The sequence below is a fragment of the Anaerocaecibacter muris genome (assembly GCF_943192945.1).
In the GTDB taxonomy this organism is placed as follows: domain Bacteria; phylum Bacillota; class Clostridia; order Christensenellales; family Pumilibacteraceae; genus Anaerocaecibacter; species Anaerocaecibacter muris.
Window position 1 is genome coordinate 1 of record NZ_CALPCE010000008.1, and the last position, 57,671, is coordinate 57,671.

Annotated in this window: 45 protein-coding genes (1 of these 45 running past the window's edge); 7 read left to right on the forward strand and 38 right to left on the reverse strand. The window is 51.8% G+C overall.

The annotated features are described in order from the left end of the window. Window positions 1–132: 132 nt before the first annotated feature. Window positions 133–12,051, reverse strand: a complete 11,919-nt coding sequence (locus NFR57_RS07610; protein ID WP_251183244.1) for a glycine-rich protein — start codon at window positions 12,049–12,051, stop codon at window positions 133–135. A gap of 252 nt (window positions 12,052–12,303) precedes the next feature. On the opposite strand from NFR57_RS07610, the gene NFR57_RS07615 reads away from it, so the two are divergent. After that, a complete protein-coding gene (locus tag NFR57_RS07615) occupies window positions 12,304–12,591 on the forward strand; it encodes a co-chaperone GroES (RefSeq protein WP_251183245.1) in 288 nt (95 codons plus the stop codon). 37 nt (window positions 12,592–12,628) lie between these two features. Further along, window positions 12,629–14,257, forward strand: a complete 1,629-nt coding sequence (groL, locus tag NFR57_RS07620; protein ID WP_251183246.1) for a chaperonin GroEL — start codon at window positions 12,629–12,631, stop codon at window positions 14,255–14,257. Window positions 14,258–14,457: 200 nt separating this feature from the next. On the opposite strand, the gene NFR57_RS07625 is transcribed toward groL, so the two are convergent. From NFR57_RS07625 to NFR57_RS07670, 10 genes are all read right to left on the reverse strand, one after another. Next, on the reverse strand, window positions 14,458–16,674 hold the full coding sequence (locus NFR57_RS07625; RefSeq protein WP_251183247.1) for an MGH1-like glycoside hydrolase domain-containing protein: 2,217 nt from the start codon (window positions 16,672–16,674) through the stop codon (window positions 14,458–14,460). A gap of 10 nt (window positions 16,675–16,684) precedes the next feature. Then, a complete protein-coding gene (locus tag NFR57_RS07630; RefSeq protein WP_251183248.1) occupies window positions 16,685–18,175 on the reverse strand; it encodes an Rne/Rng family ribonuclease in 1,491 nt (496 codons plus the stop codon). Between the two features lie 127 nt (window positions 18,176–18,302). Then, window positions 18,303–19,736, reverse strand: a complete 1,434-nt coding sequence (locus NFR57_RS07635; protein WP_251183249.1) for a DUF4132 domain-containing protein — start codon at window positions 19,734–19,736, stop codon at window positions 18,303–18,305. Between the two features lie 99 nt (window positions 19,737–19,835). Further along, entirely contained in the window at window positions 19,836–20,753 is a 918-nt protein-coding gene (locus tag NFR57_RS07640; RefSeq protein WP_251183250.1) for a M50 family metallopeptidase, read from the reverse strand. After that, window positions 20,750–21,013, reverse strand: a complete 264-nt coding sequence (locus NFR57_RS07645; RefSeq protein ID WP_251183251.1) for a hypothetical protein — start codon at window positions 21,011–21,013, stop codon at window positions 20,750–20,752. Before NFR57_RS07645 ends, NFR57_RS07640 begins: the two co-directional genes overlap by 4 nt. 49 nt (window positions 21,014–21,062) lie before the next feature. Next, window positions 21,063–21,293: a hypothetical protein gene (locus tag NFR57_RS07650; RefSeq protein ID WP_251183252.1), complete on the reverse strand. Its 231-nt coding sequence runs from the start codon at window positions 21,291–21,293 to the stop codon at window positions 21,063–21,065. 4 nt (window positions 21,294–21,297) lie between these two features. Beyond that, window positions 21,298–22,053, reverse strand: coding sequence for a septum site-determining protein MinD (gene minD / locus NFR57_RS07655; protein WP_251183253.1), 756 nt, complete (start codon window positions 22,051–22,053; stop codon window positions 21,298–21,300). A 150-nt stretch (window positions 22,054–22,203) separates the two neighbouring features. After that, window positions 22,204–23,217 carry a rod shape-determining protein gene (locus NFR57_RS07660; RefSeq protein ID WP_251183254.1) on the reverse strand — a complete coding sequence of 338 codons (1,014 nt, stop codon included), beginning with the start codon at window positions 23,215–23,217 and terminating at the stop codon, window positions 22,204–22,206. Then, a complete protein-coding gene (locus tag NFR57_RS07665; RefSeq protein ID WP_251183255.1) occupies window positions 23,192–23,800 on the reverse strand; it encodes a Maf family protein in 609 nt (202 codons plus the stop codon). The genes NFR57_RS07660 and NFR57_RS07665 overlap by 26 nt, the downstream gene beginning before the upstream one ends. Window positions 23,801–23,856: 56 nt before the next feature. Further along, on the reverse strand, window positions 23,857–25,368 hold the full coding sequence (locus tag NFR57_RS07670; RefSeq protein ID WP_251183256.1) for a Ppx/GppA phosphatase family protein: 1,512 nt from the start codon (window positions 25,366–25,368) through the stop codon (window positions 23,857–23,859). A 221-nt stretch (window positions 25,369–25,589) separates the two neighbouring features. On the opposite strand from NFR57_RS07670, the gene NFR57_RS07675 reads away from it, so the two are divergent. After that, entirely contained in the window at window positions 25,590–28,175 is a 2,586-nt protein-coding gene (locus NFR57_RS07675; RefSeq protein WP_251183257.1) for a hypothetical protein, read from the forward strand. 149 nt (window positions 28,176–28,324) lie between these two features. Here the strand turns inward: NFR57_RS07675 and NFR57_RS07680 are convergent, their stop codons facing one another. The 3 genes from NFR57_RS07680 to NFR57_RS07690 form a co-directional block, all read right to left on the reverse strand. Continuing rightward, on the reverse strand, window positions 28,325–28,969 hold the full coding sequence (locus NFR57_RS07680) for a single-stranded DNA-binding protein (protein ID WP_251183258.1): 645 nt from the start codon (window positions 28,967–28,969) through the stop codon (window positions 28,325–28,327). Between the two features lie 6 nt (window positions 28,970–28,975). After that, a complete protein-coding gene (locus tag NFR57_RS07685; protein WP_251183259.1) occupies window positions 28,976–29,743 on the reverse strand; it encodes a polysaccharide deacetylase family protein in 768 nt (255 codons plus the stop codon). Between the two features lie 231 nt (window positions 29,744–29,974). Continuing rightward, entirely contained in the window at window positions 29,975–30,814 is an 840-nt protein-coding gene (locus NFR57_RS07690; protein ID WP_251183260.1) for a DegV family protein, read from the reverse strand. Window positions 30,815–31,209: 395 nt separating this feature from the next. Between NFR57_RS07690 and gdhA the strand changes: the two genes are divergently transcribed. Further along, a complete protein-coding gene (gdhA, locus tag NFR57_RS07695) occupies window positions 31,210–32,538 on the forward strand; it encodes an NADP-specific glutamate dehydrogenase (RefSeq protein WP_251183261.1) in 1,329 nt (442 codons plus the stop codon). A 107-nt stretch (window positions 32,539–32,645) separates the two neighbouring features. Here gdhA and NFR57_RS07700 read toward each other — a convergent pair whose 3' ends face one another. The 8 genes from NFR57_RS07700 to NFR57_RS07735 form a co-directional block, all read right to left on the reverse strand. Continuing rightward, window positions 32,646–33,446 (reverse strand): RnfABCDGE type electron transport complex subunit B, encoded by an 801-nt coding sequence (locus NFR57_RS07700; protein ID WP_251183262.1) that lies wholly within the window; start codon window positions 33,444–33,446, stop codon window positions 32,646–32,648. Between the two features lie 19 nt (window positions 33,447–33,465). Continuing rightward, entirely contained in the window at window positions 33,466–34,056 is a 591-nt protein-coding gene (locus NFR57_RS07705; protein WP_251183263.1) for an electron transport complex protein RnfA, read from the reverse strand. Between the two features lies 1 nt (window position 34,057). Beyond that, window positions 34,058–34,663, reverse strand: a complete 606-nt coding sequence (rsxE, locus tag NFR57_RS07710) for an electron transport complex subunit RsxE (RefSeq protein WP_251183264.1) — start codon at window positions 34,661–34,663, stop codon at window positions 34,058–34,060. Continuing rightward, window positions 34,660–35,325 (reverse strand): hypothetical protein, encoded by a 666-nt coding sequence (locus NFR57_RS07715; RefSeq protein ID WP_251183265.1) that lies wholly within the window; start codon window positions 35,323–35,325, stop codon window positions 34,660–34,662. The genes rsxE and NFR57_RS07715 overlap by 4 nt, the downstream gene beginning before the upstream one ends. Next, the gene (locus NFR57_RS07720) at window positions 35,322–36,443 is read right to left on the reverse strand and encodes an RnfABCDGE type electron transport complex subunit D (RefSeq protein WP_251183266.1); all 1,122 of its coding nucleotides are present in this window, start codon (window positions 36,441–36,443) and stop codon (window positions 35,322–35,324) included. Before NFR57_RS07720 ends, NFR57_RS07715 begins: the two co-directional genes overlap by 4 nt. Next, complete coding sequence (rsxC, locus tag NFR57_RS07725; protein WP_251183267.1) at window positions 36,440–37,735, reverse strand: electron transport complex subunit RsxC; 1,296 nt, start codon at window positions 37,733–37,735, stop codon at window positions 36,440–36,442. Before rsxC ends, NFR57_RS07720 begins: the two co-directional genes overlap by 4 nt. Before the next feature lie 486 nt (window positions 37,736–38,221). After that, window positions 38,222–38,656 (reverse strand): sulfite exporter TauE/SafE family protein, encoded by a 435-nt coding sequence (locus NFR57_RS07730; protein WP_251183268.1) that lies wholly within the window; start codon window positions 38,654–38,656, stop codon window positions 38,222–38,224. Next, window positions 38,653–39,108: a TSUP family transporter gene (locus NFR57_RS07735; RefSeq protein WP_275557188.1), complete on the reverse strand. Its 456-nt coding sequence runs from the start codon at window positions 39,106–39,108 to the stop codon at window positions 38,653–38,655. Before NFR57_RS07735 ends, NFR57_RS07730 begins: the two co-directional genes overlap by 4 nt. Before the next feature lie 84 nt (window positions 39,109–39,192). Here NFR57_RS07735 and NFR57_RS07740 point away from each other — a divergent pair, with 84 nt between their 5' ends. Further along, window positions 39,193–42,645 (forward strand): hypothetical protein, encoded by a 3,453-nt coding sequence (locus NFR57_RS07740; RefSeq protein WP_251183270.1) that lies wholly within the window; start codon window positions 39,193–39,195, stop codon window positions 42,643–42,645. Window positions 42,646–42,788: 143 nt separating this feature from the next. On the opposite strand, the gene NFR57_RS07745 is transcribed toward NFR57_RS07740, so the two are convergent. The 13 genes from NFR57_RS07745 to NFR57_RS07805 all read right to left on the reverse strand — a co-directional run bounded on the left by NFR57_RS07745 (window position 42,789) and on the right by NFR57_RS07805 (window position 53,828). Continuing rightward, window positions 42,789–43,547, reverse strand: coding sequence for an N-acetyltransferase (locus tag NFR57_RS07745; RefSeq protein ID WP_251183271.1), 759 nt, complete (start codon window positions 43,545–43,547; stop codon window positions 42,789–42,791). A gap of 90 nt (window positions 43,548–43,637) precedes the next feature. Beyond that, on the reverse strand, window positions 43,638–44,507 hold the full coding sequence (locus NFR57_RS07750) for an aminoglycoside adenylyltransferase domain-containing protein (RefSeq protein WP_251183272.1): 870 nt from the start codon (window positions 44,505–44,507) through the stop codon (window positions 43,638–43,640). Continuing rightward, window positions 44,491–45,210, reverse strand: coding sequence for an SDR family NAD(P)-dependent oxidoreductase (locus NFR57_RS07755; RefSeq protein WP_251183273.1), 720 nt, complete (start codon window positions 45,208–45,210; stop codon window positions 44,491–44,493). The genes NFR57_RS07750 and NFR57_RS07755 overlap by 17 nt, the downstream gene beginning before the upstream one ends. Window positions 45,211–45,238: 28 nt before the next feature. Further along, the gene (locus NFR57_RS07760; RefSeq protein WP_251183274.1) at window positions 45,239–46,816 is read right to left on the reverse strand and encodes a Mur ligase family protein; all 1,578 of its coding nucleotides are present in this window, start codon (window positions 46,814–46,816) and stop codon (window positions 45,239–45,241) included. A gap of 5 nt (window positions 46,817–46,821) precedes the next feature. Further along, the gene (locus NFR57_RS07765) at window positions 46,822–47,526 is read right to left on the reverse strand and encodes an alpha/beta fold hydrolase (RefSeq protein ID WP_251183275.1); all 705 of its coding nucleotides are present in this window, start codon (window positions 47,524–47,526) and stop codon (window positions 46,822–46,824) included. A 12-nt stretch (window positions 47,527–47,538) separates the two neighbouring features. Next, window positions 47,539–47,979 carry a ribosomal protein S18-alanine N-acetyltransferase gene (gene rimI, locus NFR57_RS07770; RefSeq protein WP_251183276.1) on the reverse strand — a complete coding sequence of 147 codons (441 nt, stop codon included), beginning with the start codon at window positions 47,977–47,979 and terminating at the stop codon, window positions 47,539–47,541. Then, complete coding sequence (tsaB, locus tag NFR57_RS07775) at window positions 47,976–48,593, reverse strand: tRNA (adenosine(37)-N6)-threonylcarbamoyltransferase complex dimerization subunit type 1 TsaB (RefSeq protein WP_251183277.1); 618 nt, start codon at window positions 48,591–48,593, stop codon at window positions 47,976–47,978. The genes rimI and tsaB overlap by 4 nt, the downstream gene beginning before the upstream one ends. After that, window positions 48,590–49,021 carry a tRNA (adenosine(37)-N6)-threonylcarbamoyltransferase complex ATPase subunit type 1 TsaE gene (gene tsaE / locus NFR57_RS07780; RefSeq protein WP_251183278.1) on the reverse strand — a complete coding sequence of 144 codons (432 nt, stop codon included), beginning with the start codon at window positions 49,019–49,021 and terminating at the stop codon, window positions 48,590–48,592. The genes tsaB and tsaE overlap by 4 nt, the downstream gene beginning before the upstream one ends. Window positions 49,022–49,029: 8 nt before the next feature. Beyond that, window positions 49,030–49,962 carry a phosphatase PAP2 family protein gene (locus NFR57_RS07785; RefSeq protein ID WP_251183279.1) on the reverse strand — a complete coding sequence of 311 codons (933 nt, stop codon included), beginning with the start codon at window positions 49,960–49,962 and terminating at the stop codon, window positions 49,030–49,032. Further along, window positions 49,923–51,608: a ribosome silencing factor gene (gene rsfS, locus NFR57_RS07790; RefSeq protein WP_251183280.1), complete on the reverse strand. Its 1,686-nt coding sequence runs from the start codon at window positions 51,606–51,608 to the stop codon at window positions 49,923–49,925. Before rsfS ends, NFR57_RS07785 begins: the two co-directional genes overlap by 40 nt. Continuing rightward, the gene (obgE, locus tag NFR57_RS07795; RefSeq protein ID WP_251183281.1) at window positions 51,598–52,848 is read right to left on the reverse strand and encodes a GTPase ObgE; all 1,251 of its coding nucleotides are present in this window, start codon (window positions 52,846–52,848) and stop codon (window positions 51,598–51,600) included. Before obgE ends, rsfS begins: the two co-directional genes overlap by 11 nt. Further along, window positions 52,848–53,471, reverse strand: coding sequence for an endonuclease III (nth, locus tag NFR57_RS07800; RefSeq protein WP_251183282.1), 624 nt, complete (start codon window positions 53,469–53,471; stop codon window positions 52,848–52,850). The genes obgE and nth overlap by 1 nt, the downstream gene beginning before the upstream one ends. Window positions 53,472–53,576: 105 nt before the next feature. After that, on the reverse strand, window positions 53,577–53,828 hold the full coding sequence (locus NFR57_RS07805) for a putative Se/S carrier-like protein (protein ID WP_251183283.1): 252 nt from the start codon (window positions 53,826–53,828) through the stop codon (window positions 53,577–53,579). A 96-nt stretch (window positions 53,829–53,924) separates the two neighbouring features. On the opposite strand from NFR57_RS07805, the gene NFR57_RS07810 reads away from it, so the two are divergent. Then, a complete protein-coding gene (locus NFR57_RS07810; protein ID WP_251183284.1) occupies window positions 53,925–55,046 on the forward strand; it encodes an aminotransferase class V-fold PLP-dependent enzyme in 1,122 nt (373 codons plus the stop codon). A 45-nt stretch (window positions 55,047–55,091) separates the two neighbouring features. On the opposite strand, the gene NFR57_RS07815 is transcribed toward NFR57_RS07810, so the two are convergent. Continuing rightward, window positions 55,092–55,367: a hypothetical protein gene (locus tag NFR57_RS07815; protein ID WP_251183285.1), complete on the reverse strand. Its 276-nt coding sequence runs from the start codon at window positions 55,365–55,367 to the stop codon at window positions 55,092–55,094. A gap of 58 nt (window positions 55,368–55,425) precedes the next feature. Here NFR57_RS07815 and NFR57_RS07820 point away from each other — a divergent pair, with 58 nt between their 5' ends. Next, a complete protein-coding gene (locus NFR57_RS07820) occupies window positions 55,426–55,677 on the forward strand; it encodes a hypothetical protein (RefSeq protein ID WP_251183286.1) in 252 nt (83 codons plus the stop codon). Between the two features lie 10 nt (window positions 55,678–55,687). Here the strand turns inward: NFR57_RS07820 and NFR57_RS07825 are convergent, their stop codons facing one another. Together NFR57_RS07825 and NFR57_RS07830 are read right to left on the reverse strand one after the other, a co-directional pair. Beyond that, the gene (locus NFR57_RS07825; protein ID WP_251183287.1) at window positions 55,688–56,650 is read right to left on the reverse strand and encodes a PucR family transcriptional regulator; all 963 of its coding nucleotides are present in this window, start codon (window positions 56,648–56,650) and stop codon (window positions 55,688–55,690) included. A gap of 15 nt (window positions 56,651–56,665) precedes the next feature. Then, window positions 56,666–57,671, reverse strand: partial view of a branched-chain amino acid aminotransferase gene (locus NFR57_RS07830; protein WP_251183288.1) — the 3' portion only. Its footprint extends 95 nt past the window's final position; only the last 1,006 of its 1,101 coding nucleotides appear in the window; its start codon lies beyond the right edge, outside the window; it ends in the stop codon at window positions 56,666–56,668.

The following is a 57,671-nucleotide window of genomic DNA, read 5'->3' on the forward strand; positions in this document are numbered from 1 at the left end:
AGGACTTTTTTTGTCTATCCCCATAGCTAAAGCTCTATGATGCCCACTGGCATAGCCAGTGGTTAAATTCACTAACATAAAAGCGAGCGCATAACGCGCTCGCTTTTTACTGCTTACAGTATGTTAGTTATTTTACATATCAGAATCGCCGGATACGCCGCTATCGCCGCCGAACTGCTGATTAGCTCCGTCGTTAGCCGCGCCGGGGTTAAGCCCGATAGCGTTGTTTTGAGGAGGCGTCGCGCCGCCCGCGCCCAGCATAAGGTTGGGATCGTTCTGCACGGGCATGGTCGGAGGCAAGTATCCGTAAGACTGATACGGGGCTGCGGCGGGTCCGCCCGCAAGCCGCATCATCTGTTCTTCGAGTTCCATTTCGGATACGAGTATCGCTTCCAACTCCTCGCGTTTGCGTTTACGACGTTTAAGCAGGATTATCAAGAGTATGATAAACAGGATAAGCACAAGCAAACCTATTCCGACGCCCAGCCATATAAACGGATAAGTTTCGTAACTAATCTTTATCATGTTCATGAACGACGGTTCGGGACGGTCGATGTTATTAATGACGAACGTCGCTTTTACGGTTTCGCCCGTGCGGTCTTTTACGCCGACAGTCAATTCGGTTTCGCCGCGAACGTTGAACGTAAGATAAAGGATAGATCCGTCCTCGCTGACGCGCACGGAGCACATCGTCGGAGAGATTACATCGGTAACTTTCGCGTCGAACAACATGCGGTCGCCGAGCGCCAAATCCACGTCCGCAAACAACATTGTAGTAGTAAGGGCAACCGTGCCGTTGCTGTCAAGACCGTAATCGCCGGGACGAGTGTGGAACGTAAAGCCCGATTCACGCTTAAAGTTATCAAGCAACGTCGGCGCGTGGTTCTTGCCCACCGTGGCAATAAACGTCTTGGTCAACTTTTGCGCGCCTTCCTTGGGTGCGCCGACGGTAAAGTCGTAATCGAGTTTGCTGACTAATTCGACGCTGAACGTAAGTTCTTCGATTTCGCGCGTGCAAGTGAACTGCCAATCGCCGTCCGCGTCCTTATCCACCGTTACGTTCGCACCGTTGGGCGTGAGCGCGGTTATTACATAGTCGCTACCGGGGTTGAACGTCTTTTGCTCGTCGTCCGCCGCAACAGCCGCCTTATCGCCGTTCTCGTTATAGAAGTTGGGGTTGTACGTGTCGGTTATATCGGGGAACAGTTTTTCCGTGGTTACTTTGGTGGGCAGACTGCGAATAGCCGATACTCGGTTGAGTTGCGCAATCTGGTTAAAGTCGTACACGACCGACACCGTGATTTCGAGTATAACCGTGCGCGCGTTAATGTCCGTGGACAAATCGCCGTCCGCAACGGTCAACTGAATTTTTTGCGTGCCGTAGAAGCCCTTGCGCGGCGTGATTATACATTTGCCGTTATCGTCCTCGGAAACGCTGACTTCCACAAGGTTGCCGCCCATGTCAACGGTATCCGTGCAGTGAATATCGTCCGTACCTATCGGCAGCATACTGTACAGGCGCAACGTGTCGTTGTTTCTGTCCGTGACGTACTTGGTTACGTCGATAACTATGGGCGTGCCCACCTTGTCGTCGTGCCCGATAACGGAGAACGATTTTTCGGTATTGGGCAACAGCGTGGGCGGCGCGTTCAACACGGTTATGCGAATCGCAATTACAATGCCCGTGCTTTCGACCGTATCGTTGCCGCTTCGATCGAGTATGCGCATATACGCCACACCGGTCACGCCGCGCTTGGAAGTTTCCGCCGTTATCTTGATGCCCGAGAAATGGTTTTCGTCCTTGCCGAACACAGGCGTTACGACTGCGATATTTTCGTTACCGGCGTCCGAGCGCACGGTAAGCGGCGTATTAAACAGGTACTTGTCGGAGTTTTCGCCGCTCGTCTTTTGTATAAGGCGGAAGCTGTCCGTATCGCGCGACATATCCGTGTAATCGGGATCGTCGAGCCAGCCGTCGGCTACGACATTGACGTTAAGCTGTTCGCTGTCGGGAGCGACATAAGCGTCGAGCACATACGAACGCTCGCGCTCGCTGGCTTCGTCCTTATACATCGCGTAACCTTCGCCAAAGAGATTGAACTTTTGCGAATCGTTGTTGAGCTTATCCTCGCTCATATCGAAGTCGGAGTTCTGTATCGTTATGTTAAGCTGAACGGTAGCGGGCTGATCGGCTTTGTCGTAACCCGTGATGTACATGGGGAACGAAACCTCGTTAAGATACTTACCTGCTACTATCTTGTCGATACGACGAAGTATGGTGAGTTTGAGCGAGTGCGCGGGTATGCCGCTTGCGCTTGTCGTGTCGGTATTGTTGACCTCCACTTCGATAGCGCGACCGACGCCCGTGCGAGCCTGCCAATCGCAATCCGCGTCTTTGAGCGCGGTATTGTAATCCTCGTTGAGGTTGCCCGACGGCGCGAACGCCTTTACTATGACCGAATCGTTAAGGTCGGAATCGGTAAACATAGCAGAGTAAGCGTTTTCCGCGCTGTAAATCGGGAATATGTGGCTGTCGCCTTTTTTGCCCGTGAACTGCAATACTGACTCAACCGTGTTGGCAATCGGCGCGGAATCCTTGACATTTACATAGAACAGCGTGCCGGACTTGGTACCTACTTCGTAAGGGCTGATAACTCTGGACGAGTTAAGGCTCTTGGACACTTCGACGAAGAACAGCACATTCATGTCGATATTAGCCGTAACGGGACGGAAATGCAAGGACGTGCCGTCGGCGCCTATTTCAAACTCGAAATACTGTTGCAAGAACGTCAACAACGTGTTGTTGATACCGCCTATCGCACTGCCGCCGGCATTAACGCCGCCGACCAAATACGAACTTACATTCACGTCGGATTTGAAGTTGAGATAGTGCGCGCCTAACGTGTTTCTGTTGAGATCGAGCAAACTCGAAACGGAAGTAACTCCGCTTGCAAGACTGCCGAGCGGCAACGGATTGTATTTGCGCGGGTTATCTGCGTCGCGTTCCATCAAGGCGTAAACCTTAACGTCGTAATTGCGGTTGTAAATATTGTTTACAACATCCTTATCGGTAAGGCTGTACGTCTTTTCGGGTAGTTGATCGACGGACTCGGGCATGTCTTTGTAGTTTACGAACTGATACGTGCTCTTAACGCCTACGATCTTCTCCTTTTGCTCGTCGGGCAACGGCTTAACCGCCGCGCTTACGCCGATGTAGTCGTCGTAAGGTTTGACGTAAGTCGTGCCTACAACGCTCGGCTTGAGCGCGCCGTTTTCCACGCTCGACGAAGTTGCCTGCTTGTCGTTGGTGACAGCCGAATACAGCGTGCTTATGCGTATAGTTACGGGCACTGCGTTTTTGAATATGTTGTTACCCACGTCGCGCACATAAAATTTGAGTTCGTCACAATCGCTGTCGGGATTGTAAGTCAAACACGTTATTTTGAAACTGCGCAAGTCGGACGCGACGTCTATGCGGAACATGGGATTGGAATACACATTGCCCTGCTCCTTGGTCATTTTGGAGTCGTTGAGCGTGAATATGTTGTACTCTTCGTCGCCGTTGCCGTCGCCGTCAAACAACGCAATCTGCGCGTTGTCGAATTCGTCGGGATCGTAAGCAATCTGATTTATCGCAATTTCGAGCTCGCCGTATACGTGCGCAATGTTTTGCGCTTGCGTTTCGCTCTTGCTCTTGTCAAGTACTTTAACGTCGTTGAGTTCTTTAACGCCGTCGGACATTACGGACATATAAGTTTCGTACACGCCCGCGACTTCCTTTCCGTCCTTATAAGTGGAAATAAGTCCCTCGTGACGTTTATGCACTTTGTCGCCGTCCATAATTACGCTCGGCTTGGAACTTTCGACGGTTACGTACATTGTAAACGTCGCGCTTGCGCCGTTGCCGTCAACCACGGTTACGGATATAGGCGTGTTTACGCAAACCCTGCTCGCAACAATAACAACGTCCAAAGCGTACAAATTACCGTTCCAGTCGTCTTCCAACGGCATTCTGTCGTATTCGTGCGCAGGCGTAAAGTAGTTGGTGTCGTACTGCGTGTCTTTTATACGCAATGCCCACGGCGTATCGTCGTCGGCGATAGCAACGTAACCGAGATGCTGCGATTTGCTCTCTTCGCTGTCAAAGCTGTGAAGTGCGTGTGCGCCATTGGCGTCAACCGCGCTCGCCGTAAGGTCGGAATACTTGACCGAAGTACCGTAATCGGTATCGCCTTGAATTTTGCAAAGATTGCGTTCGACAATATCTTTCGGGCTGTCATTTAGGCGTTTATACGACGCAGACGCTTCCGCGGAATCCTTATTGCCGTTGGTCGCGCCCACAAAATAATCGTAAGGCGTTGCGACTATGGTAAACGAATCGCCTACGCGCATGTTGAGGTTTTTGGAAACGGCTATCGCGTTAGACCGTATGGTCGGGGCTTTGTTTGTTACCTCTACCGTTATAGTGAGCGTTTGGGTGGTATGCTTATCGTTGTCGGTAAACTTGATAGCAAACGTAAACTCTTTATACTGTTGCGAATCGAACGTCGTGCGCCTGTTGACCCTTATTGTAAGCGCACTGCTGATAGGAACGGATTGATCGTTGAGTTTATCGCCGTTATATTCCATTTGCATAACGACGTCAGGCTGTGATTCGACGGGGATCTTTTTATCCGTTATCTTTGCCGTGCCGTTGCGCAGATTGCCGTTGTTGGTTTCGCTCCAACCGTATTCGCTTTCTTTGGAGAACGGCGAAATGAGGAACGTTCCCGATTCGGCTTTGAATTTATCCGCAAGCGCGGTCGCGTTGTTCAAATACTCTTCGTAATCGGTCACCCAGAACGGCGTGCCGTTATCGCTCGCACCCGTCTTTGTAAGCAGGTCGCCGGAGTCGATAACGTCCTTGATGTTAAGGCTGTAAGTTTCGCCGACGGGCAACGCCACGCGGATATTCTTATCGCCGTTAGGCTTTTCTTTGTCGGTGTCTTCGAGCGTGCTCGCAAGCGACGGCGCGGAAGTTTCGATATACACGCGCACTTCCAACGCCACGTAAGAGCCTGCAGTAAAGCCGTCGCCGTGGCTGTCGTAAATAAGAACTTTGAGCGGATAATATCCCATGCCTTTCGCGCTGTCGTATTCCAGACCGCGCTCGTTATAGAACTCGGTGATGTTGAACGAAGGCGACGTCGCCGCTTTATCGAGAACCTGTTTATTGATACGCGTTTTTGCTATCGGGCGAATAGACAGCGTTTTGCCGTCGGGCGAAACCGACGCTTCAAAGTAACTGCTGTACCCTTCCAAACCGTTTGCGGCGTTCATATTCGATCCGTAAATACCGCCGTTGGGCTTGAACGTATCGTCAACCGTACCGATAGTATTTTTGTCGGCGGGATTGAACGTAAACTGCGCATTGCGCGTACCGAAGTAGTTGCGCATAGACTGTTGCGCAACCGCGTTATCGGACGTGTTGGTAAATACAATGTCGTTTCCGCTTTCGGTATAATTTACAACGCGCGAATACGCATTGCCGCCCACGCCCCAACTACCGAGCTTGCGCATGGAATCCGCATAGAAATATGCCGCGTCGGACTTGCTTTCGTCAACGACGTTGTTTGTAACGCATTTGTCGTCGTCGTCAAACTTGATATTTACGGTGTTGTCGGCGTCTTTACTGCCAGATCTCGACAAACCAATGGTTTGCGCCGCCTCGCCTGTCTTTAATTGGAGCGAAGTGAAATAACCCGACTTGGAGTCCGAAGAAACGCCGCTGACAAGCGAAACGGGACTGTTGCCTATTTCGAGCTTAAACGTTACTTTCGCGGTCTGCGATTTATTGTTGTAAGTGGTATGCGTACCGGTAGAAGCTCCGACACTGCCGTAAGCGCACTGCGCCACGGCTATAGTAATAGTAAGATTTGCCGAGCTTGCGCGGGTGTTCTTTTTGGCGATACCGATACCGAACATATTTTCCTGTATCTTTGTCGCTTGATCGGCAAGGTACAACAAACTGCCGTTTTCGCCTACAAGGTTATTGGCGTTTTTCTGTACCGTCGTGGTGTCCGCGCTCGTAAGACAGCCCAAAGCGTTGCCTTGTTCGTCTATGGGCGAAATGGCAAAGCAGTTGTTAAAATATTCCCCGCTCGCCGCGGCTTTGTATCCGTCATTGCTCGGATTTAATGCACCTGAACCCGGCTCGTAAGCGTCGAACGCCGTAAACATTACATAAGGATTGGCGCTTATGGGGTTATTGCTTCCTCTGCCCCATACGGTAGAGCCGTCGCTAATCGTGATTGCTTCTACAATATCGTCGAAATTGCCGCGAGCATACGCCCTACCTTGAATATCGTATGCGACGTAATTGTCCACTTCGTATTCTATAACGCCGTTGGCATTGTCCGCGCTCTTAACCACGCTCGCGGGCATAGCGAAGTAGCTCATAGGGATATAAGTGTAGGACTTATCGCCGGCCACTTTTATAGTGTCCGAATATCTGAACGCCTTTTCGGTAAGATTGGGAATGGTTACTTCCGCCCCGCCCGAATTGCCCTTTACGGGATATTCGTAATTTTTGCCCGCAACAAACACTTCGCCCGAGTGTACGCCCGCAAGCGTGTTATCGGCAGAAAGTCGCGCGCGAGTTTTAAGAGTAGTTGCGCCGCCCGTAACGCTTATTTTGCTTCCGTCGAGATAAAGCGTATTTTGCGCGTCGCTGTAAACGGAGTCCGTTGTGCCGTCGTAAGTGGATATATACTTGACGTCCGAATTTTGACTGTCCGCAACGGTATAATAACCGTCGAACTGGTCGTAATAGTTATACGGAATAATGCCCAAACCGTTAATGAACATTTGATACGTCATGTATGCGAAGCCGTCAACGGTAGACGCCTTTCCCGCCTTGTACGCGGTTTCCATGCCCGCCGTACCGCCGCCGACTGCGGCGTCGTCGCGCAACATCATTCTTATGCGTATATATTCGTCCGCATTGCTGTTGGCTTTGGGAACGATTTTCAACGCCCAATCGGTAACTTTCCAACGCCCGTGCTCGTCAAAGAACTTCGTCCAATCGGCAACCACGGTAGTGCCGTCGCGCAGTTTGCTCGCGTAATACGGATTGCCGTCCACATAGTAGATAATATCGTACGAATCTACATATTGAGCTACCGTGCCGCTGTGTCCGCTCGGCTGTTGAATATCTATCAAAATCGCGGCGTATGCGGGAATAACGGAACTCCACAAAGCGGCATACGGAACCGCGCTCTTGTAGTCTATCGGTGTGACTGTAAGATCGGCGTTTTTGTATTTACGGTTGCCATCCACGTCGTCCTCGGGATGTTCGACAGGCGCAAGCACAACGCCTTGAAGTTTGTCGCTGTCCTTGACTACCGTTTTAATCTGCCCCGCCGTCGCGTTCTCGTCGGCATCCGATTTCAACGCGTTTACCGCCGCGTCGCCCGAAGCGAGGTAGCGCGGTTTTTCTATGTCCTGTTTGTTCAACGTCTGAACGGACCAAAGGTTCATATACGTCGGATCGTTCGGGTCGAACTTGGTTTGAGTAAAGCCGTCCTCGTCGTGATTGTATTGGAGCCGAGCGTTTTCGACTTCGACCTGAATAACGCAGGTCGAATAATCGATGTTCTGTCCGTCGGACGACCGTCCGTCCGTTGCGTAAAACTCTACAAACACCTGCTGTAAGTGTTGCGTGGAGTTTAGCGCGGTTATGGTAAGCGTATCCGAATTAACAGTAACTTTAAGATAGTTGCTGCAATCCTTACCGTCCTTGTCGTAAACTACGGGCGATTTTGCCGTGTAGAACGACATCGGGTCTTTCTCGTTATCCACAAGGAAGTTTTTGTTAAGCTCGTCGTTTACGGTATACTTTTGCGCGTAAATAATGAGCGTGGACGGAGTAACGCCTACGCCTTGCGTCGCGTCGTTAATCGGATAATCCGCCGAACCTACGGGCAAAGTCGATAACGTGTACACCTTTGCACTGCCGTCTTGGTTGGTGGGATACTGCACGCGCGGCGAGCTGTTTACAACGTTGATTTCGATACGAATTTTGGTAACGCCGTTTGCTTCGCCCGTCGAACCGGCGCCCGTGCGATCGCGCACGTTAAGCTCTATAACCGCGGGCGCGTTTGCCTGCGTTCTGCTGTCTGCGGTAATGACTATATAGTCGAGATTAAAAGTGTTTTGCGCTTCGTCGTTGTTGTCGGTTTGGAATTTGAGCGTACTGCCGAACTTGAACGTAACAAACGAATCGCCTATTATTGCGGGTTGAGTAAACTTTTGCGCGTCGTTTTTGTACGGGTTAAACGCATACGCGTCAAGATACGAGTTGTCGTTGGTGCGCTCGAAATACAATCTGTCAATTTCAGTCGTTTTTACGCTTTCTTTAACCGCAGAAAACGAATTGCTTGCCGAAAGCAACGAATCTTTACCGAAGTTGCGGGTCGTTCTGATTTCGCCGAGCGTCTGTTTAAGCGCTTTTACATAGTCCGAATGCGTGTAATCCGCACCGCCTACAATCTTGTTTTGAGCGATTGCAAGCGCGTTGATTGTAGTGCGCTTGTCGCCCGCCGTTTTAACTCCGTCAACGGTAAACACGCCGTTATTTTCGTCGAACAAGCCCGACAAGCCGTTGAGCGTAAAGCCGCTTGCGGGATATTTTACGCCGCTCGCAGTCATATTGCCGTCCGTCAACAAGTCGTAAGGCGTTACGATTGCGGTGGAGTGCATAGGCATGTTGTACGTAATCGTCGCAACGCCGTCGTCGTCTATTCTGTACGAATTTTCGACGCGCTTGCCCTCCGATTCGTATTTAAACAACGCAACGTCTTTTTCTTGAAGTTTATCGGGCGTGCTGTTATCGACCTTGACGGCAATGCTGACCGTCGTCGTGCCTGTGTCGCTGTCCTTTACGGGAACTTGCGCGTGCAAATATCTGTTGTGAGTCCAGCCGACAAGCGTTATTTTTACGCCTTTTATGACAACGCATTTTATGCCGATACCGTCGTTGTTATAATCTATACCGATTCGGACTTCGAGTCCCGTCGTTTTTACTCTGCCCGCATATTCGTTTTTAAAATTGCCGAAATATGTCTCGGGTATAAATATGTCGATAAGCTCGACGGTGAAATATGCGCCGTTTTCGTTATTTGTTACCGAGTCGCGTATCGCGTCCGCGGTGCAATTAAGCGTCAAAAGCTCGTTAAGTACGCCTGCGTCCGCGCCCGCAGTACCGTTAAGCATGTTCTCGGTAAAGAAGTTGTCTGCGTCCGCCGCGAGCGGGTGCAAATCGGTATTGGAATAAGCCGATCCGTTATTGTATTTTCCGAGCGCATAAGTAGTATTATTCAACGTTATGCCCATGGGCGTAAACAGGAACGAAGTTCCGCTCTCGCCGCTTGCGGTAGGCATTACGCTCGCGCCCGTCGCGCCGCGTTCTTTGGACAGATCGGTCGGCGCGGTGTTTTTGACTTTAATGCCGAGCGGCAACCATATTCCGGCGTCGGACGGGTCGCTTTTGTCCTGCATATTGATAAGTATATAGAAATGCCCCGCGTTAAGCGCGCCGCTTTTTGCGCTCGACAATCCGTTGGCAGTTCCGCCAGACGTGGCTATATTTTTGCCCGAGCGAGTCGAATCGTACAAATCATACGTCGCGCGCAAGCCCGTTAGGTTGAGCGTCGCGTTGCTGAACGAATACTGAACATACGCCGTGTTCGACGCGACTGTGCTAATCAACAAAGGATCGAACCCTGTCGGACTGCCCGACAGCATACCGCTTGTCTTAGCAGCGGTAACCTCTGTCGCAGGAGCGCTCGAAGCGTTCATAATATTGAAATACGATTTGTCTTTGTTTGCGCCGGAAGCGTTTAACGTCGATACAAGATTGCCGTACTTATCGAGCTGAACGTACTCGTGCGTGGCAACCTTAATGCCCTTAATGGCATGTGTCGTCGAATCGATACGCTTGTTTACGGTATCGTTATCCTGATAATATTTGTTGAGATCGACAGTCGAAGTTTTAAGCGCGTCGAGTTCGATTACGGGCGCTTGCGTCGAAGTGTCTTTAAGCGTCGGACGCGTATTGTCCAGTTTAAATACTATATCGAGCGATACGGCAGTAATGCCCGGCACGACGTTTTGCTTGCCGTAAGCGGTATTTTTTTCGACCACGTACAGCGTAACGCCAAACACTTGATACGAACTGTCGGGGCGCAAACACTTAAAAGTAAGCTGACTGTACGTATTGGGAATAAGCGCGTTTTGCGCGTTGTACGCAGTAACGTTTTTACCCGTCACTCCGCCGTCGTATTCGAGAATTTGGAACTTTCTCGTCGAACCGGTCGCCGCCGCAAAACTGCCTACCGACATAACGACCAAATCGTTATTGGGCGCTTCCGTACCCGTATAATTAAACAAATTTTTAAGCAGTTCGCTTGCGGTTACGGTAATCTGCTCGTTTATTTTAAGCGGAGCTTTTACTGTTAAAGTATACCGGTTATCCCCGTTGGGATTGTAAAGCCCCGACGTACTGTTCTGACTCGAACTTGTCGTGCCGATTACAGCTTTATCGCCTAATACGTTTTCTACGGTTGTAGCGCTACCCTTCTTTGTTGCCTCGGGCTCGGCGACCTTAACGTAAAACGGCACGACCGCCGTTCCGCGCGTTTGACTTGTACCGTACGCATCTCGCACTTTGGCATAAAGCGTAAATCTGCCGTTTTGAGTACATCCGTCGTAACCGTTTCTCGGATAACGCTTTATGGTATTTATGTAAAGAGTGTCGCCGTTACTGCTCCAACTCCAATCCATATAAGTTCTGGATACGGCAGAAGTACACGCCGCATTAAAATACAGCCCGCTGTTTGCGGCGGGAACGGTATCGAGGTTGCTCGCCGTGCCCTGCGTGAAATATCTGTTCGATCCCTCGGGATCGGTCGAAACGGTATTCGCCTTAATACTGATTCCGCGGCTTGTTCCGCGCGCCGTGCTTGCGACTTGAGGCGTAGTAGCCAGCGCTTTGGGTGGTAAATTGAGTATTTTAATTTGAGCGGTACCGTTGCCGGAATTGCCGCCGTTTCTCACGTATGTATTTTTAAGCGTATTTTTATAATAGCCGGATCCGCCGCCGCCCATGCCGCCGACACCCGCGCCGCCGCCGCCGTACCAGCCGCCGCCGCCGCCGCCGCCGCCGGAAGTTCCGCTACCGCCGTTACCGCCGTAACCAAAACCGCCTACCGTACCGTTAGACGCCGTACCCTCGTTGCTTCGTCCGCCTGCGCCGCCTGCGGTTTGAGTGCCGCCGCCGGGAGCCGCAGTACCGCCGTAGCCCACGCCGCCGTTACCGCCGCCGCCGTAACCTTTGCCCGCGGTACGAGTAAACGAAGTGCCGCCGCCGCCGCCGCCGACGATGAGAACTTTATCTTTATTTGCCGCGCTCGAAAGATTGCGCAGTATGCCCGACACGAGCGCGATATGCGTAGCGCCGCCGCCGCCGCCGCCTTCGTCGTTTTTATCGCTGTTGGTTTCCTGTCCGGAATTGCCGCCGCCGTTATATCCGCCCGCCGCAATGGACGAGGCTTGCCAAGTATTTATTTTGCCGTCGGCGCCCTTTCCGCCTACGACTATGTAAAGAGTAGTCGTTGCGGTCAAAGTCAAATCGCCCGCCGTCTGTCCGCCTTGACCCAAACCTGCGCTGAACGCTCCGTTTTGATAGCCGCCGCCGCCGCTTGCGCCGTTTACGGTCAATCTGTACGTGCCCGCGGGAAGCGTTAAATTGTATACCTTGTTATTGACATACGAATAGTTGAATACATCGTCTTTCTTTAACGCAAGACCTGTAACGTTGCCCTCTTTATTATTGTATGTCGTAGACGTGGAAACGTCGCCCGTCGCACCGTTTACGCTCACGGGTTTAGCCGAATTGCCAAACCACAGCGCGCATGTCGCGCCTATGGCTATGGCTATAAACGCGCTTACTATCGCTATCAGTAACCGCTTCGCCCTGTTTTCGGCTTTCGTTTTAGCTTTGTTCTTACTCATTGTTTTTACCTCGCTACGAGCAGGTCTTTCGACGTTTTTCGCAATTTTGTTAACAATTTGTTCACATTTGCGTGTGTATACAGATAAATGTTAACATATTGTTCATATTTTGTCAAGACTTTTATCGGATTTTAATTCCATTAAAGTCAAGAAAATTTTTTAAATTCCCTGTAATATTATAGTAGATTTGCTTGACATTTTAAAAGCAATGGGATATGATATGCACGGTCATAAAAATTCGGAGGTGAATATATGAATATAAAACCATTGTTTGACCGTATAGTTATCGAGCCTTTGGAAACCGAGGAAAAGACGAAAAGCGGAATCGTCTTGCTCGCAAAGGATCAGGAAAAGCCGCAAATGGCAAAGGTCACTGCGGTCGGACCCGGCGGACTCGTTGACGGCAAGGACGTGCAAATGGTAGTCAAAGTCGGCGACAAAGTGCTCTATTCCAAATATGCGGGCAGCGAGTTCAAGGTGAACGACAAAACATTTACCGTTATGCGCCAAAGCGACGTGCTCGCTGTCGTCGAGGACTGATTGGGCTTAATATTATTAAGGAATAAGGAGAATTATCATGGCTAAACAGATTAAAACGGGCGACGAAGCCCGCAAAGCGCTTGAAAAAGGCGTAAACGCTCTTGCCGACACCGTAAAAATTACGCTCGGTCCAAAGGGCAGAAACGTTGTACTCGACAAAAAGTACGGTGCGCCGCTTATAACCAACGACGGCGTTACCATTGCCAAAGAAATCGAACTCGAAGATCCGTTCGAGAACATGGGCGCGCAGATAGTCAAAGAAGTTTCGACCAAGACAAACGACGTTGCCGGCGACGGCACGACCACCGCTTGCCTGCTCGCCCAAGCCATTATACGCGAAGGGCTTAAAAACGTTGCGGCGGGCGCCAACCCCATGATCGTGCGCAAAGGCATTGAAAAAGCCACCGACAGCGCGGTCGCTTACCTCAAATCGATAAGCAAAGCCGTTGACGGTAAGACCGCTATCAAGCAGGTAGCTTCCATATCCGCGTCCGACGAAACAATCGGCGCGCTCATAAGCGAAGCTATGGAAAAGGTCGGCAACGACGGCGTTATCACCGTCGAGGAATCCAAAACCATGACTACCGACCTCACTTTTACCGAGGGCATGCAGTTCGATCGCGGTTACGCTTCCCCGTACATGTGCACGGACACCGAAAAAATGGAAGCGGTTATGGACAACCCCGTTATCCTCATTACGGACAACAAGATTTCCAACATTCAGGAAATTTTGCCGTTGCTCGAAAAGATCGTCGCGCAAGGGCTTAAACTGCTCATCATTGCCGACGACATCGAGTCCGAACCGCTCGCGACGTTAGTCGTCAACAAACTGCGCGGCACGTTCAACTGCGTCGCCGTAAAAGCGCCCGGCTTCGGCGATCGCCGCAAGGAAATGTTGCGCGATATCGCTACCCTTACGGGCGGCACGCTCATTTCCAACGAAACGGGCATCGAGCTTAAAGACGCAGATCTTTCCATGCTCGGCAGAGCCAAAACCGTTAAAGTCGATAAGGACAACACCACTATCGTCGAGGGCAAAGGCAGCGCCGAGGACATTGCGGCGCGCGTTAAGTCCATTCGCGCCCAGATCGAAAGCACGACTTCCGATTACGACCGCGAAAAACTGCAAGAACGTCTTGCCAAGCTCGCGGGCGGCGTTGCCGTTATAAACGTCGGCGCGGCGACAGAAGTGGAAATGAAAGAAAAGAAACTGCGTATCGAGGACGCGCTCGCCGCGACCCGCGCCGCAGTGGAAGAAGGTATCGTACCCGGCGGCGGCGTTGCCCTGCTCTCCGCGGCTCCCGCGGTGGACGCGCTTATAGCAACGCTCGACGGCGACGAAAAAACGGGCGCGGTCATTATAAGAAAAGCGCTCGAAGAACCGCTTAAACAGATAGCCGTAAACGCGGGTGTTGACGGCGCGGTCGTCGTAAACAACGTACTTTCCGCCAAAAAGAGCAACTACGGCTACGACGCGCTCAAAGACGACTACTGCGACGTCGTTAAAAAAGGCATTATCGATCCGACAAAGGTCACGCGCTCGGCTATACAGAACGCCGCGTCTATCGCGTCCACGTTGCTCACCACCGAATCCGCAGTCTGCGACATTCCCACTCCCCCCGCGCCTATGGCTCCGCAGGGCGGCGATATGGGCGGCATGTACTAATCGTCAAACTTATAACAACGCGTTTAAAAACTATCGCTATATCGGCGATAGTTTTTTTGTGCAAAAACGCATAAACGCCAACAATCCGCACATAATAAAATTACAAATCGGACAAATATTTCAACGGTTCGATTTGCTTATCATATTCGGCTCACCCGTAAAACGGGTGAGCTTTTTTATTTCCTATATTTATGAGTATATCAAGCGTTGTCTATCTTGCTTATATTGACCATGCCGCCGATAGCTTTGACGATAGACTTGCCCGCAGGCACGATAAAAAAGTATTTAACGGTTTTTTTATTGCCGTCGGGAAGATTCAGATTGACGCTTATATTTTGGCGCGCGTCTATCATAAACTCGCCGCCGCCGCTTCCGTCGAGCGCGAAATTTCGCACTATAAACTTGCCGCCGTCGCCCTTAAACATATTGACGTCATCCATGATTACCGCCGTACTTTCGTCGGTAACTTCTATACTGTACACGCTGTCCAAAAGTTTAAGATTGGTTACGGTGTTCGTGCCCGTTATAAACGTGCCGAACGCGATTGCGTTTTTAAGGTCGGGGCGAAAATACTCCACGTCGATAAGTTCCTGCATGCCGATAAGCGCGAGCATATTGCCGTTGGCGGATAGATACTCGTCGGCGCGAGCGCGCTTACCCTTTGGCAGGTATACAGAATAATTTTCCACGTTATTGGACGCGTTAGCCGACCACAACGCCGCGCTTTTTTGCGCGACCGCGCCCGCTATTTCGTCCAGTCCGTACCGCTTTAACCCGTGATAAACAATAAAGTTGACGTAAGGCACAATGCTTCCGCGGTATTCGAGGTACGGCGGCGTGCGCTTGCCGTTGTTGTCGGGCTTGGACGTTTTGCCGAACTCCCTGTTGTCTATGGACAGCGTCGGGATAACGAAATCGCCCCAAAACCGTTTGGGATCGGTCAGATTGTTGACAATGCGCGACAGTTTTTCGGGCGAGTCCACCGCGCCCGCGAGCAACGGATAAAAGGACGTCGCGCCGACAGCGGTTGCCCACTGCCCCGTCGTGTATCTGTTAATATACAGTCCCTCGCCCTCACACCAAAACGTTTCGTTTATTATCCTTTGCATGTCGCGCTTGGCTTTGGCGTACTTATTGCGTTCGGGCAGGTCGAACATAGCCGCGACGCGTTCCAGCACGTCGAACGCCAACAGTTTGAGCGACGACATGTCAAGGCTGAACATGGGCGACGGGTTGAATTTTTCTTTAAGCGGCGAATCCGTCCATTTATACGCAACGTCGTTTTTGTTCTTTTCGGCGACGACAGGCGCGGCGATCGGCGGATACAGCTTTACGAGTTTGCGATATTCGGCAAGCATACCGCTTCGATCGGTCTGGTGCATATAGTTATGCCACACCGCGAACACCGCCATAATTTTATCTTCGAGCGTGTAGCGCAGTTGCTGTACGGCTTGCGCCGTGCCCGTGTAGCAACCGAGTATCGCCGAACAGTTTTCGTCAGTGCCGTCTATGTCGAAATGTTTATCGAGCATAGTGCGGTTGGGCGAAAAAATTTCGGTAAGCAAATACGGATAGTATACGCGCGACCACAGCACGGCGTTGAACATGCGCTCGACCGCGCCGCCGAGGTCGCCCGACCCCATGGTTTTATTCACGCCGTAACGCAGTTCGCTCGTTTCTATAAGACTGCGCACCCTGTCGTAACGCGGCAACTCCGCATCCAAAATTTCGTCGTCGCCGACGCACGCGTACAAACAAACGTTAGGCTGGCGGCGATTGATGACAAACTCCATAATAGCTTCGTTAAACGCGCCGTTCGCCGAATCTGATGGCGGCATGTACGCAACCGCGTGGAAAAACTCGCGCTTGCTGTCGTCCTCTACCAAATACCTGCCGCGATAAACGGCATTGTTGTCCGTAAGTTCGACCGTACCGGGAACAATCGCCATGTACGGACTTCTTCCGCTTACCTTGTCGCCCTCTATGGACAATTCCCCCGGGCAATCGTAACACGGATAAAAAATGACGCGCACGCGCAGTTTGCGGCGCGACCCCACTTGCAAAACCAAAGAGCGGTCGTTATGCCGCACCCATTTAACGCTCAACGGTCCCGACGTAAAATGCGCAAACCCGCCGTCGGCGGTATTGGCGCACGCGCTGCCCATATTGGTAACAAAGTCGTCGTTGTCCAACCATTTTTTATTGGCGTAATAAAGCACGCGTATGCCCCACATAGAGCCGTGCTTGCCGACGAGCATTGCGCCGTTGATTGCGCCGTAATCGTACCCGACGCCCATAATGCAACGCCGAGGATAGTTTTCGTCGCCTATTTTCGGACCCGTTTCGGACTGCTCGCGGAACTTATCGAAGAACGGCGGGCGGAACGCAAATCCGTATTCTTTATTGATATACTTCACGTCGCCTCCGCTATGCCAAAAGATACGCGCTATTGGGAACGGACAGAATAGGTCCGCTCTTTGCGCTTATGCGGAACGAATTTTCGTTCACTTCCGCGTCCGAAACTATATAAACCACTTTCCCGTCGAACCCGTCGAAAGACAGCTGCCAATCGCTTTTGGACAGCCGCTCGAACATATCCTGCCCGACGGCGACCACCGCGGCGGTACAAACCGAATCGTTGAAAATATCTATCAACCGCGATTTAATCTTGCGCATGAGGAAATTGGGCGACACCACGTGCGCCGTGCCGTGACAAGCCTTGCATTGCTGTAAAAGAATAGACCCGATCTCCGCGCCCGTCTTTTTACGCGTCATTTGCACAAGACCCAGCTCGGTCATAGGCAACACGCGCGTGCGCATGCGGTCGAACGACGTTTCGCGCCGCAAAACCTCTACAACTTCCTCGTTGTGCAACGGGTCTTGCATGTCGATAAAATCAATAACGACCATGCCGCCGATATTGCGCAACCGCAGTTGCCGAGCAATAGCCCGCGCCGCTTCGCAGTTGATATCGAACACGGTCTGCTCCCTGTCGCTGTCGCCGATATACCGCGCCGTGTTTACGTCGATAACGGTAAGCGCTTCGGTATGGTCAATAATAAGCGTGCCGCCGCTTTCGAGCTCGACTTTGGAATACAACAGATTTTCGACCTCGCCGAGCACGCCGAACTTTTTGAGTATATCAGTCCTGTCCTCTACCGTAACTTTTACGGAGCTTGCAAGATTGCGTTTTAAATATTTTTTAAGCCGTTCGGCGATAGGCGCGCTGTTGCACACTATTTCGTCCACGGTCGAATTTAAAAGATCGCGCACCGAACGGAATATCAAATCGCCGTCGGTAGACAGCCTTTCCACGCCCTCGGCTGCGGCGTACTTTTCCAAAATTCGGTCGTACATGCTCGCAAAATACTTGATCTCGTCGAGAATATCCGACTTGTGCGCGTCCTTGGCGGCTGTGCGCGCAATGAGCCCGCAACCCTCGCGCGGTCTGCTTTTATCCAAAAATTCTATAAGCCGCTCGCGCGTCGGCTCGTCGGTTATCTTGTTGGACACGCCTATAAAATCGACCGTCGGCATATACACGACGTATCGACCGGGTATGGAAATATTTGCGGACAACCGCGGTCCTTTGGTTTCCGTCGGCTCTTTTACCGCTTGAACAAGCACGTAATCCCCTTCCTCGACGCTCAAATGCGTGGGGAGCTGTCCCGATCGAGCGAGCACGGTGCGGTTTTCGAGCATGTCCGCCGCCGCCAAAAACCCGTTTTTCTTTTTTCCTATGTCGACAAACGCCGAGGCAAGCCCCGGCAAAACGTTTACCACTCTGCCTTTATAAATATTGCCGCTTATGCGCTCCATGTCCCTGTCTTCGACGTAAAATTCTTTAAGCACGCCGTCCTCCAAAAGGGCAACGCTACACATAAACGATTCGTAATCAACGAGAATTTTACTTTTCAAACGGAACCTCGATTTTAAATCACGATTGGCTTGCGAACAAAAATTCAGACGATACTTTATTAAGTATACTACAAATCCAACGTTTTGTCTATCGTTTTTAACAACCTCGCGCGCCGCGCTTTTACTTTTATACCTCGCCGAACAGCTTGTATGCCAAATATGTAAGCTCGCTGAACTCGCGCCGCGGCACAGATCTAACGTCGAGCGGGTGCGCGCTCGATATGTAAAGATTGCGTTTCAGTTTGACTACGTCCGCCGCCGCATAGTAGTACAGCTTGCCGCAACTGACGGTCGCGGAACTTTCGGGAAGGTCGCACTCCGCGCCTATGACGTATGCCCCCAACCGCCTGACGAAAATATTGCGTTCGTCCGCGGAACGCTTGGCGCACAGCTCGAACCCGCAACGCTTGACGTTTGCGTAAAATTCGGCGCGCGCTATCATAGTGCCCGCAAGCCTGCTCGAACAAAAATTTTCGCCCGACAGCGAATGAAACACGGGACGCTTAATCTGTAAAAACGGTTGTGCTATATCCATTGCGAGTATGCCCGCGCAATCCGCCGTTACGTCGAGCGGGTGCAGTATATACACGGGCGCGCCGTCGTCCGTTATAGGTCTGTCGTCGCCGCCCAATAGCGCGCCGTCGTTGTAAACAAGCACGCGCGCGCGGCCGCTGGATGCGGGCATGTAAAAAAATATCCTGTCCGCAACCTCGCCGAGTTTGGGATCGGACAGTAATTTCGTCCACTCCGTCACCGTATGCGCAACGCCCTCCGCCATGGCGTTTTCAAGATACGCCGCGGCGTTTTTTATGCGCGCAGTCTTAATCCCCGCCTGCGCCGCCTCGCGCACCGACTTTGACTTGTCGCGCGCAACGGTTTCGCGCAAAAATTCGTGCACAACCCCGTCGTTTTTAAACGCGCACAGCAATCGCACTATCGCCACGCGGTCGTGCGCAGACGCGCCCGAATACATTGACATAAGCCTGTCCGCAACCTCGGTATAGTCCATAAGCACGTCGCGCACCGCGGCTTTATTGATGTTTTTTCCGTAAAGCGCCATGCCGAGCAAACGCTCGATCGCGCGCGACCTGTCCGCTTTCAACAAAACCGAATATTTGCCGAACTTTCTATCGTATTTATCGATTAAATCGGCAGCACGGTCAAAGTCCGCGCGCGCCGTTCTTTCAAGCAACCTATCGACGGCCTTATCCCAACCGCGCAACACGCCGCCCTTTTGCGCATACTGCGCATGCAAAAGCATAGGCATATACCCGTGCTCGTCCGCGCCCAACCGCATGCACGCGGATATAAGCATATTGACATATTCCTCGCCGTCCTCCGTGCCGAAGCGCGCGGATGCGTAATTGTTTTTAGACGGACCCGCGCTTACAAGCGCGGTAGCAAGCATGGTCGCCGCGATTTCGTAATCGCGCGGATCGCCTCCGACGGCAAGGCGAACGATAATTTCCTCGAACGCGCGAATATCGCGCTCGTACAATGCGCGCGCTATTCCGTCGAGGGCGCTGCCCTTTAAACCGCGTAAACTCTCCAAGTAGTCCATACGCAAATTATAGCACAGCTTAAAACAAAAATCAAGGCGTTACGTTATTTAACGCAAAAACAATAACGCGTCCGCCACACGACGCAATCCCAAGCAAGTTTATCCGCGCCGCTTTTTATCTATCACATCGCCTATTCTGTCCGTATAGCCGCGCGCCTTTATTTCCTCGGTCAGCCGCGTTTCGTCTATTCTGCCCAGCTCCGCAAGCGCGCCGTCGTCGAAAACTACGAACTCGCTGTATCTGTCCGCGTCGAGCGACGCGACAAGCGATCCGAGTTGCGCGTTTTCGGACACGGCGAAAGCACGCACTTCGAGCGGCGCTTTAAGCCGTTCGCGCCTACTGCTTTTTGCAAAAAGCGCGGTATATTGCGCGCGTCTGTCGGGAATAAACGCGGACACAAGCATGAATATGCCGACGCTTAACAAGCAAATATTGGGCGCGTAAAACACCGACAGCACAAACAGCGCGAGCGCCGCCATGCCGCTCGCCGCCGACACAATGCGCATGATTTTGTACGCTTTGGCGCGCTTGTGTTTTAGCGACAGCGCGGCGAGCAACACCCTGCCTCCGTCGAGCGGATACACGGGCAAAAGGTTGAACACGCCTATAAACAGATTGCACTTGCAAAACGCTTCGGTAAACATATAACTGGACGGCACAAGCCACCACAGCGCGGCGAACGCCGTTGCGAACACAAAGTTTAACAGCGGACCCGCAACGGCAATTCTTATTTCGTGCTTGGAATTGATGTCCGCTTCCCCGCACAGCGCCGCGCCATACGGCATCAGCTTTATCAGGTTGAGTTCGTAACCCAGTTTTTTGGCGACGCGCGCATGCGCGCACTCGTGCAAAAGCACCGCCGCGAGCGAGCAAAAAAATTCATAAGTCATGCCCATCGCCACGAAGTACAACGCCATTACGAACATGACGGGCGAAATATAGATCTTTATTTCGTCCGCGTCGTTCGATCGTTTTTTATAGCGCGCTCCGCCCGCGCGCCGCTTGCTTTTAATCATTCCGCACTGAAAAACGACGACGTACCGAAGTCCGATCGCCCGAACACATCGTAACAAAACACGTCGCGTAGCGCGCTTTTGACGGGGTCTAACACAGCTATCGGCAAATAGTGCAAAGCGACAATCGCGCCGACAGCGGCGGCGGCGCACAACAGTCGCGCCCAAAACGTTTTGCGCGGTTTTACACTGCGCGCGCACTTTTTGCGCGGAATTTCGGTGACCGCGCTTTCCACAATATTGCAACCCGTATATTTATCCATAAGATAAATATATGACGGACAAAGTCAACTCATTACGCCGACGGACAAGTCACAGCGATTCGCTTGTTTTTCCCACGTCAAAGAACCGCGCGACGTCCGCGGTGACGGTCAGCGCGTAACCGCCTTGCGCGACGTCCACTGTCATATCGAGTTTGCGAACGTCCATAAATTCGCACAGCAACGCCATAACGTCGCTTTGCGCAACGCGCAACACGCGCTTAATCGCGGCGTTCCCGTCGTTTTCTATCATGCGCGCAATGCGCTCCGTAACTTCGTTCATAACATCAACTCCGTTTCATTCTGCGCTTTATCGCGCCCCAAAACCCGCGATAGTCCGCCGCGGGATCGAGCGGTTCGCCCGTGCCGAAACACAGCCGCTTTGCCAGCATGTCGAACGGCTTTTTGGGCATTGCCGCAAGATTATAAACTCCGTCCGTTTCGGGTATTACGCCGTCCACGGTCGCTTTTAGCAACGTTTCTATTTCGTCCTTGCTCGGGATCTTCCCGCTCGCAAGCAAATCCCCGCGCACGCGATTTATTACGAGCGTGGGCTTCATGTTGTACGACGACAGCAACGCAACCACCTTGTTAGCGTCGCGCAACGCGCTAATATGCGGCGTTGTGACTACCAATGCGCTGTCGCACGCGCCGACGGCGCGGTTAAACCCCGCCTCTATGCCCGCGGGACAATCGACAAGCGCATAATCGAAAGTGGGCGCAAGCCCGTTAAGCACGAGCTTGATATTTTGCGCGGTGACGTTGTTGCCCAAATACCCGTGCGCGGACGGCAACAGAAAAAGATTGCGCGTATCCGCTTCGACAAGCGCTTGACGCGCCCTGCAACGGTTTTCAATCACGTCCGCAACGTCGTACACAACGCGGTTTTCCAATCCGAGCACCACGTCGAGATTATTCAACCCGAAGTCCGCGTCGAGCAAAACCACCCTGTTGCCAAGCTCCGCCAGCGCGCGCCCCAAACAGGCGGTCACCGTCGTTTTGCCCACGCCGCCTTTGCCGGATGTGATAACGATACTTTTCATCGTCATAATTATAACCGCTTACGCGGGTATTGCGCAAGCGGAAATTTGTACGGTTTTGTCGTATATTAAAATTTATTTCGTCAACGGTTTTATCGCGCCGCACAGATATGCTGCTATGCGGTTTAAATGCGCGCCGCGCAAACTAATATCTTACGCGTGCGACAATATGTCTTCCAACAAATACGGGTCGGACAACAGCTTGCCGCCGCCGAGCGCGGTTGCGTACTGCGCTTCGCGCGGCACCCTAACTTTAAGCCTTAACGCCTCGCTCATCAGTTTGGCAAGCCCGGGGATTTTTGCACCGCCGCCGACCACGGTAATGCCGCAACGCTGAATTTCGGCGGCGACCGTCGGCGAGCACGTGTTTATAACGCTTTCCACCGCGTCGATAATATTCATGTAATAGTAATAAACCGCGTCGTAAAGCCTGTCCGCGGACACCGCTTGCGCTCGGATTGTTTTGGTTTCTATATCTATACCGCTTATCATGGCGGTGGCGCAGTCGTTGCGAATAAGACTGCAAACTTTTTCCTTTACGCTCTTGACTACGGGACGACCCGCATTAAGATTATATATGCCGCTTATGCTGTCCATAAGCACTCGGTCTATCATGTCGCCGCCGATATTCACCGAACAGCCCGAAATTATGCCGCACAAACTTAACGCCGCTATTTCCGTCGAGCCGCCGCCTATCGACGCTATAAACCCGCCGAAATCGGACGACACGGGCATGTCCACGCCGATAGCGGCGAGCATGACCGAATTAACCATTGAAATATCGTCTATTCCCGCGCGCATGAGCACGCTTTCGTACATTTCGCGCTCGTCAACCGTTATCCCCGTCGGCACGCCGAGCACGCAACGGATTTTCGGGCGGATCATATACGAATCGGGCATAATTCGCTCGATAAACTCTTTAAGCATTTCCGCGCAAGCGTCGGGGTCTTTGATAGAACCGTCTATGATCGGGCAAACGGTTTTAGTCTTTTCGGGCGCTTTGTCGGTCATGTTATACGCTTCGTTACCGACGGCGCGCACCCGTCTTCTTCCTCCGTCGTCGAAGTACGCTATGACGGACGGCTCGCGCAAAACGATACCGTTGCCGGATACGAAAATCGACGTATACGACGTTCCGAGATCAAGCGCTATATCCATCTTCGCCATTGATTAGTTTCTCCTCGATAAGTTTTTCGGTCAGTGTTATCGGCAGTCCGACTACATTAAAATAGTCTCCGTCGATACGGGTAATAAGCGGCTTTATTGGGGCGTCGTCTATATTGTATCCGCCGGCCTTGTCGAACGGCGCGCCGCTGTCCACATAATTATACACCAAATCTTTGTCGAACGCACCGAAAGTAACCGAAGTTTTTTCGCTTTTTTCAAATATTTTCCCATTTACGCGAAAATATACCGCAGTTACAACCGTATGCGTGCGCCCGCACAACGCTTTAAACATGCCGACGGCTTCTTCCGCCGTGCGGGGCTTGCCGAACACCCTGTCGTCCAGCCCGACCACCGTATCGAACGCGAGCACGGGCAACTCCGTAAGCCGCGCCGCGCTCTCGCCTTTTAACCGCGCGTTGATACGCGCAGTCTGCTCCGCGCTGCCCGTCGTTACTTCGTCCGCATCGACGGGCATAAACACGGGGCGCACACACTCTATTCTGCTTATGAGCGCGCGACGGCGCGGCGACGCCGTGGCAAGAACTATATCGTACACGCCGTTTTCGGTGTTTTTATCTGTCATTGTTCCGTAAAGTTTTTAAGTTACGCGACGTATCGCGGTTTAAGTTTATTTAACGATTAAAGAATTTCGAGGTTCTTTTTATACGCCTTGGCAAAGTCCGCGCCCGCGCCGAGCGCGTCTTTAATTTCGAGCGAGCAATCGCCTTCCACCTCGGTCTTCATTATAACCGAATCGCCGAGCACGTCGCACGTAATGGCTTTGACCGAACCCGACATGGAACGGTCGAGCGAATCGGCTATGCGCAGAATAACCGCGAGCCGCATGACCGCGACCAAGTCCTCCTCCTGCACTATTCCGCCGTACTTATTCCACTCCGCATACGACAAATCGTCAAGGTCGTGCGCGCGCACGACGAACGCCGCAAGCACGAGATCGCGGTGCGTCACGCCGTAAAGATTGGAGTTCATGATAGAATAGTTGGAGTGTTTGTAACGGTTGTAAAAATCGGTGCGCACGCCCGTTTCGTGCATGAGCGCGGCTATGCGCAATACGCGCACGTATTGTCGCGGAAGTTTGTGCAGTACGCGCAGTTGCTTGTACAACTGGATTGCGAGGTTGCAAACGTGCTCCGCGTGCGGTATGTTAAGATCGAAATAATGCAGTCTTGTGTAAATGGAATAGCCGAGTATGTCCGTAATGGGCTTTTCAAGCGTAGTGGGCACGGTGTGGTTAAACATAAAACCCTCGCGTATGCCTGCACCCGAAATAATCATTTCGTCAAAATCGGTGCTGTCCAAAAAGCTCTTAATGCTCGACAGCGCGGCGCAAAAAATATCGGCGCGCTGTGCGGACAGCCCTTTTATTTTAGAACGCTTTTCGCCGTCCAACACCTTGACCATGTCGTAAACTTTGTTAAAAGTTTCCGCGCCGATATGATAATTATGTACCATGCCGAGCGGGTATTTTTCTATGCGCTGAACAATGCTCGCGAGGTTGCGGAACGACCCGCCTACACCCACGAAGCGGTATTCGGGATCGAGATTTTTTATCCACTCGATATTGGCGAACTGGTCGCGCATGTACGTTTCTATCATTTGCGACTGTTGCAACGGCGTGGTATTTTCGTTAAACAGCGACGACAGAGTAAGCGTGCCTATCGGCAAGTTTACGCGGTTGAGAATCATGCGCCTGTTGTACTGTATGAGTTGCATGGACGAACCTGATATGTCCATGATAACGCCTTTGGGTATTTCGAGCGAGTTGATTACGCCGTAATATATTTGCGTCGATTCCTGCTCCTCGGACAGCACGTCCATTTTAAACCCGCAAACGGTATTGACTTCTTCCAAAAAACTTCGTTGATTTTTCGCCTTACGCACGGCGTTGGTGGCAAATGCGTATATCTTGTCCACGCTGTTAGCGTCGCACAGTTTGCGGAACATCTTTAACGTCCGCACCGCCTGCGCTATTCGCGCCTGTTTTAAATATCCGTCGCGTTCCATATCCTGCGCAAGCCGCACGGATTCTTTTTGTTCGTCGTAAACAACAAAGTAACCGTCGCTTATTACATGCGCCAATACCAGCCGAGCGGAGTTAGATCCCAAATCGATTATAGCAATATTCTTCAAAGCAAGCCTCCGAGTAAAACAGATAACCCCATTTTGATTGATACACAAATTATAACATACTTTATTTATCTTGTAAAGGGGGTATTTTAAATAAATTTAATAAAAATTTTTGTAGAGATTGGCTAATCGCCATGACGAAAAACCGCTGTCTGCGCCCGCGTTTCGACAAAATCCGTCAAAACTCTTTACATTTAATTCTCGGCGTGATAAAATATTAAAGTATGACTGTCGGCAAAAGAACACGAAAATCGATAATCGCGGCTGTGTTCGCGGCGCTGTGCGCGCTTGCGTTCGGTTCGTTATTCTGCGCGCGTACCGCGCTCGCAGAGGACGCGCCCGCGAAGTTAAGCCTTACGCCCGTCGAAGTGCAAAACACGGACATAACCTACATGTGCTTTGACTCGCCCGCGTTTGTTTACGCGGACGTAGCGGGCATACTCGTGGCGGGCGCAAACTCGACTGTTGCGGTATCTGCGGAAACGGAAATAACCGCGAACTACGCCCTGCCCGCCGACAAAGTTTACAGACATGCCGAGCACGGCGATCACGCAGAATATCTTATCGCGCTCGACGGCGGCGAGCTTAAAACGTTACGGGGCGACGAGGTAAACGTGTTCGCTTCCGATAAAAAATTTACCGATTTTGCCGTCGGCGGCGACAAGCTGTACGCGCTTGCCGAAAACTCGCTTACTACCCTGTCGCTCGGCGCGCAGGGCATAGACCAAACGACGGCGCAGACCGTCGAATTGATGTCGGACGAGCTGTCGAGCGTGCATGCCGAATACGTCGCCGTTCTCGACGGCACGGTTTACGTTACTACCGACTCGGCGTTCGGGCGCAGACAGGACGTTTGCACGGTTGCCGAAAACGGAAAACTGACGGCAAAGCTCCGCCAGTCCAATGAAATACTATCGCTCGCCGCGGACGGTTCCGTCGGCAACGTTTACGCGCTCACTCGCGACGAGCTTGCCGCTTATTCTGTATCGACAAGCGGCGGGCTTGTCAAAAAACATTACGTTCGCGGCGCGCTGTTCTCCGTCATACACGCATACAACGGCAGCGTTTACGCGCTCGACTCGCTTAACGGCGTGCACAAGCTATCAGCCGACCTTTCGTCCGACAGGACTTTGCTTGCGGCGAGCAGTAGCGCAAAAGGCTTTTTCAACACGCCGACGGGCGTTGCGGTTAAAAACTCCGCGCTGTACATTGCGGACAGCATGAACGGGCGCGTGGCTATTTACGGACGCATGGCGGAATACGTCGGCAGACAGTTTATAAATCCCGTATCGGTTGCGTGCGACAGCCGCGGCGCGGTGTACGTCGCTTACGAATACGACAAAATAGGCGTGTTCGACAACGGCGATTTTTCGGCGGATAACGAACGCGTGATTGCGGTCGATTCGGGCGCAGTCAAACAAATCGCCGTCGATTACGACGGGAATATTTACATCCTTACCGACGGCGGGCTGTACAAAAGCGCGGGCGGTTCGGCGGACAAGATCGAAAAGATCGGAACAACAAACGAAACGCATTACAAAGCGATTACGTTGAGCGTGGGGCGCGAAACTCTTTACGCGCTTACCGACAACGCAGTCGTAAAGTTTAAGGACAACAAGACCGCCGTCAAGGTGTGCGACGCGCCGTCCGACGCTGTGTCGTTAGCCGTCGATATTGCCGACAACGCGTTTATTCTCGCGCCCGACGGCATTACCGTTTACAACGGAACGACGACAAAAACCGTGCCGCTCGCGCTTAACGGCGAAGCGTACACGCTTGGCGGCAAGAGCGGACATATCGCGCTCTGCACGGTCGAAAACGAATTTGTAAGTCACGGCGACGTTATAATAACGGACACCGTTCGTCACCGCATATTCAAAGCGGACGGAAAAACCGCGCTCGGCGTAAAGCTCATAGACGACAGTTACGAAGTTCCCGACGTTGCAGGCAACACCGATCCCGAGTATTACGGCGAGGGGCTTATACGCACGGCGGTGCGCGACGCGGACGTGTATTCCCTGCCCATGGAAACGCGCGCCGTGTACACTATAAAAGCGGGGCGCAACGTGATTGTGCCTAAATACGACCTCGACGAAACGCGCGAATATTCGCTTATACTTATTGACGACGTGGAAAACGGCAAGCTCGTTCAAGGCTACGTTTATAAGAACGCGCTGTCCGAGCCGTTGCCCTATTCCGCCCCGCCCGCACCGACGGGCGCGATATACAACGCCGCAACGCCTATATACAAATACCCCAGCCGCAACGCCGCGACTGTGCGTGACTATTCGGCGGTTGAGCAGAACGTCAAGTTCATTATGCTCGACTTTGTCGAGTCTTACCGCGACGATTACGGGTATCTATGGTACCGCGTTTCGCTCGATAGCAAACACGAAGGCTATGTGCTGTCTATCAACATAAGCACGACAGACTATGAGCCTATCTTTATACGCCCCGCATACGACGCGGAAATCATTTCTTACAAAAACAGTAAGTTTGCCGCGGGCTACAAATTACAGGACGGCGAATATATTAAAATCGCCGAACTGCCTACGGGCACAAAAGTGGAAATAGTCGGCGCGTTCGATTCGTCAAAGCGTTACACGCAAGTCAAATATGTTGACGCGGAGCGCGGCACACTCACCTGCTATGTCGAAACCGTTTATATAGAATACGAAGGTATAAATATAGTGCTTATCGTCGCGGTAATAGTAATCGTCGTAACCGTACTGCTCGCCGCTATCATTATTTGCAGAGTTATGCGCAACAAGAAAAAACGGCTCGAACCGGACGACGAACACGACAGATAACCCGCGCAAACAAGTATCTTGCCGCACGCATAAAAAGACCGTTGCTATACAACAACCGCTGAATATCCCATAAATTTCAACAGCCTCGCCGCACAATGTCGTCGAGGCTGTTTTTTTTCGGCTATGCCTTTGCCGATATAACATTGTTATTACATTTCGTCCGAAGTCGATGCGACTTCGCTTTCCTTTTGCAAAAACTCCACCGCGCCTATGGAAAATTCGTAAGCGGTGCGCAATTCCGTTTCGCCGTTATCCAACCTTTTGGTGTACTGCCGCGACTGTATTCTGCCCGCAACGCACATCTTTTGACCGACGGGCGCGTTCTTTATGAGCCGCGCGTTCTTGCCCCATGCAATGCACGGTATGTAGTCGGACTTGGAATAAGCGCGGTTGACGGCGAGCAAAACGTCGCAAATTTCGCGGTTGAACGGCGTTGTGCGGTATATGGGCGGTTTGCAGATATACCCTATCAATTCCGCCGCGTTGGGATTGACTTCCGCCTGCGGCTGTGTTATTTCGCGTGCAAACACGCTTAAAATCAACCTCGACCGTTCGCCGTCGGGACGGTTAAAACTGCGAAACTGCCCGCTTACCGCTATCAGTTCGTCCGCTTGAAGCCCCGCAACAAGAGCTTCGGACGCCGTTATCGGTATAACGTCCAGATGTTCCGACAGCCGCGGCACGTTCAGCTTAAACTCGTAAAACCGTTCTCCGTAAAGGTCGTGCGAGTATTCCACCGCCGAGCCGACGCGTCCTTGCAAGTACACAGTATTGGTTGATTTTTCGTTTTTCATGGAAGTTTAACTCCTTATCTGTCTTCCCGTATGGTCTATAGTATAGTTATCTTTGTAGATTAACTGACCTACCGTTTTGAATTTGTAACCTTTGGCGCGCAGTCCGTCTATAATCGCGGGCAACGCTTCCAACGTGTGCTTACCGTCGTTGTGCATAAGCACGATACTGCCGTTGCGACAGTTGCCCACCACGCGCGAGGCGATTTGCTCCTTGGACAGGTTTTTCCAGTCGAGCGAGTCCACGTCCCACTGTATCGTGTACAAGCCCTGTTCCTGCGCGGTGTTCAACAACGCGTCCGAATAGTCGCCGTAAGGCGGACGGAACAACTCGACTTTACGCCCCGAAATCTTTTCGATAAGCGACTTGGACGTTGACAGTTCGAGCGACATTTGGCTTTTGGACAGCTTCGACATGTACGGGTGCGTCGCGGAGTGAGTGCCGATTTCTATGCGTTCGGACTCCGCGAGAGTTTTAAGCTCTTTTTCGTACTTCTCCGCCCAGAACCCGACAAGGAAGAACGTCGCGCATGCGTCCTTTTCTTCCAGCGTTTCCAGTATGCCGAGCGTTTTGTCCGCGCCCCACGCAGCGTCGAAAGTGAGCGCAACAGCCTTTTCGTCCGTTTCCACGGAGTATATAGGCACTTTTTTGGGACTTACGTTGTTATAGATAGCCGCCGCGCCCGTGTAGTAAACGCCGGTAAGCGCAAGCGCGAACACGGTTGCCGCTATCACCGCAATAATTATCGCCCGTCGTTTGATAACCAAAAACCTCATCGGACCTCTCCAATAATACCATAGTTTATTACGCGAAGAACCGCAAGTTTTGTCGATACCTGTCTTGTTTTGCCGACGCACCGCGCTCTTTCGCCTATCTAATGATATTCCCCCGCTATGCGCATTAGAACAATACGACAAAATCAGCGCAAAAAAAGACCGAACATAATTCGGTCTTTGCTCTACAAGTTATATTTGTTTATGAATAACAATCCGTCGATTGCGTTTTGACTATTGTTCCTTGCTCGCAAGCGTCACAATGCCGACCGTACCCACGCCTATATGCACGCCGCCGACGGGACACATAGGCTCGACCTGTATGCTCGACATGCCGAACTTGCGGAACAGCCTGTCTTTAAGCGGCTCGATATTTTTATCGTCGCCTATATAATAAACAAGTATGCTGTCGAACTTTTGCGGCAAATGCGCTATCGCCGCTTCCACCGCGCGGTTAAAGCCGAGCGCCTTGGCGTACACCGTAAGGTCATTTTTGGCAAACTCGAATACGGGTTTGATTTTAAGAATATTGCCCAGCCTCGACAACAGTTTGTTCACCCTGCCGCCGCGAGCAAGTTCGGTAAGCGACGCGGGAATAAACTGCATGGCTATACGGCCTTTAAGCTCGTCGGCAAACGCCAAAAGCTCGTCCATAGTCGCGCCCGCCTGTTGCGCTTTTACCATTTCGCGCAAGAACATAAGCGCGGACGGACCCGCCTCGTTGGAATTTATTGCGACTACCCTTTTGTCGCTGTACTGCGCCGCGGCTATCTTTGCGGAACCTATCGTTCCGCTCAACCTGTCGGCAATGGTCATTATTATTATTTCGCTGTTTTCGTCTTGCGCAAAAATTTCGTCGATAGCAACGCGGTACTTATCGGGCGAAGGTTGCGACGTCTTTGCCGCCGCTTTACTGCGCACGTACTCTTTATAAAACGTATCCCACTCGTCGGGATAACCTTCGTCATACTCCTTGCCGTTTAACAACAGCGTAAGGCTTACAATCTTAATATCGTTTTCGCGCGCGTACTCGCGCGTCACGCCGAATGTAGAATCAACTATAAACTTAACCATTATATCACCGCCGTCACGCGCAACTTCAATATCGCGCGCCGTTTTTGATTATTAACAGTATATCATGTTTTATACCGTAAGGTCAACCCCTTTGTCCGTAGCCTTTGCCGCAAACGGTACAAATTAGCCGTTTTTCGGTCTAAATTATGATTATATACCGCAATTTGCCGCGATAGTTACCAAATAATATACCGCTTATACGATAATATTATCATAATATATTGTAATTTATGTGAAAGTATTATGAGTAAACGCGAGCGGGCGCGCGCGAAAAAATATAAAAAACAGTTTGCAAAACGCTTGACAAACGGGCTTTTCGCGCATATAATTAAATCGCATATTACGAGCAAGGGCGCTGTAAAATACAGTGCCCTTGTATTATTTCGGGAGGTTTTATGTCATACATCGAAGAAGTGCGCGCGGCGGTCGCCGCGAGAAACGCGGGTCAGCCGGAATTCATGCAAGCCGTGGACGAGGTGCTAAACACCATTCGCCCCGTCGTGGAGAGTGACGACGTGTATAAACGCAACGCCGTGCTCGAACGGATTACCGAACCCGACAGACAAATAATGTTCCGTGTGCCTTGGACGGACGACAACGGCAATATGCGCGTCAACCGCGGCTATCGTATCCAGTTCAACAACGCAATCGGACCGTACAAAGGCGGGTTGCGTTTGCACCCGTCCGTCAATCTGTCTATCATCAAATTTTTGGGCTTTGAACAAATCTTCAAAAACTCGCTTACGGGCTTGCCTATCGGCGGCGGTAAGGGCGGTTCGGACTTTGACCCCAAAGGCAAATCCGAGCGCGAAATACGCGACTTTTGTCATAGCTTTATGACCGAACTTTCGCGGCATATCGGCGCGGACACGGACGTACCCGCAGGCGATATAGGCGTGGGCGGCAGAGAGATCGGCTACATGTACGGTCAGTATAAGCGCATTAAAAATCTTTACGAAGGCGTGCTCACGGGCAAAGGCTTGACTTACGGCGGCTCGCTTGCCCGCACCGAGGCAACGGGCTACGGGCTTGTTTACATCACTGAAAACATGCTCGCCGCCGCCAACGACGGAATCAAGGGCAAGACCGTCGCCATTTCGGGATCGGGCAATGTCGCTATTTACGCGGCGCAAAAGGTTCAAACGCTGGGCGGTAAGGTAGTTACCATGTCCGACTCAAACGGCTGGATTTACGATCCAAACGGCATAGATCTCGCCGTCGTCAAGGACATCAAGGAAGTCAAGCGCGGCAGAATTAAGGAATACGCCGACAGAGTGAAGAGCGCGGAATATCACGACAGCGGCAAAGTTTGGCAGGTCAAGTGCGACGTCGCGCTCCCCTGCGCGACGCAAAACGAGCTGGACGAAAACGACGCCCACACGCTTGTAAAAAACAAAGTAAAAGCCGTCGGCGAAGGCGCGAACATGCCGTCTACCACGGAGGCTATAAACGTGTTCCAAGCCGCCAACGTGCTGTTTATGCCCGCAAAAGCGGCAAATGCTGGCGGCGTTGCCGTTTCCGCGCTCGAAATGAGCCAAAATTCACAGCGTTTGGCATGGACTTTCGACGAGGTTGACGGCAAGCTGAAAGGCATAATGAAAGGCATATTCGACAAGACCGCCGAAGCGGCAAAGCTGTATTCTAAACCCGCGGACTATGTGTCGGGCGCGAACATTGCGGGCTTCTTAAAAGTTGCGCAAGCCATGATTGCCCAAGGCGTGTAAAACAAAAAAACACCGTATACAAAAAACATCTTGCAAAATTTGCAAGATGTTTTTTAATGCTTGTAACATTGCATACCGACCGCGCGAGAACGCCGTTTATATCGCTTTTACACTGTAAGTATGCACTTGCGCGGACAGCCTTCCGCACATTTCATACAGCCTATGCACTTGGAATAATCAATCGCGGCGAGGTTGTTGTTTAGCCGTATCGCGCCCGTCGGACAACTGCGTTCGCACTTGCCGCAACCGATACACCCCACCTTGCACACGGACATTACTTCCTTGCCCTTTGTCGTATTGGAACACGCGATATAGACTTTTGCGGACTTGGGAATACGCCCTATTATCTTTTTGGGACACGCAGACACGCACCGACCGCACGACGTGCAGTTTTCTCTGTCCACTTTGGACGCGCCCGTATCTTTGCAGATAGCGACCGCGCTGTTTTGGCACGCCGACACGCACGAGCATAAGCCCATGCACCCATACTCGCACGCCTTGCTCCCGCCCGCGAGGATTTGCGCGCTTTTGCAATCGCCGAACCCCTGATAGTCGTACTTGTCGAGGGCGCGATTGCCGCCCGCGCAGTGCACGACCGCAACGGTCGCTTCGCTCTCGAACCCGCTCATGCCGAGGATTTTTGCGATATTCTTTTTGTTTTCGGGCGGAGTGGGATTGCAACGGGAAATGTCCGCTTCGCCTTTAAACAGAGCTTCGGCAAACTGCGAACACCCGGCATAGCCGCAACCGCCGCAGTTCGCGCCCGAAAGGTTACGTTCTATATCGTCTATTCTCGGATCGCGCTCGACTGCGAGCCTGTCGCCGAGATACGACAGACAAAACGCGAACACCGCCGCAAACGCCGAAATTATCAATATGGGAACAACTATGCTCAATACTATTTCCACAATCGCTTTTCTCCCCGTATCAAGTGAACGACAGCCCCGAAAAGCCGTAAAACGCCATTGCCATAATGCCCGCGGTCACGAGCGCAATGGGAAAACCGCGGAACGGCTTGGGCACGTCGTAAAGTTCCTGTTTTTCGCGTATGCCCGCCATGAGTATAAGCGCAACGGTAAAACCTATGCCTATGGACAGCCCGGTCAACAGCGTTTGGAAAAAGTCCAAGCCCTGCGATATGACGGAGTTAGCCGTGCCGAGAACGGCGCAGTTGGTCGTGATAAGCGCAAGATACACGCCCAACGATCCGTAAAGCGCGGGCGAAAGTTTTTTCAAAACAATATCCAACAGTTGAACGAGCGACGCTATTACAAGGATAAACGCAACCGTGCTCAAATACCCTATCGACAGCGGGTCAAGCACAAACGTGTAAATTATCCAGCACACGCACGACGCTATTGTTATGACGAACGTAACGGCAAGCCCCATGCCCGTCGCAGACTGCGTCTTTTTACTTACGCCCAAGAAAGGACACATGCCTATACTTTGGTTAAGTACGACGTTGTTAGTCAGTATGCTCGAAATAACTATCGAAACGGCGGCGAGGAAGTAATCCATATCAAGCCCCCCTTTCTATAAGAGCTGCGCGCTTGGCGGCGCTCGTTTTTATAAGCGAAAACACTGCGTTAAACACAGCCATAACAAGCCCGAGCACAATAAATCCGCCCATGGTTTTATCAAAGAACCCGCTCCCGAACATAACGGTTAGCAGTTCGCGCGTCGCGCCGAGCAGCGTTATTGCCGCAATAAAGCCCAGTCCCATAGACACGCCGTCGATAAGCGACGGCAATACCTTGTTTTTGCCCGCAAACGCTTCCGCTCTGCCGAGAATTATGCAGTTGACCGTAATCAGCGAAATAAACGCGCCTATACTGTCGTTAAGCGTCGGCAAAAACGACGAGACCACCATTTGCACGAACGTCACGAGCGACGCTATTATCACTATGTACGCGGGCAAATGCACTTTGTCTGGAATAAATTTGCGCAATGCGGAAATTATGACGTTGGAACAAATAAGCACAAACGCCGTACATAGCCCGAGCGACACGGCGTTGATTATATTGTCCGACTTGGCTATCGTCGGACACATGCCGAGCACGAGCACGAACACGGGGTTATTGGTCAGTCCGCCGAGCGCGGTCTTTTTGAATTCGCTTTTGTTCATGCGTACACCTCCGCTTGCGCCGCCGCGGTCGGATAGCTTTCTATCATGCCCGTCGAAATTTTCATGTCGTACTGCTTTGCGTATTTGTTGGCTATATTTACCGCGCGTTCTATTGCGGACAGCGACAGCGTCGCGCCCGTTTTGCCGAACTCGCCCTGTAAATCAACGTCCGAAAACGCGTCCTTTCCGCTTAAAACTTCAAAAACATCGGGCGGAAGTTTGCTCCAATAGCTCTCGCCCTGCTTTTTCACGGTTGCGCCCGCTATTCGCTTGCCGTAATACGCTATCAAGACCACAACGTCGCCGTCGCGCCCCGCAGACTTGCTTTCTATTATGTACGCGCCCGCCATTTCGCCTTTTGGCTCGCCGTAAACGGCAAGCACTTCCGCTTTTCGCGCCTTGTTGGACTTATTGAACGCGGACATATCCGCGCCGTAATCGCTGTCATTTAACAGGACGATATACCCGTCCGACTTCGCTTTGCCGTCCTCTACTCCCGTCGGACATATTCCGTTAATCAGTTTTGCGGTTTGCGCGTCGAGCACGGGCGTGTATTTGGGGAAAAACATATTGCACACGGTGAGCACCGCAACGCATACCGCCGTAATCAGCACAAGCACGGCGACCGCCTTAAACGCGTTGTTAAGCGATTTTCCGTTCATTTGTCACCGCCTTTACCGTCCGTTACGCCGCTCTGCCACGCCGCTACCTGCTTATCGGGCTTAACTTTTGCGGGCTTGATATAGCCGAACGGCTTGGGAACTATGTATTTATCGATTAGCGGCGTGACTATGTTCATAATCAACAGCGCGAACGAAAACCCTTCGGGAAAACTGCCGAACGCGCGAATAAGCGCGGTTATAAGACCTATGCCGACAGCATAAATCGCAGTGCCTATAAAGGTGTTCGGGCTTGTCGCGTAATCTGTCGCCATAAACACCGAGCCGAACAGCAAGCCACCCGACAGCACGTGCGCGACGGTCGAATAGAACATGTTTGCGCCGCGCGCACCCGACGGAACGACGTCGAACAAAAACGCGAACACCGCGAGCGAACCTATTACCATAAGCGGCACGCGCGGATCGATAACCCGCCGAGCCGACAAATACACGTAACCGACAAGTATAGCAATTACGCACGTTTCGCCCACCGCCGCCGTCGCGGTGTTGCCCAAAAACATGTCGAGCAACATACCGCCCGTAACGACGTTGCGCGTGCCCAGCCACGTTGCGGCGGTTGTGCTCATGCCGTCAGCCCACAGCGAGCTTGTAAGATTAAACGCACCCGCGCCGCCGAACGCAATAAACAGAAAAATCCTGCCCGTGCATGCGGGGTTGGCAAAGTTTCTGCCGATGCCGCCGAACAGCATTTTAACAAGCGCGATTGCGAAAATAGAACCGAGCGCGCACAGTATGACAGTATCGAAACTGAACGCTATTTCGCCCGTGCCTTTAAACACGGTCAAGCCCCAAATATCGACGGGCATGACCGCAGGCAGGTTAAGCGTGAGTATAACGGCGGTCACGGCGAACGAAAGGTCGAATACGCTCGACCGCAAAACTCCTTCCCTGTTCCATTTTTTGCTCACGATAAGATTGTACAACAATTCCGTACAGAAGCAGAAAATAAGACACGTGACGAGGTTGATAACCACATGATACCCGTACATCACGGTAGCCGCGACAACGCACGGCGACAGCGCGATTAAAACGTCGGTCATTATAGAGCGCGTGGAATTGCCCTTGCGCGTCAAATGCGGCGAAGCCGAAACCGTTTTCATAGTTTTAGCTCCCTTATCTTGTTTTTGCACAGCCGCACGGACTGAACTATGGGTCGTTTTGCCGGACAGGAGTACGCACAACACCCGCACTCTATACAGCTTGTCGCGCCGTACTTCTTTGCCGAAGCGTAGTCGCCGCGGCGAGTGTAAGCGTCTATGTACATGGGCATAAGGTTCATGGGGCAAGCGCGCGCGCACTTGCCGCAGTTAATGCACGGTTGCGGTTGCAAGGTGTTTGCTTCCGCCGCCGTCAAAGCGAGCAACGCGCCCGTAGTTTTTGTCACCGAATATTCGAGATCGCCGAGCGCAAATCCCATCATAGGTCCGCCCGACAACAGCTTAACGCAATCGTCCGACACCCCGCCGCAAAACTCTGCGCAGTCCGAATAACGCGTGCCCGTGCGCACCCAAAGATTGGACGGCGCGCCGATAGCCCCGCCGCTGACGGTAACGGTTCTGCGAAACAGCGGCGTTCCGTTTTCCGCCGCGTCATACAGCGCGTAAGCCGTGTGCACGTTGCCCACAACAACGCCGACGTCCGCGGGCAGTTTGCCGAGCGGCACTTTTCGTCCCGTAACCGCGTAAATCAGTTGTTTTTCAGCGCCCTGCGGGTACTTGCTTTTAAGCATTATCGCTTCTGCCCGCACCGACGCATTTTGTGCCGCGGCGTTAAGCACGTCGACAAGATCGGCTTTGTTATCCTCTATACCGACGAAAAACTTATCCAAGCCGAGTATGCGCGCAAGATAATCCGCGCCGCGAATAAACTCCGCCGCGCGCTCTTTCATAAGCCTGTAATCGCATGTTATGTACGGTTCGCACTCCGCGGCGTTTATTATAAACGTATCGACGGCGGTCTTGGGCGAGAACTTGACGTGCGACGGGAACCCCGCGCCACCCATTCCGACCAGCCCCGCTTCGCGCATGCGGGTCAACAGGCTTTCGCCGCTTTTATCCTTTAATGCGGGCAATCGCTGTTCGGTATATTGCCCGTCGTTTTCTATAACGACGTGATCGCACGCGCCCGTCGGAGTTTTCAACCGCGCAACGGCTTTGACCGTGCCCGAAACCGACGAAAATATATTCGCCGACACAAGCCCGTCCGCCCTGCCGATAAGCGTTCCCGCCTTAACGACGTCGCCCGCCGCGACAGTCGCCGTCGCGGGCTTGCCTATGTGTTGCGCAAGCGGAATATACACCGTCTGCGGCGCAGGACAGTCTTTAAGCGCGGACGCGCCCGCGTATTTGTTGTGCGGAACGGAAATTCCTTTTTTAAACGTCTTTGACTTCAATTACTTCGACCCGAATTAAATATATGCCTGTATTATAACATTAAGCGCATAAAAAATCAAAGATTTTTTGTCGCGCTTCGCGCTGTTTTGCTTGCGCAAATTGCGCTAATCTTGCGAATACGACGTGAATTTGCCCTTGCAAGCAAGCAAATTCGCTTGTATTATAACATTAAGCGCATAAAAAATCAAAGATTTTTTGTCGCGCTTCGCGCTGTTTTGCTTGCGCAAATTGCGCTAATCTTGCGAATACGGCGTGAATTTGCCCTTGCAAGCAAGCAAATTCGCTTGTATTATAACATTAAGCGCATAAAAAATCAAAGATTTTTTGTCGCTCGTCATGCTATTTAACATAACAAGCAAATTCGTTTTATTATAACATCAGTCAAAGTTTTTGTAAAGGCGTTTGACGGGGTTTGTCGAATTTAATGCCGACGACCTGCCATTGACGGAACGGTAGCAATTTGAAAAATTAAAACATTTTAAATTTCACTTCCCGACGGAAGAAACCTTTTCGACTGCGGCGCGCTCGCTTTTACTCTGTTGTTTCGACTTTATCACCGCGCGAACCGTTTTATACATCTGCACAACACCCAAAACTATCAGGAACGCGCCGTAGCACGCGCGAAGCGCGTACCCGCCCGCGTACTTCGCCAAAAAACTTCCGCCGATTGCACCCGCAAGCGCGAATATCATTATAGGTGCGGATCGTTTGACATCCACGTAACCGTTTTTTTTGTGAATTATAAGCGCGACTATCGACATGGGCACAAACGCTATCAGGTTTATAGCCTGCGCGAGGTGCTGTTCCAATCCCGCCGCGAGCGTGAGCAACGGTATAAGCAGCGTTCCGCCGCCCATGCCCATGCCGCCTATAATTCCGCCCAGTGCGGACACCGCAATAATAATGTGTTGCGCTGTCATGCTATCACCAGTTTTAACCCTATCGCCATCATGAGCAACGCGAAAATAACGCTTATCGTCGCGCCGTTCAGCTTGTCGAGCGCCGCCGCGCCCACCGCGCCGCCCGCAACGACGCCTATGCACGCGCACAGCACAGCCGTACCGTCGAAATACCCGTTGACTATATAGACAATCGAGCTTGCTATACATATCGGCAAAATCACGAGCAGAGCTGTCGCGTGCGCGCGCTTTGCGTCCAGCCCGCGAAACTGCAATAACGGCACGCACAGCATGCCGCCACCGCCGCCGAAAAATCCCGATACCAATCCTACTGCGACGCTTCCGCCGTAAACGAGCGTCGATTTAACCTTTGCGTTCATGTAAATAGTTTTGCTTCCTTTTGCAAAAAATAACCGCGATGCAACGCAACTGCTCAGCGAGCGCGGCGGGTAAATTTTTTGTCGCAATATCATGATTTGCCGTCAAATCGTTTGCAATTTGCACGCGTATATTATATAATATTTAATGTATAAGAAAAACTATATAAAGGTATCTCCATGCACTCTATCAAAAGATTGAAAAACAAAGCGATAACGTTATTCGTATCGGCGGCAGTGGCTCTGTCCATGCTGGGCGCCGCGTTCACTTTTACGCGCACCGCGGCGTTTGCCGACATCGAGGAAGTACCCGAATTCGAGCCGACCTCGCTCGGTTTGAGCAACACAAACTTCGATTCGAGCTCCGGCAGTTACCCCGCCGCGCCGTCGTCGTGGACGGGCGCGAATAAAGACGAAGGCACGGGCAACGTCATTTCCGGCGTTATCGATTTGACCGCTTCGTCGTACTTCGGCGCCAACTCCGGCAATAAGGCGTACAAGCTCGACCAGTACCCCGAATACGCGGACGAAAAATCCATGCCGCAAACCATATTCGGCACGTCGTCGGAGTACAGCGGCACGGACGCAAAAACGCTTTTGGTAAACACCGCTAAAAACGCGGAAGTCGCATACACTTACAAGTCCGGCGACATGACGTTTGCCGCCAATTCGTTCTATCGCGTTTCGGCATGGGTCAAAACGGGCGACTTTGCGGCGGACACCGGCGCAACGATCAAATTGAGCGGGCTCGGCGAAAACTGTTCGTTCCTCAATATCAACACCGTCAAAAATCTTCCCGCCGAAAACGGCATCCCCGTCCTCACCAAGGAAAACAAATACGGCTGGGTTAAATACACGTTTTATGTCCGCACGTCGGCGGCGCTCTCCAAAACGGTCAACCTCGAACTCGGTATCGGCGACGCCGTTCAGGGCAACGACGAGGATCCCACGGAAATAATGCCCCGCCCCGCAAGCGGTTACGCGTTTTTCGATACCGTCAACGCGGAACAGATTTCCGCATATACTTTCGCGGCGGAAACCCAACACTTCGTCAAAACCGAACGAACCAACGTTTACGACAACGGCATGGGTACGGCGATAGCTATCGACCTTAACGAAACCGACCTTATCACAAACGGCACGGGCGACGACGCGGTAGAAATAGGCACGTTCTCCGACGGGTTCGACAACTGGAAAACCAATATTTACTACGACGAAAACAGCGAAGACCACTCGTATGCGGGCGCGGCGCGCAGTTTGATTTACAATTCCGAAAACCTTATCGAGGAAGATAACATTTACGGGCTTACGCAAAACCCGAGCACGCCGTTCGGCAAAACCGAGTATTCGGTTGACGGTCACCCCATGTTCGCGGGCAACAACGGCAATATCCTCATGATAACGACGTACAACGGCAAGGAGTTCAAGAACGCCGCTTACGGCGTAGCCTCGCCCGAAGTCAAGATAGAACGCTTTAAATACTATCGCTTCTCCGTATGGGTCAAGGGCGACAGCATCGAGGGCGGCAACGGCATATCGCTCGCCGTCAAAGGCAAAGCGAACGGCGCAAACCGCAACAAAAAAATAACCGAATATACGGGGCTTACGGGCGATAGCGCGGCTACCTCGCATTACGGCTGGAAAGAACAGATTATCTATATTCAAGGCTCCATGCTCAACGACTACACCGTCAGCTTCGAGCTGTGGTTAGGCGCGCCGACGGCACAATCCGCGGGAATAGCGATGTTCGACAACGTAACGTTCACCGAACTCTCCTATTCCGATTACAAAGCAATGTCGGCGGCGGACGGCGGCAACGTGTTCAGTTCGCTCGACTCCGCGGCGGAAGATACGGGCATTGCCAACGGCACGTTCGGCAGCGTCGGCGACATGGACGACGAAATCAAATTCCCCCTGCCCGTCGCAGAATGGTCGTACCTTACGCCCGACAAAGTGGAAACGCGAGGGTTCAGCAAAAACGAAGTAGATACGCGCCGCGCGGTACACGGCATACTGCCCACCGACAGCAAAACTTTCGACGAAATAGCCAACAGCGGCAAAATCCCCGGCGTAACCAATCCCGCGCATATCGACCACACGTTAAACAACGTTCTTTTGCTTTCGTCGATTAGCCCTACCGCGTTCTGCTATCAGTCCCCTTCCGTCACGCTCGCGGTCGACAAAGCAAACAAGCTCACCGTCGATATGGCTGTGAACGGCGTAAGCGCAGGCAGTTACGGCGCGTCGCTCGTTCTCAAAACAACGGACGGCGACGTAATATCGACTATCGAAAACATAACGGCAACGCCCGACGGCACTTTTAAAACCTACACGTTCTACCTTGCCGCGCCGCTCGCGGAAAAAACCGTGTACGTCGAAATTTGGCTCGGACTTAACGACCGTTACGACAATACGCGCAAGCTGTCCGACGGCAATATTTACGTCAGCAAGGTAGCTCTTACCGAGTGGACGGCGGCGGACGAAAACACGCCCGTTTCGCAGGAATACGACGCGCAAGTAGAAAAGTACAAAAAAGCGATAGCAAGCTCTGCGGGTCGCAAAAACCTCGACTTCGGCGTATATTCGTTCTCCACTCCCTCGCTTGACTATTACGACTTTTATTCTTACGAAGCCGAAAACGGTTACGGCATACCCTATTCGTGGAACAGATCTTCCGTCGAAAACGGCAACGCCGTAATAAGCGGTCTTGTAAATACCGACAGCATGAAACCCAACCTGTTGTACGCGGGCTTCGACAAGAAAGACCTTACGGGCAACATGCTGTATATATACAACACCGACAAAACGCGCACCGTTTACACTTGCAATAACGAACTCGCGCTTGTGGCAAACACCTATTACCGCATTGACGTTACCGTCAAAGTAAGAGTAAGCGACGAAGTACGCACGGACAAAACCTCAATAGGCGCAAACATCAAACTTACCGGCACGAGCGCGGAATTCGAGAACATTAAAGACACAACCACGCTTGTATCCAAGAACGACGAAGAAAGCCGAGATTACGAAACGTTTAAAACCTATTCGTTCTATATCGCAACGGGCGAAGCGGGCGGAAACGTCGGACTGGAAATAGCGTTCGGCGGCACAGAACGCAACAGCTATATACAGGGGCGGTTAATAGTCGGCAACATAACCATGACGGCTATAGACAACCTCGACTTCGAAAACGCGCAAAAAGACACAAACAACAAAATGATTAAAGCCGTTCAGCTTTCCGAAAACGCCGCAGATGACGACGACAACAGCGGCGAAGCTGTTACAAGCGATATTCAGTGGTGGATTATCCCGACGGTTATATTCAGCGCGGCTTTGCTCGCGGCGGTTATTATAATAGTTGTGGTTCGTGTGCGCGACCGCATCAAGCGCAAAAAGAAAGTCACCTACTCTTCCGAGTACGACCGCAACGACGTAATGCGCGACATCGAGCGTTTGCAAGCTCAAAAGGACGATGACGAGGGAACCGTCGACAACGCCGATAAGCCCGCCGAGACAGACTACGACGACGAGGAACGCGAAGAAGCACAAACCGAACTCGACCAACCCGTCGAAGCGGAACCCGAAATCAAAGAAAAAGAACAAACGCAAGAAAAATCGGACGACCTCGACGACTGATAAAAATCAACTTAAAACGGACGGCATAAGGGTATCTGTTATAGGGATTTCTTTGTGGTCAAAGAAATAGCGCACTATCTTCGCTTGCGAAGTATAGTGCGCTATACTTTATAAAAGATTATAAAGATAAATTGAAATTTATATTACTGTTTATAATAACTCTCTACAAGTACAAGAAACTTCTTCTCGTTTAGGATTTCGTTTGATATATATTGTCCGTTGTAAAATACGGCATAATTCGTCCACGCCATAGGCGCGTTTTGCGCTTTTTCCTTGCTGTCTATCAATACGCTTTCAAACGGAATGTCTTTGTCTTTTGCCGTTTGCTGAACAAGCGGAACGTATTTAGCCGTAAACGGACAACCATGCGTATAATACACAACAAAACCTTGTTTATCTATATGCGGCTGTTTGGCTTGTTCTTTGAATTTCGGAACGGACGCATTTTCGTCAAAAGATAAATACATTAAAGTAAAGTTTGGATTTGCTTTATCCGCAACCTTAAACCCTTTATGAGCAAAATATTTCGGATCTGACAAAAACGGCATTTTCTTCGGGGACGAAATTACGGTTAAGCCGCATTTACCTTGCTCTTTTGCATCGGCTATACAGGCGTTTAATAAATCGTTGGCATAGCCGTGTCCTTTGAATGAACCTGAAACCCAAAAGCAATTTATGTGCATATAGTCGTTTGCTTCGATAGGACACCAAGCGTTTTCGGCGGGTATGTATTCGATAAAACATTTTCCGCGCTCGGTAGATTTCAAAAATACCAATCCGTCTTTTATCCTTTCTTTAAGCCACGCTTTCTTGCTTGCTACTTGTATATCTTTATTGTTTGATATGGCGCAACAAATATGTTCCTTTTCCAAATTGTCGAGTGTGAGTTTAATATATTCCATATTTTTTGTTCTCCGTTAAATTACTGTTTATCGCATAGTCATTATAACATAACTGTACTAAAAAAGCAAGGACCGATTGTCGTCCTTGCTTTAATCCCTATGAAATACACAGCTACGCCGCCCGTTTTTTATTGTCATTATTAAATTAAAAAAATTTAATTCTTTTACAATCGGTTTATTTATGTCTATGTTATTTAGGACATATTCCGCGAAGTCGGTCAACGTCGCCGCGCTTGCGGTCGGCAAATCGCCCGTCGAATAGCAACGCAAAATTTCGCAAATCAAATCGGAATATTCGGACGGTAAGTTATCGCGCGCCCACTCGCCCCCGTCCTTTTTTGACATACATCTACCGGTTTTTAAGTACGCCGCCACGCGGCACAGATTAAGGGTTGTGTAAACGGTATTGCCGATAATATCCTCGCGCGCGTTTTTTATATCTTGATAAACGCTGTCAAAAAAACAATCGGACGGAACAATGCCGAACGCGTCGGAAATTTTCGCGCCGTACAAAACTATACCGTAATTATTTATAACCGTAAAGTGCGCGGCGAGGTCTTTATCCTCTCCGCGCATAGTCGCGACATAATTATGCGGGTCTGCCAAATAGCGCGCTTTATGTGCGCGCGAATAATGCAATTCAAACGGAGTTGGATATGCAAAAGGATTGCAATACCGTTTTTGTACGACGCTGAATTCAAAACCTTTATTTGTAACGCAGTCGTCGAGCCGTATTATTCGGCGCATAAACTCCGCCTTGCACCCGTCCGATATTTCCCCGTCTGTTACTATAATAATGTCTATGTCGCTTTTTTTCGGATTGAAACAACCCATTGCATACGACCCGTGCAAATAAACGCCGATAAGTCGGTTATTAAAACAGTCGCGCGCGCATTGCACAAATTCGTCAAATAATTTATCGTAAATCATTTTTACGGCTATATCAATATCCGCCGTCAACGTGCAACAGCGCGCCGTTGATAAACGACGATTTTTCGTCGGCGAGGAACAGCGCGGCGTGACTTACGTCCTGCGGCGTACCTATTCGGCGCACGGGCGTATTATCCACTATTCTAAACAACGCGTCGGGCGGAACGGGGTCGTTCATTTCGGTAGCGATAAGCCCCGCCAAAATCGCGTTGACCGTTACGTATTCGCCCACTTCGCGCGACAACGCTTTGGTCAAGCCGTTCACGCCCGCTTTGGCGGCGGAATACGCCGTTTCCGTACTCGAACCGCGTTCCGACCAAAACGAACTTATATTTATTATTCTGCCGAACCCGTTTTGAACCATGCTCGGCAAAAACTCGCGCGTGCACAGCCATACACCTTTTAAGTCAACAGCGATAACTCTGTCGAAGTCGTCTTCGGTATCGCTTTGCAACAGTCCTATATGCGCTATACCCGCATTGTTTACAAGCGTATCGACTTGTCCGAACGCCACTTGCTCGCGCATGCGTTTTACCTGCGCGCCGTCCGACACGTCTGCTTGTATAGCTTGACACGCTATTTCCCGAGCGTTGAGCTCGTTTACAAGCGACATCGCCTCTTTTTCCGATTTATTGTAGTTAATAATAACGTTGTAGCCCGCATTGCCGAAATCAAGCGCAATCTGTCTGCCTATTCCGCGCGCGCCGCCCGTTATCAGCACCGTTCTTTTCATAAGTCAATCCTTTAAAACCCGTATGCGGTTATTTTATATTGTCAGGCAGGTCGTTTTCAAACAGCACCGCTTTTTCGCCCGAAATTTCTTTCAACGCTTCGACCGCCTCGTCGCGCGACGAAAACTCGCAAATCGCGCCGTCGTTCATGCCGGCGGCAAGCGCGCCCTTTTTTATGTCCTTTGCGCGCGTGCCTATCAAGTACGCATAATCGCATACTTCGGCAATCTGCCCGCCGAGCTGAATATTGCACTCTTTCTCGATAGAGCCGAGTTCCACAAACCCGGGAGTTATTATAATCTTTTTTCCGTCGAAGCAAGCCAGTACGTCGAGCGCGTTTTTCGCGCCGACGGGGTTGGAATTGTACGCGTCGTCTATCACAGCGACAGACGGGTCGGCGGACGGTATAAGCTGTAATCTGTGTTCGACCGGGCGCAACGCGGTAGTCGCCGCGACTATTTGTTCGGCGGTTATTCCGCACTCCGCCGCGAGCGCGGCGCATACGCACACAAGTTCCGCTATGTGCGCGCCCAACAGCGCGACCGTCACGGGATATTTTTGCCCGTCTATAATAAGGTCGAACGTCGTGCCGTCGCCGCTTATTTTAAGATTTTCGTAACCGACCGCGGCTTGGTCGCCGACCGAAACAACACGACACGCGGCGTTGCGGTCTTTCAGCGCGGCGCAATCTGCGTTATAGCCGTTGAGTACAAGCAAACCGTCCTGCGGTAAGCTCTCGCCCAACTCGTACTTTACGTTTGCAACGCCTGCGCGACTGCCCAAGGTTTCTATGTGCATGTCGCCGACTGCGGTAATTATGCCGTATTTGGGTTGGGCTATGCCGCAAAGCTCTTTAATATCGCCCTTGTACCGCGCGCCCATTTCCACAATAAAATACCGCTCGTCGCCGAGGTCGTTATTTACGGTCTTGCACACGCCCATGGGCGTATTGAAACTGCTCGGCGTGGTCGCCACCGTGTACTGTTGCGCGAGCATTGCTTTAAGGATATTTTTAGCCGTGGTCTTGCCGTAACTGCCCGTAATGCCTATTACTATGGGCGATTTTTCTTTGAGTTTGGCGCGCGCGCGCTTTACGTATTTTTTGTTGTTAAGTTTTTCAAACGGAGCAGTCATTGCGTTTGCCGCCAGCGCGACGAACGGCGACAACATGGCGAGCGCGGCTACAAGCGTTTGGCAATACGCCGAATAATAGCAAGCGACGGCAACTCCCGCGCCCAGCGCAAGCGTTATTATAAGATCAACAATCAACAGCCTTATAACTCTGCCCGTAAACTTTGCGGAATTACTGCCGCTCTTGCCCGCGGAAACAATAAACACGACAGCGAGAATATCGTACAGAGCGACGGCGCAATATCGAACGTACTCGAACGTCGAAAAACACCCGACAAACACAATGGTCGATATAAACCCGAACAGCATGAGCGCGGCGTACCGTATTATAACGTCGTACCCGCTACCTTTCCACCAGGCAACAACGCCGCGAGCTTTGTAGCCCGACAGCTGTATTATCTTCAACATCGGCAGTCCTATAAAACAAGACAGCACCGCCGCTATTGCTACTAATCCGACCGAAACGTAATATTCCATAACCGCTAATCCAATACGAATGATTTAAGCAAATTGACAAACTCGAAATGCGAATCGACATAAGCGTAATGCCCGCCGTCGGCAAAAACGAGTTCGCTGTTTTTAATCCCGCGCCGCAATCGCTTTGCCATGTACGGCGGCGTGTCGCGGTCGTCTTTGCCCCAAAATATAAGCGTTTTACACTTGATAAACGGCAACAGCCTGTCGAGCCGCGCGTTTACAATCCGCACGAACACCGCGCGCATTTTCGGGTCAAGATTATTATAATCTACCGAACCGAATCCGTCAAGGGGTTTGCCGCATTTTGCCCGACGGTGATACGCCGCTATTTTCAGTTTTTTGCGCAGACTGAACCGAGGTTTAAGCCCCGCCGCGTCCGTAAGCACGAGTTTTTTGCACAAACCCTGCGCCGCGAGTATCAACGCTATGCGCCCGCCGAAGCTGTGCCCGACTATTATAGGGTTTTCCGCGCCCACTTCTATCAGGAACGTTCGAACGCACGCAGCATAGTCGTATACGCTCCAACTCTCCGGCACCGTCTTGGGAAACGCGAAGTTAATGCAGTTTACGCCCCACTCCGCCGCCGCCGAATACGCGCCGGCAAACGAATTCAAGTCGCCGCCCCAGCCGTGCAAAAACAAAATCGTATCGGCGTCGCCCGCCTTAACCGCTTGATATTCGCACGTAACTCCGTTGACGGTCGTTTGCATACCTGCCTCGCGTTAAAGATTTAGTCGCATAATCAGCGCGTCCTTTCCTTTGTAATAACGCGGGCGTTCGCCCACCTTTATAAACCCGCACTTGCCGTACAGCGCGATTGCCGCGGCGTTGTCCGAACGGACAAGAAGAAATACCGATTTAACGCCGCGAGCCTTGACTTCCGCTATCAGCGCGGAAAACAGCGCATAGCCCGCGCCGCGCCGCCTGTACTTTTCGCAGACCGCAATGTTGGAAATTTCGCACTCGTCGCACGCGACCGTGCCCGAAAGATACCCCGCAAATTCTCCGTCGGCTTCCGCAACGAAAAACGCCGAGCCGTCGCGCTCCGATTCCTCGCGGATTTGTTCCGCCGTCCACGGACAATCTATGTACAGGGCTTCCGCGCGCGCGATATTTTGCACGTCGCGCGGCTGCGCTCGCCGCACCGTCACGGACGCAATCACAAATCGCCCGCGCCGCGTTCGGGCTGCGCTTTTCTTATATACAGCGGCGACAAGTCCTTTTGCGAAATAACGTCGGCAATATGCTTTTCGGCGGCGATTTTAAGCTCGCGCTCGCCCACGCCCGACGTTCCGTCGATTACGCCGGCAAGTTTGCCGTCCGTGGAAACGGCATAGTCGCCGTGCGTCGCGATGTACGCCCGCGCGTCCTCCAAAGTCATGCACATGGCGCAATCGGTTTCGACGTCGCCGTCGTACCGTGCCACGTAGCACACTTTATTGCCCGCGTCGGCAACCGAAACGACTTTTTCGCTGTTATTGTTATATGAGTTAAGGCGCAAATTGTTTACCGCAAAGCACGGCTTATTAAGGCTGTAACAAAACGTCTTGATCGTCGTAAGCCCTATTCGCAAACCCGTAAACGACCCCGGACCGACGCACGCGCCGAAAATATCGACGTCCGCAATCGCAATATTCGCACGCTTTAACAACCCGTCAATCATGGGCATTAGCGTTTCCGAACCCGCATTTTTCAAGTTTTCGTCGTAATAGTACGCGCCGCCCGCGCACAAAAGCGCGCGCGTTCCCTCTGCGGTGTCAATCATCAAATAATTCATTGCTTAATAATCACCTCGCGTTCGTTGTCGCCTGTCTTGTTTATGGTTATTTCAACGGTGTTCAGTCCGTCGAACAGCTCCTCGATATTGCGCCACCACTCGACGGCGCAAACGCACTCGGCATTGCCTATAAAATCGGTAAGCCCCGCGCCGACCGCCTCGTCCGCGCTGTCCAGTCTGTACGCGTCGAAGTGACAAAACTTAACCCGCCCGTCGCAATATTCGTTCATTATGGTAAACGTCGGCGAAGTCACGGGCGCGGTTATGCCAAATCCCTTTGCAAGCCCTTTGCACAGCACGGTCTTGCCCGCACCGAGTTCGCCCGTCAACAGCAAAACGTCGCCGCCGCCCAGCGAAGCCGCCAATTTTTCGCCGAGCTCCGCCATTTTATCCGATGAGTTTATTTTATATACACGAGTTTGCGACATAATTCTCCTTATATCTTGACCGCTTTAAACAGCGCAGGCGCGGCAACCGCCACCCACGCGGCGAGCAGGAAATACCGTAAAAAGCAGTATAGCATGCTAATGTTCTGCGGAAGTATAGGTTTTAACCCCTGTTGCAAGCCGAGAGCAACGCCCAAACCGATTACAAGCCGCAACGCGACTTTCCACCAAACGCGGTTAGCCGCAACGTCGTAACCGACAAACTTCTTTTCGATTATATATCCCGCGTCGAACGCGACAAACGCGCCTACGCCCTTTAATATATCCGCGCCGCTCGGACTGTTAAGCACGCCCATGCCCGCAAGCACGCTTATAAGCACGACCGTAAGCACGATATTGGGCACAATGAACCACTCTTCCTTATCGCCGAACAGCGACAACAATGCATTAAACGCTATCGCAAAAAACACGCCCGCAGTCAAGCCGCAAAACACGTCAGACAAATAATGTTGCCCCAAATACATGCGCGACAGCATGACAAGCACGGTAAGCATTGCGCACACAACGGGCACAGCAGTGTGCTTTTTGCCGTATTTTATAGTAAGCATTGCGGATATTGACGCTATGCTCTCCGTATGCCCCGACGGAAACGAGTATGTAGTTTCGGGCGTGCCGATACTGCGCACTATTTCGGGATAGGCATTGAACGGACGTTCGCGTTTAAACCCGAGCTTTAAAAAATTTGTCATCGCTACGCCGAGTATATACACATTGAAAAACCTGTATGCGTAACGCTTGTCCAAACACCAGTACAGCACGACCGCAACGGCAAGAAACGCAATCTCCGTTCCGAGTTGCGTTATCCCCGTGTTCAAAGCGTCGGTAACCCCGTTGGACAGGTTTTGCAACGCCTTTATGATGTCGGCTTCAAACTGCACTGCGGTTAATCCCCAAACCTCTCGACGTTGGTTCCGTCCGACCACAGACGCTCGATATTGTAAAACTCGCGCGTCTTGTCAGTGAAAATATGAATTATAACGCCGCCGTAATCGAGCGCAATCCACTCTTTATCGACGTCGCGCTTGGCGGGGTCTATATTAAACTGTTTTTTGAGTCTGTCCTCGACGTAACCCATCAACGCCTTAACCGCCGTGGTGGAAGTAGCCGAGGCTATGACAAAGTAGTCCGCGACTATCGTCTTGCCGTCAAGTCCGACTATCTTTATGTCGTGAGCCTTATGCGCGTTGAGCGCGTCCGCCGCAGCGAGCGCAATATCCTTTATAGCGTCGCCCGAACTGACGAACATACTTTCGCAATGCCCGCGCAAAACGACGGACAAGTCTGTGTTTTTTTCGGGCACGGTTGCAACGTCTTTACCCGCAACGGGCGCGACGGCTTTACTCCTTGCCTGCCTGACAAGCCCCACCGATTTGGATTTTACTTCGCCGAGCACGGGCAAGTTTTTGCCGCTCGGTTGCGACTGTTCGCGCGGCGGGAGTTGCGGGATCTCCGCATCGCCGCAAACAAGCTCGTAATACGCAATCGCGTCGTCGGACATAGCGCACGCCTCCGACGCGCTTAATTTTTTAATCTCTTTGAGCGCGGCGAGCATGGCGATATTCTTGTCATAGTCGCAGAGATACCGCATAAGTTCCAAAGACGCGTACTTCCTGCCGTCCTCTGTCTTGTCGGCAAGATACACTACCTCGTCCAGCACGCTCATATCCTCGCATGCCGTGGTGTGCACCGCTATGGCATGCGCTACGTCGTCGGGTACGCCGTATTCGCGCTTGGCAATATACGCGCCGATCGGCGAGTGCATTGTAGGCGGCGGGAAACCCGACAAATCGACGACGTTTTTGTATTTATCCGCGTCGTCGTCCGACTTTGCTATGTCGTGCAGTATGCACGCCGTAACCGCTTTATCCACGGACGCGCCGTATTTTTTGGCAAGATATGCGCCGCGCAACGCCGTGCGGTAAATGTGCAAAATCCTGTCGTAACGCAGTCCGTGCGAGTACAAACCGCGCACATAATCGGAATACGGATCGAACAATCCGTTTTTGTCGGCAAACGCGCGCACGTCGCTCGGCACGAACGCGTTGGGCATGCCGAACGCCTTGTCGATTTTAATGCGCGCCGAAGAAATATCCAGCCCGTCGAAGTTTGCGAACTTGATTTTGATTTTGCGCTTTTTCAAGTCTTTGAGCAAGCTATCGCCTGGCGCAAAATTCGGTCTGTTTACGACGTAAAAAGTGACCAGCGTTTTGAGCCTGTCAATGTCGTGCCAGTCGCACAGCCTGTAAAGCTCCTCACTGCCTATCACCCAATACAGCGCGTCGTCCGACTTTTTGGCATAGTATGCGGCTGTATCGACGCTGTAACTAACGCCCTTTTTAGCGACTTCGTAACGACTGACTTCGGTCTTGTCGGATGCAAAGACCTTTTTGCAAAGCCGAAGGCGCGCCGAAGCGTCGCTCGCGCCAGTTTTGAACGGCGAAACGAACGACGGCACGACTATAACTTTATCGAACCGCTTTTCGAGGTTTTTGACTATGTCTATATGTCCGAAGTGCGGCGGGTCGAAACTGCCGCCGAATATTGCCGTTTTTGTAATTTTATTCTTCATAAGTAAACTCCGTATCGAGTATGCGCACAAGGTCGCCCGACTTGATTCCCGCTTTTTTAAGCGACTTCGTCACGCCGCCCACTTCCAGCCTGCGCTGAAAATACATAAAGCTGTCGCGATCGTCAAGCACAACTGTGCGCGCAAGTTTTTCTATAAGTGCGCCCGAAAGCACGAACGCGCCGTCGTCCGCCCGACATATTTCAAACGAATTGGGATCGATTTCTTCGTACCTAAACGGCTCGAACTCTATGGGCGACGGCGGAGGCAAAGTTTTAAGCGTTTTTTCCGCCGCTCTTATAAGCGCGGCAAGCCCGCTGTGCGTCGCGCCGCTTATTTCGTAAATTTCGCCGCTTACCGCATTGCGGAACCGCGCAATGTTATCGGGCTGCGCGCAGTCTATCTTGTTTAGCGCGATTATTTGCGGCACGTTTTTCAGTTCGGGATTGTATTTAAACAGCTCGTCGTTGACCGTCGAATAGTCGGCAATCGCGTCCTCATAAGTCGAAATATCGACGACGTGAATAATCAACCGCGTGCGGTCGATGTGCCGCAAAAATTTATGACCGAGCCCTGCTCCGTCCGCCGCGCCCTCTATCAGCCCCGGAATATCCGCAACTGTAAACGAAAAATCGTCCGTATAGCACACGCCCAAATTAGGCGAAAGAGTGGTGAACGGATAGCTCGCGATCTTCGGGTTGGCGCGAGTGAGCGCCGCAAGCAAAGTTGACTTGCCCGCATTGGGCAATCCCACAAGCCCTACGTCGGCTATCGTTTTGAGTTCCAACACCACCGCGCGTTCTTTAACGGGCTCGCCTTTTTGACTGAACCCCGGGGCTTGACGGCGCGACGACTTAAACCGCGCGTTGCCCTTTCCGCCTATGCCGCCGCGCAAAACGGTTACTTGATCGTCCGAGTAATACATGTCGGCGATTATACCGTTGCTGTCCGCGTCTCGCACGACCGTTCCGCGCGGCACATACAGCACCAAGTCCTGTCCGTTCTTGCCGTGTCTGTTTTTGCCCGACCCGTTGCCGCCGTTTTCCGCACGGTAATGCTTGCCGAATCTGAATTCGGACAGCGACGTAGCGTTGTCGTTGACCTTGATAACGACGTTTCCGCCGTCGCCGCCGTCGCCGCCGTCCGGTCCGCCGTTGGGCACGTACTTTTCCGTGTAGAACGACGTGCAACCGTCGCCGCCGTCGCCCGCTTTAATATAAATTTTAGCTCTGTCTATAAACATTAAAAGTTACCTTGATTTTCTATGTATGTCTTGCAAGTCCGATTGACCGAACAACTTTCGCAATCGGGTTTGCGCGCGTGACAGCAATCCCGCCCGTGACGTATCAAAAGGAAATGCACGTCCCTGTAATCCTTCGGGTCGAACGCCGCGCACAAATCCTTTTCCACCTCGTCGGGAGTTTTGCCCTGCGACAGCCCCAGCCTGTGAGCTACGCGAAAAACATGCGTATCTACGGCTATGGCGGGTTGTCCGAACGCCACGCTCAACATTACGTTAGCCGTCTTTCTGCCCACGCCCGCAAGCGTGATAAGCTCGTCCATTGTTTGCGGCACGCGCCCGCCGAATTTTCGGACTATGTCTTTACAGCACGCCTTAATGTTAGCCGATTTGTTTTTGTACAGCCCGCAACTTTTAATTGCCGTTTCCAGTTGCTCGATCGGCATGTCGCAAAACGCCTGCGGCGTGTCGGCGAGCTTAAACAGATCGCGCGTAACGGCATTGACGCGCTTGTCCGTGCATTGCGCGCTCAAAATAACCGAAATAAGCAACTCGAATTCGTTGCCGTATTCCAGTTCGCAAGTCGCGTCGGGATAAGTATTTTGCAGTTCGGTAAGCAAATCCATACTTTAATAATACCGTTATAGCCGTATTGGGCGCACCTTGTTTCGGCAACATTGCACCCGATAATATAGTACCACAACCGCGCGCAAAAGTAAAGATATTATGGGTCAATTCCGAACATTATATAACGAATTGTATTTTTCTCCGTCATAAGAGTACACCGCGCGTAGATTGGCGTAATAACCCAAATTCAAAACGTCCTGACAAAGTTTGTAATCGTTGCACTTAACTGCCAACCCGCAACCCGATCCGTTGTTTATGGGCGCATTTACGAGTTTCGACGCTCCGCCCGCCGCCGCCACCGCGTCCGCGAACCGAAACGCGCTGTTTCTCGAAGAAAACGAAAAAATGTACTCCATACGCGATAATTTCCTCTTTTTTGTTCTAAACCGTCAAATTTCGCATTTACTAATAACGGTCTTATTCCGTTATATGTATTGGGAGTTTATTCTGTCATGATTTATTTGGACAACGCCGCCACCACCATGGTCAAGCCCGATTGCGTAATTAAAGCCGACGAATACGCACTTAAAAACCTGTGCGCGAACGCAGGCAGAGGCAGTCACGCGGGCGCTATCAAAGCCGCGTCCATAGTGTACGAAGCGCGCAAAGCCGTTAAAAGCCTGACCGTGTGCGACGACGTTATTTTTACGTTTAACTGCACGGACGCGCTTAATACTGTGCTTTTCGGCACGGCAAAACGCGGCGGGCACGTCGTGACTACCGTTTACGAACACAACAGCACTCTGCGCCCGCTCGCCGAACTCAACAAGCGCATGGGCGTGGAATATACCGCAGTGCGTCCGAACATGCACGGAATTATCGACCCCGCGGACGTGGAACGCGCCATTCGTCCAAACACGTATTTAATAGCGGTCAACCATGCGTCCAACGTCACGGGCGCAGTCGCTCCCGTTACTCAAATAGGAAATATCGCGCGGAGGCACGGCGTTTTATACCTCGTGGACGGCGCGCAGTCCGTCGGCTATCTGGACGTGGATATGCGCGCTATCGGCTGTAACTATCTTTGCTTTTCGCCGCACAAGGGCTTGCACGGCACGCAAGGCATAGGGTGTCTGTGCGTTCGCGGCAATCCCCCGCTAAAACCGTTTAGATTCGGCGGCACCGGCTCTATGTCGCATACGCTCGATCAGCCGAGCGATATTCCCGAAGGCTTCGAGTGCGGGACTCTACCCGTCCACTCGGCATACGCATTGATCGCGGCGGTCAACCATTACAAAAAACTTCCGCTGTCCGTAAAGCGAAATCTTGCCGAGTGCGGCGACCGCATGCGCGCCGAGCTTGCCAAAATAAAGGGCGTTAAAATTTACGGCAAATACAACACCCTGCCCAACATAGTTTGCTTTAACATTGACGGCATGAACGCCGCGGCGGTCGGCGATATTTTGAGCGATCAATACGACACTGCGGTCAGGTGCGGACTGCACTGCGCGCCGCTGTGCCATAAATATTTGGGCACGCTCAACACGGGCGCGGTGCGCGCGTCGCTATCCTATCACAACAATTCCGACGAGGTTACTTTTTTTGTAAACGCCGTGCGCGAAATAGCAAAATAACAAAATCGTCGGTCGGTTATCGCGCGAACCGATTTCCGGATACCGTCAGTTGCCTTTAATCATGCCGACAAGATACGCGAGCCGCGATCGCGACTCGTCGTCCAAGCTCGGCGAAACAAACTGCACGAACTCGTCGAGCTGTTGCGCGGAGAACGTACCGTCGCGCTTTGCAGCCGTCGCGGTTTTCATGAGTTCGCCTATCAGTTCGCTTTCACTCTTGCCTGCATACTTTTGCGCAAGCGCGTCCGTTTCGCCTTTTATATCGGTCTTGCCGCCGCCGCTTTCGTGGTTAGACGGCTTATGATTTTTAATACTTCGCATACAACCTCCCGCAATATTCTATGCGGGAAACATAATAATCGTGCAAAAGGAGCTGTTTATGGACATAAATCAAATGTTGCCTTTATTGCTTAAAGGCAAGCTCGGCGACCGCGAACAAACGCTGTTAAAACTCACTCAAAACCCCGACCCGTCCGCGCTCGGAAGTATTATAACGCAGATGTACGAACAACAGCAAAAAGCGCCGCGCACGGACTTGTACGCAACGCTCAAAAAGATAATTCCCGCGCAAACGCTGGGGCTTATAATCAAATACTTCGACGCGCAAAACAGGCGCGACAAACGTCGGTAAAACGCTTATATCACAGCATTTTATGAATAAGGCACGCCGTTCTGAAAGTGACCGCGTCGGCAAAATTACGGATATTAAGCCCCGTAAGTTTTTCCAGCTTGTCCAGTCTGTAAATCAACGTGTTGCGGTGGACATACATGTTTCTGCTCGCTTCCGATATGTTGAGCGAGTACTGTAAAAACGCGTCCGCCGCCGCCATGAGTTCTTCGTCCGCGGTCACGTCTCTGTAATTTCTGTCAAGCACGGTCTTAACGTATTTTTCCTTGGTCGCCTCGGGCAGTTCCGACAGTGCCTTTATCAGCGCGTATTCTTTATACGAATATATATCGCTTTTGGGGTCGTACTCCGCGCCGTTTATGAGCGCGGATTTTGCATAGGCGTAATATTGCGGAAGTTCGGAAGCGCCGTGCGCAACGCCGCCGACGCCTATCTTGACATTGCCTTTAATTTCCTCCGTAAGGTTTTCTTTTAGCACTGACGCAAATTCGCCCGCCGACTGATAATCGCAGTCGTTATCCAAACGCTTGCAAAACGCGGTGACGCCGTCGCCCATATCGGCTACGAAATCGCACGAATACGCCATGGCGTTTAGGTATTCCCGAACGTTCTTTGCAAGGTCTTTGCTGTACATCGCAAACACGTAATAATCGGCTTTGCCGAGGTGCACGCCTTGCGGAATATCGCCTACGCCGTCCAAAAACGCGCGCACAGGCTCGTCAAACACAGCCGTCTTACTTACCATGCCCAAAGCAAGCTCTCGTGCAAGCGACGCCGTAACGCGCTCCGCAGCGCCGTATCCGTCTATTTCAAACGCGTAAACTTTGTTGCCGCAAGGCACCGTAAAAACCGTGGAACACAGCGTTTCGCTCTGCCAAACTCCGTCCCGCGGCATGTCGCTCGGCGCAGTCGTGCGTCGCACTTTAAGCCCGCTTATTCTGTTTAACTGTTCGATTATTATATCCGATTGTTTCATTTTATTCCCGTCGCTTTACTTGTTTGCGGCGATTGCGCCGTTATCCACTACCGTCACCCAGCCGAATTTATCGGCGATTGCGCCCGTCTGTATGCCCGTCAATTCGTCGAGCAACATGCTTGCAATCTTTCCCGCTTCGCCTTTTTTGCCAACTGCGTAATCGATTCCGCCGTCGCCCAGTCTATCCACGGGCGAAATCACAGCCGCGGTGCCCGTGCCGAAAACTTCCGTAAGCGCGCCGCTTTTTGCGCCGTTCAACACTTCGTCTATCGAAATTTTACGCTCCTCGACGGGTATGTTTTTGCTCTTTAATATGCGTATAACCGAATCGCGCGTAATTCCGGGGAGTATCGATCCGTTGAGTTCGGGCGTTACGACAGCGCCGTCGATTACGAAAAATATATTCATCGACCCCACTTCTTCCACGTACTTGCGGTGAACGCCGTCCAGCCACAGAACCTGATCGTAACCCTCTTTTACAGCCGTTTCGCCCGCCTTTATGCTCGCCGCATAATTGCCTATCACTTTGTACGCGCCCGTTCCGCCCGCGCTCGCCCGCACATAATTGCGCTCCGCCTTTAACGCGACGGGCGCAAACCCGTGCGCATAGTACGCGCCCGACGGCGACAGCATTATTATAAACTTGTAGTTTTTTGCGGCATGCACGCCGAGCGAATTATCGTCGGCAAACATGAACGGACGAATATACAGGCTCGTGCCCTTATCTGTCGGAATCCAGTCGCGCTCGATATCGACCAAATCGTAAAGCGCGGCAAACGCTTGTTCAACGTCTATTGCGGGCATGCACAGTCTTTCGCAGGAAGTCTGCATGCGCTTAAAGTTATCGCGCGCGCGGAACAACCGCACCGTACCGTCGCCGTCCTTGTACGCTTTAAGCCCCTCGAACACGCCTTGACCGTAATGCAGTATCGACGAACACGGCAACAGTTCCAACGCGTCGAACGGCGCGATACGCCCCTGTTTCCACTCGCCGTCCTTATACTCGCGCACGTACATATAA

Excerpts from the sequence above, each read along its gene's own strand:
- NFR57_RS07610 (WP_251183244.1), bottom strand. The coding sequence starts at position 12,051 with ATGAGTAAGAACAAAGCTAAAACGAAAGCCGAAAACAGGGCGAAGCGG.
- NFR57_RS07615 (WP_251183245.1), top strand. The coding sequence starts at position 12,304 with ATGAATATAAAACCATTGTTTGACCGTATAGTTATCGAGCCTTTGGAA.
- groL (WP_251183246.1), top strand. The coding sequence starts at position 12,629 with ATGGCTAAACAGATTAAAACGGGCGACGAAGCCCGCAAAGCGCTTGAA.
- NFR57_RS07635 (WP_251183249.1), bottom strand. The coding sequence starts at position 19,736 with ATGGACTACTTGGAGAGTTTACGCGGTTTAAAGGGCAGCGCCCTCGAC.
- NFR57_RS07640 (WP_251183250.1), bottom strand. The coding sequence starts at position 20,753 with ATGATTAAAAGCAAGCGGCGCGCGGGCGGAGCGCGCTATAAAAAACGA.
- NFR57_RS07645 (WP_251183251.1), bottom strand. The coding sequence starts at position 21,013 with ATGGATAAATATACGGGTTGCAATATTGTGGAAAGCGCGGTCACCGAA.
- NFR57_RS07650 (WP_251183252.1), bottom strand. The coding sequence starts at position 21,293 with ATGAACGAAGTTACGGAGCGCATTGCGCGCATGATAGAAAACGACGGG.
- minD (WP_251183253.1), bottom strand. The coding sequence starts at position 22,053 with ATGAAAAGTATCGTTATCACATCCGGCAAAGGCGGCGTGGGCAAAACG.
- NFR57_RS07660 (WP_251183254.1), bottom strand. The coding sequence starts at position 23,217 with ATGGCGAAGATGGATATAGCGCTTGATCTCGGAACGTCGTATACGTCG.
- NFR57_RS07665 (WP_251183255.1), bottom strand. The coding sequence starts at position 23,800 with ATGACAGATAAAAACACCGAAAACGGCGTGTACGATATAGTTCTTGCC.
- NFR57_RS07675 (WP_251183257.1), top strand. The coding sequence starts at position 25,590 with ATGACTGTCGGCAAAAGAACACGAAAATCGATAATCGCGGCTGTGTTC.
- NFR57_RS07680 (WP_251183258.1), bottom strand. The coding sequence starts at position 28,969 with ATGAAAAACGAAAAATCAACCAATACTGTGTACTTGCAAGGACGCGTC.
- NFR57_RS07685 (WP_251183259.1), bottom strand. The coding sequence starts at position 29,743 with ATGAGGTTTTTGGTTATCAAACGACGGGCGATAATTATTGCGGTGATA.
- NFR57_RS07690 (WP_251183260.1), bottom strand. The coding sequence starts at position 30,814 with ATGGTTAAGTTTATAGTTGATTCTACATTCGGCGTGACGCGCGAGTAC.
- gdhA (WP_251183261.1), top strand. The coding sequence starts at position 31,210 with ATGTCATACATCGAAGAAGTGCGCGCGGCGGTCGCCGCGAGAAACGCG.
- NFR57_RS07705 (WP_251183263.1), bottom strand. The coding sequence starts at position 34,056 with ATGGATTACTTCCTCGCCGCCGTTTCGATAGTTATTTCGAGCATACTG.
- rsxE (WP_251183264.1), bottom strand. The coding sequence starts at position 34,663 with ATGAACAAAAGCGAATTCAAAAAGACCGCGCTCGGCGGACTGACCAAT.
- NFR57_RS07715 (WP_251183265.1), bottom strand. The coding sequence starts at position 35,325 with ATGAACGGAAAATCGCTTAACAACGCGTTTAAGGCGGTCGCCGTGCTT.
- NFR57_RS07720 (WP_251183266.1), bottom strand. The coding sequence starts at position 36,443 with ATGAAAACGGTTTCGGCTTCGCCGCATTTGACGCGCAAGGGCAATTCC.
- NFR57_RS07730 (WP_251183268.1), bottom strand. The coding sequence starts at position 38,656 with ATGACAGCGCAACACATTATTATTGCGGTGTCCGCACTGGGCGGAATT.
- NFR57_RS07735 (WP_275557188.1), bottom strand. The coding sequence starts at position 39,108 with ATGATATTGCGACAAAAAATTTACCCGCCGCGCTCGCTGAGCAGTTGC.
- NFR57_RS07740 (WP_251183270.1), top strand. The coding sequence starts at position 39,193 with ATGCACTCTATCAAAAGATTGAAAAACAAAGCGATAACGTTATTCGTA.
- NFR57_RS07745 (WP_251183271.1), bottom strand. The coding sequence starts at position 43,547 with ATGGAATATATTAAACTCACACTCGACAATTTGGAAAAGGAACATATT.
- NFR57_RS07755 (WP_251183273.1), bottom strand. The coding sequence starts at position 45,210 with ATGAAAAGAACGGTGCTGATAACGGGCGGCGCGCGCGGAATAGGCAGA.
- NFR57_RS07760 (WP_251183274.1), bottom strand. The coding sequence starts at position 46,816 with ATGGAATATTACGTTTCGGTCGGATTAGTAGCAATAGCGGCGGTGCTG.
- NFR57_RS07765 (WP_251183275.1), bottom strand. The coding sequence starts at position 47,526 with ATGCAAACGACCGTCAACGGAGTTACGTGCGAATATCAAGCGGTTAAG.
- tsaB (WP_251183277.1), bottom strand. The coding sequence starts at position 48,593 with ATGAATTATTTGATGATTGACACCGCAGAGGGAACGCGCGCGCTTTTG.
- tsaE (WP_251183278.1), bottom strand. The coding sequence starts at position 49,021 with ATGTCGCAAACTCGTGTATATAAAATAAACTCATCGGATAAAATGGCG.
- rsfS (WP_251183280.1), bottom strand. The coding sequence starts at position 51,608 with ATGAAGAATAAAATTACAAAAACGGCAATATTCGGCGGCAGTTTCGAC.
- obgE (WP_251183281.1), bottom strand. The coding sequence starts at position 52,848 with ATGTTTATAGACAGAGCTAAAATTTATATTAAAGCGGGCGACGGCGGC.
- nth (WP_251183282.1), bottom strand. The coding sequence starts at position 53,471 with ATGGATTTGCTTACCGAACTGCAAAATACTTATCCCGACGCGACTTGC.
- NFR57_RS07805 (WP_251183283.1), bottom strand. The coding sequence starts at position 53,828 with ATGGAGTACATTTTTTCGTTTTCTTCGAGAAACAGCGCGTTTCGGTTC.
- NFR57_RS07810 (WP_251183284.1), top strand. The coding sequence starts at position 53,925 with ATGATTTATTTGGACAACGCCGCCACCACCATGGTCAAGCCCGATTGC.
- NFR57_RS07815 (WP_251183285.1), bottom strand. The coding sequence starts at position 55,367 with ATGCGAAGTATTAAAAATCATAAGCCGTCTAACCACGAAAGCGGCGGC.
- NFR57_RS07820 (WP_251183286.1), top strand. The coding sequence starts at position 55,426 with ATGGACATAAATCAAATGTTGCCTTTATTGCTTAAAGGCAAGCTCGGC.
- NFR57_RS07825 (WP_251183287.1), bottom strand. The coding sequence starts at position 56,650 with ATGAAACAATCGGATATAATAATCGAACAGTTAAACAGAATAAGCGGG.